Raw genomic sequence first — 57,671 nt, forward strand, 5'->3', positions numbered from 1 at the left:
CGGAGACCAAAGTCTCTCCTTTGTTGGGATCTTTGGGCGGAGACCAAAGTCTCTCCTTTGTTGAGATCTTTGGCCTAGACCAAAGCTCTCCACTGGTTTTCCATCTATTCTCATTCATTATGCCCTAATTATTACTCTGTCACAACCGAGGTAAGCTTTCGTTTTGCGACAAAAGTATGACAAAAGAACCATCCGCGTCTAGAAAAAGCAGGCTGGTACGTTTCCTCGGGAAACTGTCGCCAATGCATTCTAGGATGAATGGTTCTTCTATGGAGATTAGCTGTTTTTTAAATAACGGGCAATATCTTTGGCAAAATAAGTTAGGATAATATCCGCACCTGCACGTTTGAAGCTCATCATGGTTTCCATTACGATGGCCTCTTCGTTAATCCAGCCCTGCTTAGCAGCAGCCTTAATCATGGAATATTCTGCACTTACGTTATAGGCCACAACAGGCAGGTCGAAGTTGTCCTTCAGCATTCGAATAATGTCCATATAAGCAAGAGCCGGTTTCACCATGAGGAAGTCGGCACCTTCGATAACGTCACTTTCGGCTTCACGCAAAGCTTCACGCCCGTTGGCAGGATCCATTTGATACGTTTTGCGATCACCGAATTGCGGCGTAGAATGAGCAGCATCTCGGAATGGACCATAAAAGGCCGATGCATATTTAACAGAATAAGCCATAATCGGTGTATTCTCGTAACCAGCTTCATCTAATCCTGAACGAATCGCATGCACATAGCCGTCCATCATATTAGATGGAGCGATAATGTCTGCACCCGCTTTGGCTTGCGATACAGCTGTACGAACCAGCAGCTCCAAGGATGGATCATTCGCCACATCGGCAGCTCCTGTTACCGGATGATGATGAATAACACCACAGTGACCTGTATCCGTGAACTGACATAGACAAGTATCCGCGATAATGAGCAGATTCGGATTCAACTCTTTAATAAAACGAGCAGCCTGCTGCACAATGCCATCATCCATATAGGCTGATGTTCCTGTCGCATCTTTATGATCAGGTACCCCAAATAAAAGGATAGCTTGAATGCCAAGCTTTGTAATCTCTTCAATCTCTTCTTGAACTCTGTCTAACGAAAAATGATACACGCCCGGCATTGAGGCAATCTCTGCCTTGATGTTTGAACCGTGTGTGACAAAAATCGGCTGTACAACATCATTAACCGACACTTGATTTTCACGAACAAGATTACGGATAGCTGCATTGCCGCGTAAACGGCGATTACGAACGATAGGGAAACTCATAAGGGAATTCCGCCTCCTTTATTTTTGACGAGAAATACTTTGTACTAATGAAGCAACTGTAGCCTCTTCGGCCATATACGTAATCGGCAGTCCGCATTGACGTACCGTTTCTGCGGTTTGGGGACCGATACAGGCAATTTCAACACCATGAAGCAAAGATAAAGGATCTTTCACACCCAATTTGCGCAAAGCCTCAAGTAAATTTGTAACCGTAGATGAGCTTGTAAAAGTTATAATATGAATGCTTTGATTTTGTAGAAGGTGAATGATTTCTTCCCCATCTTCTGTTGTAAGCACATTCTCATATACGTCGACCTGGGTTACCTGAAGACCAAGTTCTCTGAGCTTTGCAGGTAAATAATCACGTGCCAGATCAGCAGTTGGTAAAAGTACCTTTTGACCCGCTTTCAAATCGGATTGAATAGCTTGTAGGATGCCTTCACCCTGATACTTGGCTGGGAGAATATCCGCAATGATTCCTCGCTCAGCAAGCGCCTCAGCGGTCTTCGGACCTACGGCAGCGATGCGAGCATTCCCCATTCTGCGAACATCAATACCTTTCTCACGCAGCTTGTTGAAGAAATAGTCAACTCCGTTGACACTAGTGAGTAAAATCCAGTCAAATTCATGCAGCTCATCTAGCGCCTGGTCCAGCGCCTGTACCGCCTCAGGACGACTAGGCGGTTGTATTCGAATTACAGGGAATTCGACAGCTTCTCCCCCCATATCATCGATTAAATCAACAAGCTCACTCGCTTGATTTCTAGCTCTCGTGACAAGCACTCGCCGTCCAAAAAGCGGCTTCTTCTCGACCCAAGCCAGCTTCTCACGCAGCTTAACAACCTCACCAACAATGATAACAGCCGGCGATTTGAAATCAGCTTGTCTCACCTTTTCTGTGATATCGGCGAGAGTTCCAGTAATCGTAGCCTGATCCGCCCAGGTTCCCCACCTTACGAGCGCAACAGGCATCTCTGACGGTTTGCCGCAGCGTATCAATTCGCGGCAAATTTGTTCGAGATTCGCTACACCCATCAAGAAAACCATGGTGCCAATCGCTTTTGCTAAATGCTCCCAGTCTAAACTGGAGTAAGTCTTATTCGGATATTCATGACCGGTTATTATCGCAACAGACGAAGTAAAGTCACGATGAGTGACAGGAATACCTGCATAAGTCGGAACCGCAATCGAAGATGTGATACCTGGGATGATATCGAATGTCACTCCGTTATCTGCCAGCAGCTCCGCTTCCTCACCTACTCGGCCGAAAACGCTGGGATCGCCGCCTTTGAGACGAGTCACGACTTTTCCTTGCAGGGCCAAATCAACGAGTAATTGATTGATTTCTTCTTGCTTGAGTATATGCTTATCCGGCAGCTTACCAACAAAGATCAGCTCGGCTTCCGGTTTACGATGCTTGAGTAGACGAGGGTTTGCCAGCCGGTCGTAGACAACGACATCGGCTTTCTGAATGGCTTCCATACCGCGAACTGAGATGAGTTTTGGATCTCCGGGACCGGCACCAACGAGATAGACTCTTCCTTTGTTCACGCAACTCACTTCCTTACCTCAGCCAGGATATGTTCTGCACCTTGTGCGATTAGCTTATCGGCTACAAGCAAACCTAACGCTTCCGGATCGCTCCCGGAAGCGGATTCCTTAAGCATGGTGACGCCATCCGGCGTACCCACCATGCCCGTTAGCGTAAGCAGCGGCTCTCCGCCACTGCTGTCCTCGCTTACGCTCGCGTAAGCGCCGAGCGGCACCTGGCAGCCTCCATTGAGTCTGCCAAGGAAAGCCCGCTCCGCTCGCACCGCGATCGCAGTAGGTTCATGCTGGAACCTGCTCAGCAGGTCCAGAATGAAGGCGTCGCCGCCCCGGCACTCGATGCACAGCGCTCCCTGCCCTACCGCAGGGAGGCAGACCTCGGGCGGCAGGTACGCACTGATACGATCCTGCCAGCCGATCCGGTGTAAACCGGCCGCGGCAAGCAGAATCGCATCGAAGTTCTCTTCATCGAGCTTGCGCAGCCTCGAATCAATGTTCCCGCGGACCGACTCGATGCGGAGGTCCGGGCGGTGGTGCTGCAGCTGGCTTGCGCGACGCAGCGAGCTGGTGCCGACGAGCGCGCCCTGCGGCAGCTCGTCCAGGGAGCGGTGCCCGCGTGTGATGAGCGCATCGCGCGCGTCCTCACGCATCGGCACCGCTCCTACCACTAGCCCTTCGGGTAACTCGAAGGGCATATCTTTCATGCTGTGGACGGCCATGTCAATGTCGCCGTCCACGAGTGCCTGTTCGATTTCTTTGACGAACAGCCCCTTGCCGCCTACCTTGGACAAGGTCACATCCAAGATACGGTCGCCCTTGGTGACAATTTTCTTTATTTCAAATTGACAATCAATCCCATGTTCAGCTGCAAGCTGCTTTAAAAGTTCCACGACTTGCCCTGTCTGAGTTAGTGCCAATGCGCTCTGCCTAGTACCTACAATAATGGTTCTCATCTCTACCCGCCTCCCTATACTCGCTGCCCGAAATCTTTGATCACCGGCCAAGCAATCTGGTCAGTAACTTCTTCACCTGCTTGTTCATGCATCCAAGGTTCTTTCTCTAAAGCTATGTATAGCATCTCTTTCCAACTCTCGAACGTGCCTTCTCGTATTTTGGCAAGTACATCCCATTCAAGTATCTCTTTAAACATCTTTTGTCTAGCTGGTTTATCAGCCACTTTACTCTGAACCAACAAACGTATGTCACTAAGAAATTCAAGATAACAGGCATATTCTTCACCATACACGTTGTCTAATTCTTGGGCGATGTTGCGAGCTGCAGAAGGACTTGCTCCCCCCGTTGAAACGGCAATAACCAACTTCCCTCTGCGAACAACTGAAGGCAGAATGAATGAGCTCAACTGAGGTTGATCAACAACGTTGACAAGCCGTCCTTGCCGCGAAGCCAGCTCATACACTTGAACGTTAATATCGGCATCATTCGTTGCGGCTACAATCAAAGTATAAGGACCCTCTTTCGGACATTCATCCGTAATAATCGCTGGCTGAAACGGCTGCCTATTCAGAACCACTTCTGACCGATTCTCCATCTCTGCAAGCTCAGCAGTGAATTCTGTGCTTACCACTGTCACATGTGCCCCTGCTTGCAGTAGTGATAGCACTTTACGTTCTGCTACTTGCCCACCGCCGACAACCAGACATTTGCGTCCTGACAGATTCACCATAATGGGGTATGGATGATTCATCATCGTTAGCTCCATATCCAGTCATGAAAACCTGAAAACAGATTGGAAACAACGAAATTAAGAACAACAATTAAGAAAGCCGCAAGGTTCCATGCTGCTAGTTTATAGCCAGATATACGCATAGATTTCTGTTGAAATAAATAAAAAGCGTAAGCGGCTAATACAAAAAAGGAGTTAATAACCTTGGGATCATAAAGCAAGTTATGATTCCCCTCCAGTACGACCCACACCACACCAAGACTTAAAGCCAGAAGAAGTAACGGTGCACCGATAATGACGGAGAAGTAGGTGTAATGTTCAATTTTCTCAAGCGATGGTAACCTCATAACCGTTTGTGAAAACTTCTTCGCTTTCAGCATTTTGTGTAAGAATACATACATGCCTGAGAAAATTGCTGCAATCGAAAACGCCGCGTAGCTGCCTATAGCTAGGGTAATATGAATAAATAATAGCTCGTCGTTGATGTCCCAACCGGCCTTAATCGGCGTTACATGCGGATTTCCGAATACATTCAATGCCAAAATCGCAAACCCAAGAACATTTACAAAAAACACAAACAATTCAATGCGAAAAAATCGGTTTATTAATAATGATATCGTCACAATCAACCAAGATAACATAAAAAGTACGTCCAATCGAGCAAAAGCCCACTCCGTCAAATGACCGTACAAACTAATACACAGATAAGCGGTCTGCAGAACCCATACAAACAAAAGCAGCCCCGTCCCCATCCGTTTCGCACTCCGGTTCGCATTAGCGAAGTCCGAAAAGTAAAACAATAGGCTCAGGGCATACAAATAAATCATCGCATCAAACAACCAGCTACGTGTTACCATGGCACCTCTCCTTGGCGATTAGCGCCTTTATTTTAAGATTGTGCTAGAACATCAGCGGTTTGTAAACCGAGCACGGATAACTTGTCTTCCATTTTGTGCTTAGCTTCCACTGCTTTTTGCCCGGCTTCTAGTTTTTCTGCTAACTGATTGGCTTTCTCTTGTTGTTCAAGGGTCTCTTCTAGGGCAAACAATTTCGTGAATAGTTCAAGCGCTTCATCCCCGTGACGTTCTCCCGCCATTTCCTTAACACGCAAGATCGGGTCTCGCAGCACTTGATTCACAATGCTTTTTGTTAATTTACGAATGACTTTAATTTCACGTTCATCGAGGTCAGGCAGTTTCTTTAACATACTATCCATCGTCTCTTCGTGAATCTGACTCGCTTTGGCTTGCAGAGCATTAATCACTGGACTCACACCTAAAGTCTTCGTCCATTGTTCGAAAACGCCCATTTCATTTTCAATCATCGTTTCAATCTTGGCTGCTTCTTTCTTTCTCTCTTGCAAATGCTTGTCTACGATATGCTCCAGATCATCGATATCATAGAGAAACACATTCGGTAAGCCGCTAATCTGTGGATCTAGATCACGAGGAACAGCAATGTCCATCATAAAGAGCGGACGAGATTTCCTTTTTTGCACATAGGACTGGATATCATTCTTCGTAAGAACATACCCCGGAGCGCCTGTCGAGCTAATGATAATATCCACCTCTGGCAATAGCTCCAACATATTATCGATGGTACATGGAACGCCGTTGAATTTCTCCGCCAACTCCACTGCACGTTCAAACGTGCGATTCACCACGATAACTTTGTTAGCGCCGTTCGCGTATAAATGCTTAACGGTTAATTCACTCATCTTACCGGCGCCAATAATCATAACCGTCTTATTCATGTAAGAACCGAATATTCGCTTACCGAGTTCCACCGCGGCGTAGCTGACGGAAACCGGATTGTTGCTTATGCCAGTTTCGGAGTGCGCTTTTTTGGCAAGTGTCACGGATTGCTTAAACAATGTATTGAAATAAGCTCCGGTTGCTTTCATATTTTGAGATGATAAAAAAGCATCCCGCACTTGTCCAAGAATCTGGGTTTCCCCGATAACCATAGAATCTAAACCGCTTGTTACGCGGAATAAATGCTCAATCGCTTTCTCATTTTCATACATATATAAATGTTTTTGGAACTCATCCTTGGTAACTTGGAACCAACGTTCAATGAAGTTTGTCAAATAATGACTGCATGTGTTTGGTCGATCCACAACGGCATAGATTTCCGTGCGATTGCAGGTGGCGACAATTACACACTCCATTATGCTTTTGGTTTCTTTCAATTCTGCCAATGCCTTAGGTAAATCGTGTTCAGAGAAAGCGAACTTCTCCCGAATTTCCACCGGGGCCGTACGATAATTCAAGCCAAGTGCGATAATATGCAAAGGTACCACCTGCCTTTCCGTCTATTTCTATGTACCATTATAGCACAGCAAAACATGCAATCCGACAAATTTTTTGTATAATTTATGAATGCTTCGTCTGCTCGTTAGTTTTAACAGCATTGGGCTCCTATATACCTTTATAGGCACAAAGTCCATTTATTGAAGCAGCTTTTTCCGTATAAAAGCGGTCAAATTACGATCTAACTCAGCCAGCTTCGTATTTTGAGAAGAAACAATATCACCATTCGAGGCCATGATTTTCTCATAAATATCATATATACTCTTGTACTGCAGCCCAGCTTCCTTCAATGTCTGCAGCTCATCGGGCTTTAATGCTCGCACTCCGCCCACCTGTAGACGCTGTAAATACTGTGTGAGCTGAGTCATACTGTCTAAAGGCGTTAGATATTCACTTCCTCCCGCGGCTAGCACGAGACGTTCATGTGTATATCCTGCCGAGTAAAGAGCTTGTTTACTCGCATCCAGTGCATCTGTATTTTTACTTTGAGCCGATTCTTCTAAATAGCTTTTCAGAAGCTCCATCTGAAACAGAGACACTTGATACAACAAATGAGTAGCGTCGTGCTCTTCTTTATGATGACCTAGCATTTGAGTGAGTTGATAGACAGGCCAGATGATGAGAAAGAGAACAATACTATAGATCACTGTTTTTCTTACCATTTTTTGTTTCAAATCTTCGCACCCCCACTTCATGTTTGGACATGTGTCGCAATAACATTGTATGGGCATAAGGGCAAACAAATAACCACGGATTTCTCCGTGGTTATTGTTATTGTTATGTGCAGACTCTTATTTAACAAGCTCTGCTTGCTTAATTTCAGGAGTTTCTACTTTCAATTCACCCATTCCGCGAACTAGCTTCTTCGCATAGAATGTTTCTGGTTTCAATACGGATACCATGAAATCGATCGCTAATTGAGGGTCCACTGTCTCACCGCATGTATAACAATCAAGCGCGGCAAAACCTCTCTCAGGATAAGTATGAATGGAGAGATGACTCTCAGACAACATAACAAGTACAGTTGCTCCTTGTGGTTCAAATTGCTTGGATTGTACAGATAGTACGGTTGCTCCGCATACCTCGGCAGCTTCTACCATCTGAGCCTGCAGCCAATCTGCATTGTTCAGAAGTTCGAAATCTACCCCCCAAGTATCTACAGCAACGTGTCTTCCGAAAGTTGAGTATTCTGTTTCCATCTTTCGGTTCCCCCTTCCTAGGAATAAAATGTTTGAAAAAAATTTCATCCGCTAGGACCTACGTCATTCACTTCCCGAGGGTATTATCTCTCGCAACATTCAATGTCCTGAGTGAATCCTGGTTCCTATATTGTTTCAACGAGAATAAAAATAACATCTATCGACGAGAAATGCAATAGTTTTTTTTACCAAACAAAAAAGACCCTAAAAGCCGGGTCTTTATGAATGTTAGTATATGTGTTGTTAAGCCTCTAGAATAAACAAACGGTGAGTTAACTCATTGAGGCGAGTATCAATCTGCTGATGTTCTTCCAATTTCTGCAGTATATTACGCAAATCAAGAAGATGGTTAATTTGATCGTAAATCATTTCGATCTCCTGTTCGACTTCTCTTTTTTGGAACATTTGCTGCATGAGACCAATGCTGTCTCGGTACTCATAAATAACCGTTAACAATTGCCCTTTGACTTCCTCGATTTTAACAACGGTTCCGTGTTCATAATAGTAAACCATTGTATAACTAGGGTATATACGGTTTACTGTTGCACTTCCTTTAAACTCTGATACCGCTTTACGCATTAAATTAGCCAATAAGGTATTACTTAATCTGCAGGATCCTGTACATTCATATAGGCCCGATTTCTTTTCAAATGAGAGGACGATTTCCTGACCTGCTCCATCTTGAAAAACAACCTCTTGGTTGCCATTTTCCAAAACTTTCACTTGTAAGGTCACTTGATGATCCACGAACATCTGAAAAAACCTGAACATCTCGGCTTCTGTTAACTGGAGGCAGGTTTTGACATATTCAGTCGCTAACCTTTGTGCCATAAAAATCCCTCGATTCTTTGTTTTCAAGCCATTAACTATTACCTTGTTTATTATTATACTACATGCGTGCTTAATATTCCTGCGAGTATTTCATGATAATCAGCCAAATATTCTGAAAAAACCAAGAAAATACGGAATGCCAGCAAATTTTCCCCAGAAAACCTCACTTTCCCGTGTGCTTCTTCTTGATTTTCTCTCTCTTATGACGAGCTGCTCATTATTACACAAAAAACCGCCCTCTGTATCAGGACGGTTCTTGTTCACTCTCTACATCGCTTGCTTTTACTTCTGGCGTTGGCTCTCCGTAAGCAATTGCTTGCTCCAAGATGCTCCAAAGCTCGTCTTTGCCTAGGCCAAGCTCAGAGGAAAACATCAATGGCTGAACACCTTTATCCATCCCCAGTGTTTCTCGCACAATTTTGATGTGCTTGGGCCATCTGCTTTTCGGGATCTTGTCGGCTTTGGTAGCAATAACGATGACTGGAACATCATTGTGTCTTAGCCACTCGTACATAGCCTGATCATCTTTGGAAGGAGGATGCCGTAAATCAACTAATTGCATAACAAGGCGCAATGTTTCACGATTCATCAAATAGCTTTCAATGAACTTTCCCCATTGCTCCCGTTTCGTTTTAGATACTTTCGCATAACCATAACCGGGAAGATCTACAAAATATAAGTCCTGATTGATTTTATAATAGTTAAGGGTTTGTGTTTTTCCGGGTTGTGAGCTGGTTCTGGCCAAATTCTTGCGGGAGATCAAACAGTTAATCAATGAGGATTTCCCGACATTAGAACGCCCTGCCAGAGCAATCTCTGGCAAGGCATCCTCTGGATATTGACTAGGACCAACCGCACTGATAATAAACTCAGCTTGATTGACTTTCATGGATGTTCAACTACTTTCTATCGTTATCCGACATGAGCGGGAGGCTTATTTTTGACAAGCGCATGTTCCAGTACTTGATCCATATGGCTAACTGGAATAAAGGTCATCTCAGCGCGGACACTTTCTGGAATTTCTATAATGTCTTTCTCATTATCCTGAGGCAGCAGGATGATACGGATACCGGCTCGATGAGCAGCGAGCGCTTTTTCTTTCAATCCTCCGATTGGAAGCACTCGGCCGCGCAGCGTAATCTCTCCAGTCATGGCAACGACGCGAGAGACAGGAATATTCGTCAATGCCGAAATCAATGCTGTCGCCATCGTGATACCAGCGGATGGACCATCCTTTGGAATGGCACCTTCAGGAATGTGGATGTGGATGTCATTTTTCTCGTGGAAATCAGGTGAAATACCGAACGCCTCAGCTTTCGTGCGTGTATAACTGAAAGCAGCTTGTGCAGATTCCTTCATCACATCACCGAGTTTACCCGTCAAGGTCAATTTGCCTGTTCCCGGCATAACAGTAACTTCAATGACTAATGTATCTCCGCCGACTTCTGTCCAAGCAAGGCCTGTCACAGCACCTATCTGATCCTCCTCTTCCGCGACACTATAACGGAACTTGATCGGCCCTAAAAAGTCCTTTAGATTTTCTTCCGTTACATGTACGGGCGCAGATGGGTTTGACACAATCTTTTTGGCTGCTTTACGGTTCATGCCAGCGACTTGCTGTTCCAAGTTACGAACGCCTGCTTCTCGTGTATATTCTCGTACGATCTTCATTAAGGCAGCTTCATCCACAACAAGCTGATCTTCCTCTAAACCATGTTCACGCTTCTGCTTAGGCAGCAAATATTTCTTTGCAATTTGCAGCTTCTCAATTTCCGTGTAGCCAGGTATATAGAGAACCTCCATCCGATCTAACAGAGGGCGCGGAATGTTGTGAACAGCATTCGCCGTTGTCACGAACATGACATTGGACAAGTCAAACGGAACTTCAATGAAATGATCACTAAAAGTGCTATTCTGCTCGGGATCAAGGACTTCAAGCAATGCCGATGCCGGATCACCACGGAAGTCCATCGCCATTTTGTCGATTTCGTCTAGCAAGAAAACAGGGTTTTTGGCTCCAGCATTCTTCATCCCTTGGATGATCCGTCCAGGCATCGCTCCTACATACGTACGGCGATGTCCGCGAATCTCAGCTTCATCTCTGACGCCGCCGAGCGAGATGCGTATGAACTGTCTTCCCATCGATCTTGCGATGGAACGAGCAATAGATGTTTTACCAACACCCGGAGGGCCAACTAAACAAAGGATTGGGCCTTTCAGCTTCTTAACGAGCTTCTGTACCGCTAAGTACTCCAGCACGCGCTCCTTAGGTTTCTCAAGTCCGAAATGATCCTCATTCAGGATTTCTTCGGCTTTATCCAGATCCAAGTCATCATCTGTTTGTTTGGACCAAGGCAGTCCCAGCAACCAATCAATATAGTTGCGAATGACGCCTCCCTCCGCAGAAGTCGATGGCATCTTCTCTAGACGGTCAATTTCCTTCTCGACCTTTTCACGGACTTTGTCAGGCAATTCAGCTTCAGCCAGCTGGGTACGCAGGTCATCCACTTCGCCAGCACGGCCTTCCTTATCCCCTAGCTCCTTCTGGATCGCTTTCATCTGTTCGCGAAGATAGTATTCCTTCTGCGTTTTTTCCATTTGTTTCTTAACGCGTTGGCTAATTTTGCGTTCTAGTTCAAGCACTTCTCGCTCATTGTTCAGGATATTAAGCATTTTCTCGAGACGCTCACGTACATCTACTGTCTCCAGAATCTCTTGTTTATCCTTAATTTTGAGTGATAAATGGCTGCATATGACATCAGCTAAGCGGCCCGGTTCATCGATATCCGAAACTGCAGCTAGCGTTTCCGGTGTAACCTTTTTCGATAAATTAATGTAATGCTCGAATTGGTTTAGTACCGTTCGCATTAACGCATCGATTTCAGGATCGGTAATTTCTTGTTCCGGTAATTCTTTTGCGGAGACTTCATAATATTCATCATTCACGAGGTACTCAACAATCTCAGCACGCAACACGCCTTCTACTAAAACACGGATTGTTCCGTTCGGTAGTTTCAGCATCTGCCGCACCTTTGCAATTGTCCCGATGCGATAAATATCCTCTTTGGAAGGTTCTTCTATGTTGATCTCTGATTGAGAGCAGAGGAGAATCATGCTGTCATCCACCATTGCCCGCTCGAGTGCTTTAACCGACTTTTCCCGCCCTACATCCAGATGTAGAACCATGCTCGGATAAACAAGCAGTCCCCTTAGAGGCAATAACGGCATTCTGCGCATCTTGATTTTTCCGGGTCCCATCCTCTGCACCTCCATATATAGGGATCTTTGAGCTGTGCTCAAAGTCTCTCATTTTTATATCCTTACTTGCCTTTTACATTTTATCAAAACTGCCAACAAAACACCAATTGGTATCTATCGCATTGTGTAAGGTTTTTTGCAATTTGAAATTATGAATCAATCGTATGCTGTGAATTGGCATGCAGAATTGGCAAAGATGTTGCAGGAATCGTCCTTTCCGCAGCAAAAGGCAAGGGAATAACATTGTCATGAAGTTCGATTCCTAACGCAACTCCCAGCACTTCCTCGATGGAATCAGCAGCAATGACCTCTACACCCGGCAAATTAGCGAACAAGACCTGCCAATTTTCTTTGGGGATAATGACCTTGGTAGCCCCTGCTTGGAATGCTGCTTCAACCTTCGCCACAACTCCACCTACGGGTTTAACCTTACCATGGATACTCATTTCCCCAGTCATGGCGAGTTTGTTATCGACAGGTATTTTATGCAGCGCAGATGCAATCGCTGTTGCCATCGAAATGCCCGCAGAAGGCCCGTCGATAGGCACCCCGCCAGGGAAATTAATATGCAGATCATAATCTGACGTATTAAATCCAAGCTTGCGAAGGACCGTCAGCACATTCTCTACCGATCCTCGTGCCATGCTCTTTCTGCGTATGGTTCGAGAACCTCCTCCCATTTCCTCTTCATCTACTACACCCGTAATATTGAATTTCCCAGTGCCCGGAACTGCAACTGGAATTGCCGTCACTTCGATCTCAAGTAGTGTACCTAAATTAGGACCATACACAGCTAATCCATTAACAAACCCAATTTGCGGCTGTGCAGGCACTTTACGTTCTGGTCTAGGTGGAATTTGCGATGAATTTACAACCCACTCAATGTCAGCTGCGGTAATTTCATCACGCTTATCCGTTAAGGCAATGCCCGCGGCAAGCTGAATCACATTCACAGCCTCTCTCCCGTTGGTTGCATACTTCATCACAACTTCAACAGCAGCTTCACATTTCTTGAAGCCAATCTTATCGAGCGCTTTCCGAGCAATTTCTCCTACCTCATTTGGTAAAAGAGGACGGAAATAAATTTCCAAACAGCGCGAACGGATAGCAGGAGGAATCTCGCTAGGTGTGCGTGTTGTAGCCCCTACTAAACGGAAATCAGCGGGCAGACCATTTTGAAATATATCATGAATGTAGCCTGGAATATTCGTATCTTCGGAGCTGTAATAAGCACTTTCCAGAAATACTTTACGATCCTCCAGCACCTTTAATAATTTGTTCAATTGCGTCGGGTGTAATTCACCAATTTCATCGATAAATAAAATGCCGCCATGCGCCTTCGTAACAGCACCCGGTTTGGGCTGCGGAATCCCTGCGACACCCATTGCACCTGCACCTTGATAAATAGGGTCATGAACGGAACCGATCAGCGGATCGGCAATCCCTCTTTCGTCAAAGCGCGCTGTCGTGGCATCAATCTCTGTAAACTTCGAATCAGGACGGAATGGAGATTCCTGGTTCTTCTTCGCTTCTTCTAGTACGACACGGGCAGCAGCCGTCTTACCCACACCCGGCGGGCCATAAATAATGACATGCTGCGGATTGGGACCACACAGTGCAGCTTTCAAAGCTTTCAATCCTTCAATCTGTCCTACAATATCCTGCATGGAAGATGGTCTCGTTTTCTCCGAAAGCGGCTTGGTTAGAGAGATGGATCTCAGCTTTCTCAGCTTCTCCAATTCTTTTCTGGACTCTCTATCGACAGCAGAACGGTTCGTCTGTTGATTACGCAGTAAATTCCAGAAATATAGCCCGATTACAACGGCAAAGAAAACTTGAATTACCATAAGAATAATACTTAAACTCATTTGTCATACCTCCTAAGAGTTTGCTTTTGGGAAACTTGCGACGAATACCATAGCGATAACATCCATTATTCCCGTGTAAAAGAAGGTTAATCCAATCCAAGCAAACTTTTGCAGGATGTATGATAGCTCCCTTGTGGAAGAAGGATAAGGGTAGATATTCATGCAAAAGGATGTGGCCGGTTTGAAGCGTCTCTTGACTATACTACTGCTTTCCCTTTGCCTTTGTACGGCAAGTTCAGGTGCACACGCTTTTGCGAGTAACCCCCTGCTGCCATATGCCGATGTCATCATTGACGTAGGGCATGGCGGCATAGATAGCGGTGCCCTATATGGTAAACATCAAGAAAAAGATATGAATTTAGCCATTTCCAAAAAAACGTACAAGCTCCTTAAGAAAAGGGGCTATCGCGTCATTATCAATAGAACCGAGGATTATGCATTAAGTGAGGATAACAAATGGTCTTCAGGAGGAAGACACCGCAAAGATCTAGCGCAGCGCTCCGGGATAGCCAATACGATTAATCCCAAAATGATGCTAAGCATGCATATTAATTGGTCCGGCAAATCCAATCGAAGAGGCCCTCTTGTTATTTACCAGAATCAATCGGAAAGCATTTTACTTGCACATATTTTGCAAGGATCACTGAATCGTGTTTATGGTACGGATGAATTGCCCGTTCTCGGCAAAAAGTATTATGTGCTCAGGCATACAAAATGTCCTTCCGTTATCGTCGAATTAGGATTCATATCCAATAAAGCGGACCGCAAGCTGCTTAACAGTTCACATCACCAAGCCAAGCTTGCAGAAGCTATTACTCATGCCGTGGAACAATATTTTGCGATGATTCATCCCAGTTAACATTGAACTTCATCGTTTGTGAAATGGGTACAAAGCTTGCTTCTTTTTGAATGGTCGGAATAGCTTCTTTAATCACTTGGGCTGTTTTTTTCCCAGGTGGTCCTACATGTCCGATAGCGATAACGGTGTCTCTCTCATGGATTAATTTTTTAAACTTCACCATTTGTTTACTGATGTGGCTGTAGGTGTAAAGATCATCGAAGAAAAGCTGGTTCTCCGAAAACGGAACTCCCTTTTGACCCGCCAGCTTGCCAATCAGACTTTTAGGAGTCGTACGGCTATCTAATAAAATCAGATTCTTCTCTTTGCAAATATCGACGAGGATTTTCATCACTCTTTCATCCGCTGTAGCTTTGGATCCCATATGATTATTGATTCCTATCGCATAAGGAACATCCTCAATAGCGGCCACAATCCGCTTGTGAATCTCATCGTTCGATAAGTCAGTTGTAATGGCTCCTGGACCTAGCCAGCTCTTCTTGCCCCGCACAGGCTCCATAGGTAGGTGTAAAATGACTTCACGCCCTTTATCGTGGGCTAGCTGTGCATCTTGTTTAGTAGAGGGCAGGAACGGCATGACAGCGACGGTAAAAGGGATGGGCAGATTCAGCATCTCTGTTGTACCGTCCATATTGTTGCCAAAGTCATCAATGACAATGGCCACCTTCTTCGTCTTTAACTCGGTGGCAGGCTGTGACGGCCTTACAACAACCGAAGCACCCGAATGCAAAGGTAACAAAAGCAGTATCATCCCTACTGTTACCGTAAGGGTAACTTGACGCATTGCCGCATTCTTGCTTAGCAAATTCATGATCATTCTCCTTGTTTACTTTTCAGCATTAGAAAAACTTACGTCTGTTGAGCAAGCTTTCCAGTTTCCTCATTATGCTTCTCTTGCGTTCCAAATATGCGTACCACGGTTAACCGTCTTATGCCGGCCTACTTACACATACTTATCAATACAAAAAAGCCGTTAAGCGCCCCTCGCCGAGGCATCTTTAACGGCTTTCTTTATAATAATGCTATTAGTGCTTACGTCCAGGAATGACACCTGTCTTCTCAAATGATTCTACGATAATATCAATTTCTTTCTTCAACTCATTGAGCAATTCAGCCTCAGGCACTTTGCGGATCATTTCTCCATAACGGAACAACATTCCTTCGCCACGAGCGCCCGCAATTCCGATATCGGCTTCACGCGCTTCACCTGGTCCGTTTACTGCGCAGCCCAAGACAGACACCTTGATAGGCACCTTGATCTTCGCAATGTATTCTTCGACCTCGTTAGCAATCGAGAACAAATCAATATCCAAGCGGCCACAAGTAGGACAGGATACGAGAGTTGCAGCGTTCGTGATCAAACCGAAGGTTTTCAGCAACTCGCGCGCTACCTTAATTTCTTCAACAGGGTCCGCGCTAAGCGAGATACGAAGCGTATTACCGATTCCCATGTTGAGCAGCGTTCCAATCCCCGCAGCACTCTTCACAGCCCCTGTAAAAAGGGTTCCAGCCTCTGTGATACCGAGGTGCAGAGGATAGTTAAATGCTTTCGCCGCTTGTGAATAAGCTGCAATCGCCATAGGTACATCGGAGGCTTTAAGTGATACGATAATATCATGGAAATCAAGCTCTTCCAGAATATTGATGTGGAACAAAGCGCTTTCTACCATAGCTTCAGGCGTTGGGTATCCATATTTCTCGAGAAGATGGTTCTCCAGCGAGCCGGCGTTGACGCCAATCCGAATCGGAATGCCGCGTTCCTTACAAGCTTTAACGACCGCTTCCACTTTCTCTCGGCGACCGATATTACCTGGGTTGATACGCACTTTATCGATGCCATTTTCAATTGCAGCAAGGGCTAGACGATGGTCAAAATGAATATCTGCAACTAGCGGGATATGAATTTGTTTCTTGATCTCTTTGATTGCCTCAGCAGCTTCTTTGTTGTTCACAGTAACACGGACGATTTGGCAGCCTGCTTCTTCTAAACGAAGAATCTCTGCCACCGTCGCTTTCACATCCGCTGTCTTCGTTGTACACATGCTTTGCATGATGACTTCATTGCTGCCACCGATCGTCAAATCGCCTACACGAACGGCCCGCGTATCTTTTCTATGGAACATTATGGTTTCTCTCCCCATGACACCAAACATCCTCCGCTCCAATTCCCTTTGCAGGAAATCGGATTGGAGGCTGTGTGTTAGTTTATGAAATTATGGGTTACGCACTTTCTTCTTTCTTCTTACCAGTCGCCTGTGCGCCATCTTTAGTAGTCAAAACAGGAGTGATCTTGTTTTGAACTGTTTCCTTAGATACTACACATGTGGTAACGTCTGTTCTCGAAGGGACCTCGAACATCACATCAAGCATAATGCTTTCGATGATAGCTCTGAGACCGCGCGCGCCAGTATTACGTTTAATCGCTTCTTTGGCAATGGCATCAAGCGCCTCTGCGTCGAATTCGAGTGTAACGTTATCCATCTCGAGCATCTTCTGGTACTGTTTCACGAGCGCATTTTTAGGCTCGGAGAGAATCCGAACAAGGGCTGCTTCATCCAACGGCTCTAGCGTAGAGATGACCGGTAAACGACCAACGAATTCCGGAATTAGCCCGAATCTCAATAGATCTTCTGGAAGCACCATGGATAAGTACTCGCCTGGTTTCAAATCAACTTTTGCACCATCTGTGCTAAAGCCAATTACTTTTTTACCGATTCTGCGCTTGATAATTTGCTCAAGACCATCAAAAGCTCCACCGCAAATAAACAGAATGTTGGTTGTATCAATTTGAATGAATTCTTGGTGCGGATGCTTACGTCCACCTTGCGGAGGAACAGATGCAACCGTGCCTTCTAGAATTTTCAACAAAGCCTGTTGAACACCTTCACCGGAAACGTCTCTTGTAATAGATGGGTTCTCCGATTTACGTGCTACTTTATCGATCTCATCAATATAGATAATACCGCGTTCGGCTTTTTCTACATCGTAATCAGCGGCTTGAATCAATTTGAGCAAAATATTCTCAACGTCTTCACCCACATAACCAGCTTCTGTCAACGAAGTTGCATCAGCTATCGCGAAAGGAACATTCAGAATTTTGGCAAGCGTTTGCGCAAGCAACGTTTTACCGCTTCCTGTTGGTCCTAGAAGCACGATATTACTTTTTTGAAGTTCAACATCTTCCAGCTTGTTTTGCGAATTGATTCGCTTGTAGTGATTATACACCGCTACAGCTAGCGATTTTTTCGCTTGTTCCTGCCCGATCACGTACTGATCCAAAATATTGCGAATTTCCTTTGGTTTCGGAACGTCTTTTAGATCCAGTTCTTCTTCATGACCTAATTCTTCTTCCACAATCTCCGTGCAAAGCTCTATACATTCATCACAAATGTAAACTCCCGGACCTGCAACAAGTTTGCGAACTTGATCCTGGGATTTTCCACAAAAGGAACATTTGAGTTGGCCTTTTTCATCGTTAAATTTAAACATGGGATCACTCCTTTATTTCAAGTCGTTTCGAGTGATAACCTCGTCGATTAACCCATATGTCTTCGCTTCTTCAGCGCTCATAAAGTTATCCCGGTCGGTGTCTCTTTCGATCTTTTCAAGCGGCTGTCCCGTACGCTCCACATAGATCTGGTTGAGTTTTTGTTTCGTTTTGATGATCCAATCCGCGTGAATTTTGATATCGGTCGCTTGACCTCTAACACCGCCGAGCGGCTGGTGAATCATGACTTCTGCATTCGGCAGCGCGTATCGCTTGCCTTTGGCGCCTGCCGTTAAAAGCAAAGAGCCCATACTTGCAGCCATACCTACGCAAATGGTAGATACATCCGGCTTAATAAATTGCATGGTATCGAAGATACCCATTCCAGCTGTTACAGATCCACCTGGTGAGTTGATATATAAGTGGATATCCTTATCGGGATCCTGAGCGGATAAAAAGAGCAGCTGGGCAATGACCAAATTAGCCACATCGTCATCAATAGCGCTCCCGATGAATATAATGCGGTCCTTAAGCAGACGCGAGTAGATATCGTAAGAACGTTCCCCACGAGCCTCTTGTTCAACAACCATAGGAATAAGACTCATTGTACCAACTCCTTTTGCGGCCATAGCCATGTTCTCCAAATTGGGATTTCAGTAACAGTTTATCACGTTTGAGCAGCAAAGTCATTTTTTCAGAGAACTGCTATGTATTAGGGTATTTCCTTATGTTCCCCAGCAATTTGGGGCTAAAATAGGGTAAAAGAAAGGCACGTTGCTTACGTACGTGCCTTTACTTACCTTATTTATACAGCTGCGGAAACATGCTTGCTATTTTCAAGCAAGAAGTCAACCGTTTTTCTAATGACTAGGTCGTTGCTCAGACCTTCTAGGCTGCCGTTGGAAGCAAACAGTTCACGAAGCTCTGCCGTTGTTTTTTGGTAGGATTGTGCATATTTCTCAAGTTCCGCGTCAACTTCTTCATCGGATACTGTGATTTTTTCTGCAGCTGCGACGGCCTCAAGAACAAGATTGTTACGAACACGCTTTTCAGCATCTTCTCTCATTTGTTCTTTCAGAACGCCCTCGTTTTGACCGGAGAACTGGAAGTAAATCTCAAGCGTCATGCCTTGGGAGCGAAGACGTCTTTCGAATTCTTTCACCATTACATCAAGCTCTGCCTCTACCATGGAAGCTGGAATTTCAACTTCTGCATTCGCAGCAGCTTTTTCAACAACAGCTGTTTCCAGAGCAGCCTCTGAATCTTTTTCTTTGCGCTCTTGAAGGCGTTTTTTCAGTTCTTCTTTGTACTCTACAAGTGTATCGTACTCGCTCACATCTTTTGCAAATTCATCATCAAGCTCTGGCAAGTTTTTGCGTTTAATGTCGTGAATTTTCACTTTAAACACAGCCGCTTTGCCTTTCAAATCTTCGGATTGGTAGTTTTCTGGGAAACTAACGTTAACATCCTTTTCTTCACCTTTACCAAGTCCTACGAGTTGCTCTTCGAAACCTGGAATGAAGGAGTTGGATCCAAGCTCAAGGGAGTATTTCTCCGCTTTACCGCCTTCGAATGCTTCTCCATCAACGAATCCTTCAAAATCCAGAACAACAACATCACCGTTTGCTGCCTGTCCTTCTTCAAGAACAACCAATTCAGCATGACGCTGTTGCAAACGTCCAAGCTCTTCATTCAATTCTTCGTCAGTAACAGTTGTGCTTACCGCTTCAACTTCGATACCTTTGTAATCGCCAAGCGTTACTTCAGGTTTAACAGTTACTTTCGCTTTGAACTTCAAGACTTGGCCTTTGCCGAATTGCTCAACATCTACTTCAGGACGATCAACAGGCTCAATCTTAACCTCTTCAATCGCTTCTACGTAAACCTCTGGCAAAATGATATCCAATGCATCTTGATAAAGGCTTTCTACGCCAAATTTAGCTTCAAAGATTGAACGCGGCACTTTCCCTTTACGGAATCCTGGAACGTTTACTTTCGCGGAAACTTTTTTGAATGCTTTATCCAATGCATCTGCGACGCGCTCTGCGCCAACTTCCACTTCAAGAACGCCTACGTTCTTCTCTATTTTTTCCCAACTTGCTTTCATTTTATGCCTTCCCCTCCAAAAATGTACCATGACATATTTTTCACGTTACGCTCATTACAACCATTCTATTATACCATATAACATTTTCATTTCAAGGCAGCTTTCTTACCTTATGATGGATCTGGATTAAACTGCTTCACGAACGTATGCAGCACATGGTTAGCCCGCTTCCATTGAAGCTTCATGGAATCAACAATCCCGTAATTGTCTAGTAATTCTTCACGGTTCACCGTGCCAAACAATTTCTCCTGAAGAATAGCATGCAGTGCAGACGCCCACACATCAACTGCACCTTCCTCCGCTTTTTGTAAATCTGTATAGATCGCTGTCCCATAGGCATAGGCCAGGAATTCCTGCCAAGTCTGTTTTGCAAAATAAACAAAATCTGGCTGGCTTATCTCACTAATGTCCCCTACTCTGCGAATCATATCACGAATACGTAATGGAAACTCTTCGGGGCCCATCGGTGTCTCTTCGATCTCTACCAAGATCTTCTCCCCATTCTTTGGAAACTCAATAAATCCATGCTCCCCCATCTGTTTGAGTGCTTGCAGCGCTTTGAACTGAATGTGAGGGTGCCGCGGCTTCTCGCAAAGCCAATCCTTTACACCTTGACTAACTTCAGGTTGATCAATAAAAGCCAGCTGGTCTAAAGCATTAACTTGCTGCTCCAAAGTACCTTCTTTTAGCATATTCTGCAGCTTAAGCGCATAGGCTCCGTCATCTGCCGTCTTTTCTTGTATGTATTGGCGTAATAAATCCTCTTCCTCTACTTGGTCCTCTTCGGTTTGAGGCGTCATGGGAAATAGGGTTTCCGGAAACATGGTATGCAGCCAAATCCGCAGCGCTTCCCATTGTTCGGTTTTGTGAGGGTCAACTGCCGGAAATTGCAGTAAAAATGTTAGCAGCTGGAGCGCATCACTATACTGCTCTGTTCGTAGAAAACGAGTCAGCTCCTCTTCGTAATATTGTTCTGTTTTCGGAAAAAGAATTAAATTATTAATGGATGGGTCTGTTATGGTGATCACCTCAGAAATCTTGGTCTCGCTGGTGACAGTTTACTTGATTGTCCAGATGATTGCAAAATAAACATTCAACATAGGGTTGACTTCACTTTAATCTATGTGATAATATAACTCTTGCTTCGCTAAACGGATCGCATCCGCAAGGTAAGAAGAGGTCTATGTCTCAGTAGCTCAGCTGGATAGAGCACACGCCTTCTAAGCGTGCGGTCGGGGGTTCGAATCCCTCCTGGGACGTCTTATATTCACTACTAAAGAGATCACAACACATCGTGGTCTCTTTTTTATTTCTTTGAAAAAGTTATCTTCGATGATGCTGCGAATCTCTCATATTGTGTTATAATCTTTTCAATTACATATTTTTCGAATAATTGAGGTGCCCTTGCATGCAGCAAGGGGTAACAGGGAATCAGGTGCAAATCCTGAGCGGTCCCGCCACTGTATTCGGGGAGCTTCTTTCTATCAATGTCACTTGATGAACAATCAGGGAAGGCTGAAAGAATACGACGATCCGAAAGCCAGGAGACCTACCTTCATTTATGCACCCAGAAACCTTCGCGGAAAGGAGCGGTGTACGTTAAGTCTTTCGACATTTAGCTTTTGTTTGTCGTTTATTCGAACGTACCCACGACCAATCCATAAGGATTGGTCTTTTTTTGTATTCAGATTACTATGTATGAAGAAGGGAAATCTTTGTTCATTAATCAACATCATCATAAAATCGGGCTGCCCAAAACGTTATCACAAAAAAACTTTGCATAATTATAATATATCATGTATATTTATTCAAATTAAAGAATTGCATATTGTGGGAATAGGTTCTCTGGTCCGTCAAGTAATAACCAGAGCTTAAAAGGGAAGTTCGGTGCAATACCGACGCGGTCCCGCCACTGTAACAGAGGAATCTACGCTATTACTGCCACTGATCGGAAGATTGGGAAGGCCAGCGTTTGATGATGATTCTGGAGCCAGGAAACCTGCCTATTCTGACAGCACTGCTTTACCTACGGGAGATAGGGAGGTGTTAAAGATAGCAACCACTGTATATACGTACACGGGGTATCTTTAACCTTTATTAAACAGGTTAAAGATACCCCTTTTTATTCCGACCAAACCAAAATTAATTAGGAGGCATCAAACAAAATGAATACAATCTTAAGCAGTAACTTAGGGTTCCCAAGAATTGGAGAAAACAGAGAATGGAAAAAAGCTTTAGAGGCTTTCTGGGCAGGTAAACTCGAAGAAAGTGATTTCATTAAGCAAATCGAAGAGATTCGCCTCAATAATCTTAGATTGCAGCAGCAAAAGGGAATTGATCTCATTCCAGTCGGCGACTTTAGCCTTTATGATCATGTGTTGGACACATCGACGATGTTTGGTATTGTACCTAAACGCTTCTCTTATGAAGGCGGTGTGGTCCCCCTCTCCACCTACTATGCGATGGCTCGAGGAACTCAGGGTGCTGCAGCATGCGAAATGACAAAATGGTTCAATACGAACTACCACTACATTGTGCCAGAATTGAAAGAAGTCAAACCCGTGTTGACGGTAAATAAACCATTAGAGGCTTATCGAGAGGCTAAACAAAAGCTTGGCATTGAAGGAAAACCAGTAATAATTGGACTATATACGTTTCTCAAGCTATCTAAGGGCTATAAATCGGAGCAAATCGATGATCTTATTCATGTATTTCTTCCTCTTTATTCGCGTATATTGGCAGAGCTTTCGCAAGAAGGTGTCCAATGGGTACAAATGGATGAGCCAATCTTAGTTCAGTCCTTATCGAAATCGGATATTAGCCGTATTCAGCATATCTATACAACACTTGCTGCAGCGGCTCCTAATCTCAAATTAATTGTTCAGACTTATTTTGATTCCGTCGAGCACTATCAAGATGTTGTTGCGCTTCCCGTTCACGCCATAGGTCTGGATTTCATCCACGGCTTGGAACAAAACTTGAGCAATATCCAGACCCATGGATTCCCGGCGAATAAGGTTCTTGGCGTCGGTCTCATTGATGGACGCAACATTTGGCAAGCTGATTTGGAACAAAAGCTAGAATTCCTTCAGGGTCTAGCGGAGACCGTGCCTTATGATCGCCTCCTTATTCAACCTTCATCCAGCTTGCTGCATGTTCCTGTCTCTACCCATAAAGAGAACAAGTTAGACCCCATATTGCGCGATGCGTTGGCTTTTGCTGAGCAAAAGCTAACTGAACTATCCATTTTGACCAAGGCACTAATCGAAGGCCAAGAATTCATAGCTTTGGAGCTCGCTAATAATCAGAAATCCCTCTCTGCATTGAATACTTCATCTTATAGAAACAAAGAAGTCGTTCAACAAGAAATAGCCCAATTAAACAGTCTACCATCTGCTAGAACTAGTAACTTTGCAAAACGTAGAGTTATTCAAGAGGAGAAATGGCAGCTTCCTTTCTTGCCAACTACCACCATTGGTTCCTTCCCTCAAACCATTGAAGTGCGCAATGCGCGGAAAAACTGGAGAAACGGTAAATGGAGCCCAGAACAGTATGAGCAGTTCATACAAGAGCAGATCGCAGAATGGATTAAGCTACAAGAAGATCTTGGACTGGATGTGCTCGTTCATGGCGAGTTTGAGCGTACCGATATGGTCGAATTTTTCGGAGAGAAGCTAGATGGCTTCGCCTTCACCTCGAATGGTTGGGTGCAATCCTATGGATCTCGTTGTGTGAAGCCGCCAGTCATTTTTGGCGATGTCGAATTCATTCAAGCGATGACCGTTAAAGAAACCGAATATGCCCAGACACTTACGGATAAGCCTGTTAAAGGGATGCTTACTGGTCCTATCACGATCTTGAACTGGTCGTTTGTCCGTAGTGATATAACTCGTGAACAAGTTGCCTATCAAATTGCACTAGCGCTTCGCCATGAAGTTGAAGCACTAGAACAAGCAGGTATCGAGATGATTCAGGTGGATGAACCCGCGCTTCGTGAAGGCTTACCTTTGAAGAAAAAAGACTGGCAGGCTTATTTGGATTGGTCCGTGCGCGCATTCCGCTTATCAACAGCTACCGTTCGAGATTCAACGCAAATTCACACGCACATGTGTTACTGCGAATTCCACGATATTATCGATTCGATTCGCGCACTAGACGCCGATGTGATCTCCATCGAAACTTCGCGGAGCCATGGCGAGCTCATTCATAGCTTTGAAGAACATACTTATGACCAAGGTATAGGCCTAGGTGTGTATGATATCCATAGTCCTCGGGTTCCTTCCGTTAACGAAATGGTAGAAATGATTGAACGCGCGCTTAAAGTGTTAGAGCCGGAGCTGTTCTGGATTAATCCCGATTGTGGTCTGAAAACAAGAGGGAAAGACGAAACAATTGCTTCGTTGCAGGTCATGGTAGAAGCTGCGAAGTTGTTCAGAGAAAAAAGAGCCAAACCTGCTTCCTAATTTAATTTGAAAATGCCCCATCCAGTTAGTTTTGGATGGGGCTTTTGGGTGCACTATTCACGGAATTCAAATTCACTATCTTAAACTGACGGACGATTAGGCTGGTGATGACCAGGCTCTGTTGAATCCAAATTGGACTGAATGCGAGAAGATTGCTTCGAGTGATCGATCGTGCTCTGTGTTTTTTGTTTCATACTTTTGTTTTTGCTCATAATGGGTTTACTCCTCCTGAAAATGAAATGATCACTCGATTAGTATGTAGAGATGCTGACTCAATTATGCTGTATAAAGTATCCATGTAGGACGAAGGACAAAGCAGAGCCTGTAAGGAAAACTCCCTACAGGCTCTTGTTTGGTGCCATTAGACTTAGTGCTTGTTGTTCGGCAGATTGCTGCCTGGCTGCTTATCACCTTGTGTCCTGAAATTCTTCTGGGCTTTCCTCTGCTTGTCATGCAGCTTGCTAATGAAGTGACTATCCATGAGCATTCGCCTCCTGAAGAAAGAATGGCACTACGTCTTTAGAATGTCACACAAGCTCTAAATTTAAACGCATGGCTAAATTTAGAATTGCGCCTCTTGCTTCTGCATCGGTTTTGACTTTTTCGTACAATTCCTCAAAGTTGCTGCGGTTTTGAATAAATTCGGGCTCCGTTTTGATCGCGGTTTGCGTCCAATTGATCAGAACATTTTCCGCTTGTGTAAGTTCATTGTAAGCACGATGCAAGCCAATTCGTTCAATAATTTCTTCCATTTCAGCCTGCCCAACTTCTTTTCCTGCCTCTTTTAATTCGGCAATTCGTTTGTCAGCTTGATTACTAATTTGCAAAAAATGCTCTCTGGAGGCCAAATAATCGATTTGTGCTTTGGAGTGCTTCTTTTTCATTGTCATCACCTTCGTCATTTAGTAAGTCAGAATTGGGTTTATTGTAACAGCCCTGTCCACAAAACACAAAAACTGTCTGAAAGACTAAGCCCATCCCTTTGGACAGACATTATATACCCCTATTTTGCATAACCTTTATCATCATGCTCTCTTCATAAAGAAAGGAAGGAACGTCTATGTGCGGAATAACGGGTTGGATAGATTGGCGGAAAGACTTGACCGGGTACCCGTCCATTCTAGAAAATATGACGGAAACGCTCCATTTGCGTGGACCAGATGCTTCAGGCACTTGGATTTCACAGCATTGTGCCCTCGGCCATCGGCGCCTTAGTGTAATGGATCCGGAGAACGGCGCTCAGCCCATGGTTCGGAAACAAGGAGACTACACGTACACGATTGTATATAATGGCGAACTCTATAACGCCCCTGAACTGAAAAAGGAGCTCGAACTTCGTGGACATCATTTCCGCACTACCTGTGATACCGAGGTGCTGCTTGTTGCCTTTATGGAATGGGGAAGGGCTTGTGTAGACCGTCTTAATGGTATTTTCGCTTTCGCAGCGTGGAATGATCAGGAGCAATCTCTCTATTTGGTCAGAGATCGGCTCGGCGTAAAGCCGCTTTTTTATTCTCATCAGAATGGCGTCCTTCTATTCGGTTCAGAACCTAAAGCCATACTCGCACATCCCGACTTCAAAGCTGAGGTTGGCGCTGAAGGATTGGCCGAAATCTTCGCAGTAGGCCCAGCTCGCACACCTGGACATGGAATTTATCGCAACATGTCTGAGCTAAAGCCAGGGCAATGCGCTGTATTTGACCGCAATGGCTTATCTATCCGAACGTACTGGAAGCTAGAAAGTCATCCTCACCCAGACGACATTACCGCTACGGCATTGCAAGTTCAACAACTGCTTAGGGACACATCTGAGCGCCAACTAGTCTCTGATGTGCCAATCTGCACCCTTCTTTCGGGAGGTCTTGACTCTAGCGCGCTCACGTCACTTGCCTCCGTTCATTACAAGGAAAGCGGTCATGGTGCTCTGCATACCTTTTCTGTCGATTACAAAGATAACGACAAGCATTTTAAAGCAAACATATTCCAACCGAATTCCGATGCTCCTTGGATTAAACGAATGACAGAGCACCTGGGAACAGAACATCATTATATTGAGTTCGATACACCAGAACTTGTGGAATCACTGAAAACAGCCGTTTTTGCCCGTGATACACCAGGGATGGCTGATGTCGATGGGTCCCTTTATTTGTTTTGCCGTGAAATCAAAAAGGAAGCCACGGTTGCAATCTCAGGTGAAGCGGCCGATGAAATTTTTGGAGGATACCCTTGGTTTCACAACGAAGAAGCCTTGGCAGCCAATACGTTTCCTTGGTCTCTTAAATTGAATAATCGGGTCGATCTGTTAGCGCCCGATCTCGTTGATTGGATCAAGCCTGTTGAGTATGTCAGCAATCGATATCAGCAAGCTTTGAGTGAAGTGCCGCGGTTAGCTGGAGAAACTCAGCAGCAAAATCGAATGAGGGAAATGTCTTACTTAAACATTACCCGGTTCATGCCAACACTCCTCGATCGCAAGGATCGCATGAGTATGGCCGTCGGCCTTGAAGTTCGCGTCCCCTTCTGCGATCACCGCCTTGTCGAATATGTATGGAATATTCCCTGGGAAATCAAAACGTCAGGTGATCGGGAGAAAGGGATTCTGCGCAAAGCGCTCAAAGGCGTTCTTCCTGAGGATGTGCTAACTCGCAAGAAAAGTCCGTATCCTAAGACACATAATCCCAACTATTTAGCAGCTGTGCGAAAATGGGTTCTAGAAATTCTCGATGACCCTAGTTCACCCTTACTACCCTTCATCGATGTGAAAAAAATTCGTGCACTCGCCAGCTCGGAGACGAATGACTTTGATCTTCCATGGTTCGGTCAATTGATGACAGGACCTCAATTATTCGCCTATTTGGCACAAGTTGATACTTGGTTACGAACCTACCAAATATCCATTCGCTAAAATAAAAAAAGGCCTGTTATCCACAGATGAAGTGGAAGCAGGTCTCTTTACTTTATTAGTCGCTTTGATCAGGAAGCCTGTCCAAAAACAAGCGTAAAGCTTTGGCTCGATGACTCATCTCATTCTTTTCTTCCATTGTAAGTTCCCCCATCGTTCTTTCTAGAGCAGGAATATAAAACAATGGATCATAACCAAAGCCGCTCTCGCCACGTTCTTCACCGATAATGTAACCACGGCAAGAATCCTCCGCTTCAATCATTTCATTCGCTACAGGGTCGATGAGTGTGAGAGCACAAACGTAGGAAGCTTCACTAAGAAGCTTCGGGTGCCCATCATCAGTAGGCATTCCTCCCACAGGTGCTGCGTTGCTCAAAGCTTGCAGCAGCTTAGCATTATTGTCCGCATCCGTTGCATTCTCTCCGGCATATCTAGCCGAGTAAACACCTGGTTCACCACCCAAAGCTTTTACACACAAGCCGGAGTCATCGGCAAGAACGGGCACATGGAGATGTGCCGAAATGATCTGCGCTTTAATCCGTGCATTTTCAGCAAACGTCGTTCCGCTCTCAATAATTTCAGGAAGATCTGTATAGTCCGCCAAGCTGCGAACTTTGTAGCCTTTTGCTCCAAAAAGTTTCGCAAACTCTTTTACTTTGCCTTCGTTACGTGTTGCAATGACGACGATATTACTTTGTAGCCGCATGTTGTACACCCCGAATACGATCAGCGATCGGCCCTAGCACTTTACATTGCTCTTCAATCATCGTATGGATGCCTGTTTCAGCAAGAGCTAGCAACTCATCCAGTTCCGTACGGGAAAACGGTGCATCCTCACCTGTACCTTGAATTTCTACAAATTGACCTTGCCCTGTCATCACGACATTCATATCCACCTTAGCTTGTGAATCCTCTTCATAGTTAAGATCCAGCCGCGGAGTTTGACCGATAACACCAACACTAACTGAAGCCAGAAAGTCATTAATCGGGAATTTAGACAGATTTTTGTCTGTAGCCAGCTTATTCATAGCAAATGCCATCGCAACGAAAGCACCGGTAATCGAAGTCGTACGGGTACCGCCATCTGCTTGAATTACATCGCAATCAAGTGTGATGGATCTCTCGCCTAATGCTTCCAAATTAACAACGGAACGAAGCGCTCGTCCGATTAAACGCTGAATCTCCATCGTACGTCCGCCAAGCTTACCTTTGGCAGCTTCACGCTGATTTCTCACCTGTGTAGCACGCGGCAGCATGGAATACTCGGCTGTTACCCACCCTTTTCCTTGGCCTTTCATGAAAGGAGGGACGCGCTCTTCAATCGTTGCAGTACAAATCACCTTGGTATCCCCGACCTCAATAAGCACCGAGCCTTCTGCGTGTTTTATATAATGAGGGGTAATTTTCATAGGACGCAGTTCTTGATTCGTTCTTCCGCCAATTCTCATAATGTTGTTCTCCTCCTGTTGCTTCCATCAGATGCTTTGAGTACCTTACGCCCCATTGTAACAAAGTAGCCAGGGAAAAGCATCCTAGTCAAGAACAATGTAATGGGAACAAGGTGATTATGCTGAGAAAACCCCTAAGCAAACGCCTTGTCAATGACAATGCTTTTGCATAGAGGTCTTTAGAACGGAGCAAGCTTCTTACAGCTTCGCCGGATTAATATGAGCAGGTCTAGTCACAGGCTTGCTATAGTTTTGACTATCAGTCGAAGTGATTTTCACAGCGCCGTCCACTTTAATTTGCACTTGTTTATACCCTGTGTTCTCTGTTAATGAAAGAATAACGGATTGCAAGGCATCAGCGGATGCTTTCTGATCTGCACCAAGAATTTTACTGGAGAAATCAACCGTAATTAATCCCTCGGACGGCTTAATGCTCTTCACTTCGGTGGTTGCGTTCAGAACAGCAGCCAGCCCTTTTTTCTGATCAGGCCCTTTGATCAACTGATCGACAACCGCTTTGGCAACATCATCCGTTCGTTTGACGAGCCTTGTAACAGGTACATAATATTTGTAATTTTGATCATTTTGATTCAAGAAATACAGTGTAACCGGCGTAGATTGCCCAAACTCGGCATCTTCTGCCTTCTCAAGATTAATACCCATTGAACGCGCAAGAGGCGTGTCCAGCGGCGTCTTCCCTTTCGGCATCTCTTTCAGATCTTTACCATCCACACGCAGCTGTACTTTCTCTACAGATGGGAAGTTCGTCAGATTCCAAGTGATAGCCTCTAGAATTTTTCTCTCATTCTGTTGATCATACGTTAGAAACTCCTTTGAAAAATCAACGATGGCACGCTTATCTGGTGTGACATTCAAACTAATCACTTTCGTACCTTTCGGTAACAGTGCCCCAAAGCCTGATGGAAGCAGGCTTGTAACCGGACCTCCATCCACCATGTATTCGAGTGTTGTTTTTGCAACAGACACTGTTTTCGGTAATCCTAAACTGAGTGGCGCAACGAAGCCTTTGGCATCTTTCACATAAACCGTCATCTGTGATGAATTGTCTTCGATCATATCGATCGTAACTGCAGCTGATGTCGTCTTCATGTCTGCTTCCGCACCCGTTTTCGGAGGTGCATCGATGTCACTTTTCTTCCCAGTGCCCAGAACCGAACATCCCGTGGTCAGCAAGGCAATCACCCCCGCGATAGCGGCTGAACGAATCCAATGTTGATGTTTCATTTGCTTATTTCCTCCTTCGAGTTTTCGCAGAAGCTTACGTCAGAAGCATCTGCCCTGTATTTTCTTTGCATGGCCTGTACATTGCTTTTTCGTATTATTATGTATACTAGGCTTTGTCCGATTTATAACTACTTTTTGTCCACATTTTTAAAAAACTGCTTTCAGCGAAATACCAGCCTTTTTCCCTGTATATACTTGCTTTTTTTGGCATCTAATACGGATATGCTATACTTGTAAATATACAGATTCAACCTAACTGGAGGCACTGTGATGAGAACATTCCTCAAAGACAAAACACTCATTTTCAACGAATTCCGTGATGAAGTTTTCAGTCACTATTCCCAGGCTGTCATTGAAGAAGCCGTTGCTCGCTTGCTCGTCGAAATCAAAGGAATCAAGAAAATTCCGTATGATTTGATCACATCAACCCTGCTAGGTGTATTAAGCAAAACAGAAACCTATAACGTCATGTCCACGCTCTTGGAGCTGCAAAAGAAAATCAAACATGACTCCGAGCTGCTCGCTAGTATGAAGGATCCTGCGTATAATGTTCATCGCACCATTGCCATGTCTATCTGTGGTCTATATGGCAGCGGAGCCATCTCTCTTTTTGGATTCATGGATTGTAAATTCCGCTTCTTCTTTCCGACCAAACGTCCTAAATCTTTTATTTCCAAAGGGATTTGCGCCATTGTCGCGTCAACGGCAAGTGTGATCATTTCGGAGAATGTAAAAGAGGATTATACCGAACGTAACCTGGCTATGTTGGCGTCAAGAGGCGTGGCACTAGAGGATATGGTTGATATTCTCGATACACTTCAACGGCCTTACAATCCAGATATGGAGCGTAGTCTTTGCGAAGAACATGTCCTTGCCGTGTTACGTAAACAGCAAACGTTCCACGCACTTCAACTGGCGATCAAAATTGATACAGCCGTCGAAAAAGGAGAATTTAATCCACAATACAATCATATTGTCGGACAAGACGAGGGGCTTTTCGGGGTTGATGAAAGCATAGCAACTGCTGTTCCACTTATGTATGGGACGATCGCTCTCACGAATTTCGGTTACCTGGATAAAGAGAAAATCGGAATTATCAAAGACCTTGATAGTGATCATTCCGAAGGAAAATGCAATACGTTTATTGATGATATGGTATGTGGGATTGTAGCCGCAGCTTGCGGTCGATTAGCGCATAATGATATTCCTACTTATAGTAAGCCTTTGAAGTGATGTCGTTCCAGAAGGCACATATAAGTTGGAGCTACGCCCGCACAAAAAGTTTAGATCTCTTAATTAAATAGCCTCCAACCACTAACTTACGGTTGGAGGCTATTTGTTAATTACTTCGATATCACTATATATTGAATGAGCTCGGCGGCAGGGTCTACTTGCCGGATGCGCCCTTCCGTTTCCAGCAGGATGAGGTGAGCAATCGTCTCCGACAGCGCGAACCTCATCTGATGAATGCTGAGCCGTTCGCCAAACGTCGCCCGACATACATCATAAGCGTTAAGCGGCGCGCTTAGCTGCCCTTCCATGAGCGCAAGCCGCTCATGATGATGGCGCACCAGCTCCTCTGCGCGTGCGCCAAAGCCTGACCATGGCTCCCGATGACCCGGGTAAGCCATCTTAACCGGCAGCCTGCCGATCTCCTGCAGGCTGCTGAGGTACGCGCCGAGCGGGTTCTCTTCCACCTGCGGGAGGAAGGAAACGTTCGGCGATATTTGCGGCAGGACGTGGTCGCCGCAAAAGATCACCTCAGCATCGGTGTCGTAGAAGCAGAGATGACCCGCGGCGTGGCCGGGGGTCTCGATGGTTTCGTACACGCGGTCCCCGAGGCGAACGGGCCCTTCTCGCAGCAGCGTCACCTCCGGCTGCGGCGAAACCATCTCGACGAAGCTATCCATATGCTTCGTCATCTCAATCAGCCCGGCCTCCGGGAAGCCGTTCCGGGCGAAGAGCGTCAAGAGCAGCGCCGACATCGGCTGCTCTGGGCCCCACAGGAGCTGCACCTGGGCTAGGCCGGTCTCCGATAGGAGAACCGGCGCGCCCGTGCGCTCCTGGAACCAACCCGCCATCCCGTAGTGATCGGGATGGTGGTGGGTGAGCACGATCTGCTCAACGTGCTCAAAGGCGATCCCGCATTCCTGCAGCACCTGCAGCCAGAGCGCCTCCGCGTCAGGGGTGTGAAGCCCCGGATCGATCACGGTATACCCGTTGCTGCCGCGAACGAGGTATGCATTCACCCAACGCAGCGGAAAAGGCAGCGGGACTTTCACTTGCGTAATTTCGTCTGTATGTGCAGTCACAAAGTTCATTTCCGAGTATTCATCCTTCCTTATGCCCTACAAAAATCAACCGACTCGATGTTTCAGCCTCATAAGCCTGCCCATCATAGCCGCCATAAACGTTATCAATATGTAAGCCGGCTTTATCCAGCATCATCTCAAACGCAGCCCGATCATATAGCTTAACCTGTTCTAGATAATGTCGGTCAGGCGCACCTTTTTGCGAAATCACAATCCGTTTACGCACACAGCCATCTTCAATGACTCTTGTTTCACGAATCAGCATATCTTCTTCTGTCCGATCCGATTGAGGAACGAGATGCTCCTGCACATAACCCGGATTCAGAAAATCAATGATGAAACGGCCGTTTTCTTTTAGAAGCCGATACATTTCATGGAGCACCTTCTCATTTTGTTCATCATTATCAAAATAGCCAAATGAAGTAAACAAATTCACAACAGCATCGAATTGCCGCTCGAGCGGAACTTTGCGCATATCTCCATGCAGCCACTTTACCTGCTTGCTATTGTCTAGATTTACCGCCTCATTCAAAAGTACCTCGGATAGATCGACACCTGTTACCTCGTAACCAAACTCTGCCAGCGCCATCGAATGTCGGCCCATGCCGCAGCACAAATCCAGTACTTCTGCCCCTTGCTTCAGCCCTAACCAATCAATCATTTTTTTCACTTCATGGTAAGCGCCTTGTAAATCACGGTGTTTATAAACTTTTAAATAATCATCCCCAAAGCTCTCTTGGTACCAAGCCATTACTTCACACCTTCAATTTCTATTATTCTAATTAAGAGTTAGGAATTTTCAAAAGAGTGCAGTTTTTGCTTTACAATACGCAACCCATCAAGCGCTTCTTCTTTGCTAAAATTACCTGCTTGTAGTAATTCTTCTTCCATTTCCAGCAGTTTTTTATAAAATATAACACCTTGTTCGAGTACAAGCGATTGGTCGGGATGGTCTTCTATATAATGAAACAGCACGTCCTCTACCTTGGCGTAATTACCCTGTTTCTCATAATGCGCGAAGAGCAGCGTCTTGATATCTTCTGGGATGATCCATCCTTGAAGACGTTCCAGGCTATGGATCATACGTGTTGCGATTTCCTCGTTCACTTCATCCTTTGGTTCAACCTCTGATGAAAGCGATAGGTGAAGAAGCAAATCAACGGATTTGAGATGAGCACGGTACGCCTCCTCGGTCTGCCCATGCTGCTGAAGCATATCCCCCTGGACTACGAACATATCGCTGAGCACCATCGCTTTAGCTGTATCCAAATTGCCATGATAGGACAATAATTCTAGAATATCCTTACTCGACAACGCCTGAAGAGAGCGAATGTTTAGCCCCAAAAGATGGCGGCTCGCCTCATCTAACAGCTGCTGGGCATCTTCCAGCGGGATATGTTCCTTATTAAAAAGAATCCGATGCAGTATCACGGTCATTTGCTCGATCTGCCGCATAAAATAATCACGCTTGAACATAAGAAGAGCCTCCTTTGCTCAAAAAAATACCTTATTTTAGCTTACCATGCCTCGGGAGGAAACTCAAAAACGGATATCGCCTATTTTTAAGCTTATACCGCACCATTGGCAACAGCCCTTCATAAACTAATTTTGACTGTATCCCTTAACCTTGTATTTCCCAATACCCGAGCAAGGAGGGGTGACACACATCCATGGGCAGCGACCACAAAAACAAATTTCTACTTACGAACCGCGAACGCGAAGTATTCGAACTTTTAGTGCAGGACAAAACGACAAAAGATATCGCACAGCAGCTTTTTATAAGTGAAAAGACTGTGAGAAATCATATATCTAATGTCATGCAAAAGCTGAACGTAAAGGGTCGTTCACAAGCGGTTGTAGAACTGATCAAGCTTGGGGAATTAAAGATCTGATTCCGTCAGCAAAAGGGATCCATGTAAGCCTTCGAGCCTCCTGTTGGAGGGATTCGGGGGCTTTAATGTTTATTGCTTATCTAATCTGAAATTAGCAAATCAGTATCGGGCAAAATATTGAAAGTTTTGTTAACCCAACATTTCGACAACAAGTGACCTCAAGCATAGACTATGATACATTTACAAATCTTCCTTAGGAGGCTATTATGCTAAATGGTTGAAGTAATGACTGATCAAAAAAATATTTTTTCACTTTCAACGCTTCTGAATATAGAACCAAATATTCTGCTTAGACTCTGCAGTTATATTGAGTCCAGAGGTCATCTCTTTACTAAATCAGAAGAGGGTACCCTTCAATTTAATGATAGAGATATTGCTGTTATCTTAGCCCTTTATTAAAGGGCTTATTTTTTTGTTAGAACCTCGGGTATGAGTGCGAATGTTAACTTCATTTAAACTGTCATATTTTGATGGAGGATTCAGAGGCTCTTTAGGTTATTTGTTTGGTGATGGCCCCACAATATGCTATGTTGGAAGAAATTGTGAGCAAGGGAGCGAACGTAATGACCGAAAGTGCACTGGATTTATCTCATTTTCATCCCATTCTGAAGGAATGGTTTTCTTCCCGTTTCGGTGAACCCACCGATGTGCAGAAGCAAGCTTGGAAAGAAATATGATCTGGTACACATACCCTCATCTCTTCCCCTACGGGCTCAGGTAAAACACTGGCAGCATTATTGCCTTGTTTGGACGGACGGCGAGGGTATCTCCTCGTTCACCTATTTGGCGCATATGCCGCTTAGGCGTAAACCCACTGACAGAGCTGATGTTCCCGGTATGGATCTGCTTCGTGAAATTATTGAAGATTTGCAAGGCTTCTTCCTACCTGTTTCACACTGGGAGTCCATCTTATTTCCGACTCGTCAGCTATCGTACCGCAAACAGGACCTGGACACTCTGTGCTCTTCAGGTGAAATTGTTTGGATAGGCCGCAAAGAACCCAAGGAGAAAGAAGGCCGCATTGCCTTCTTTCTGGCGGAAAGCAGCACTCTTTTCGAGCCCTGCCTCGCCATCGTTAACCATAGACCTGCCTCACACCCTGAGCTTCTTCGTCTATTACAGGAAAAAGGAGCCATCTTTCTTAGCAAACTAGGTATTGAAACCGGGCGGCCTCCTTCCTCATTATTAGAGGAATTGTTCCAATTAGTATGGGATGGGCAAGCTGCCAATGATCAATTCGCTCCTCTTCGACTTCATGCCGCTGGAATTTCTAAGAAACAGGATAAATTCAAGTCAGGTCTTGGTCGTTGGTATTCTCTTGACACGCTGCTTAGCCCCGCCTTTGATAAGCAATCGTCCGCCATGCAGTGGACACATCATCTGTTAGCGCGTTTTGGCATCATCACCAAAGATCTTGTCTCTGGCCTGTGTCCATTTCCATGGGAAGCCATTCAGACAGCACTTCGTCAGTTGGAAGAGTGGGGACTTGTTGTTCGCGGTTTTTTTATTACCGATTTACATGCTCTGCAATTCGCAACCAGAGAATTCATTGCTCTCCTGCACCAACATGCAGCTAACACGCCCGAGAGTCAGCAAAAATTCAACCTATTAAGCGCTGCTGATCCGGCTAATCCCTTTGGATTACTACTCCCATGGCCTGAAGTTACAGGCATTTCGTTCTCTCGGAAAAGCGGTAATTACTTAGCCCTCAAGGGCAACCAATAGTTGTATTGGATCGAAAATAATGGCAAGCGGATTTATCAACTTGAATCAATAAAAAACCCGAACGGCGATCAAACGACCATCGTAAACGAGTTGAAAAGTATGTTCCGTCAATTCCTTAAACAACATCAGCTGCGTAAAATCGTCATTGACACTTGGAACGGTGTACGTATCTCCGAAGCGCCCGAACAGGAATATTTTAAGCTTCTAGGCGCAGAAAAAGACCGCACCAGCTTAGTTCTTTGGCCAAGCCAACTAAGCTGAGTGCGGTCTACACACGTTCCACTTTAACTGCACAAATTTTAAACTCGGGCATCCGACTCGTTGGATCCAGCGCATCATTCGTTAATAAATTGATCGAATGCTCATCGCCCCAATGAAAGGGTACAAATACAGTACGAGGCTGAATGCCTTCCGTCACTTTGACTGCGAAGATTAAGGATCCACGACGGCTTGTAATACGGATCTTGTTATCCAGACCCAGACCGATTCGCTTAGCGAGCCAAGGATGAATCTCGGCTACGGGAACGGGAGCCTTCTTATTCAATGCTTTCGTTCGACGTGTTTGTACGCCGCTTAAATAATGATTCGCAAGTCGCCCTGTTGTTAGCACAAAAGGATAATCCGAATCGATTGGTTCTGCCGGCATTTTCGGCTTAATACCAAACAATCTAGCTTTGCCATCTGGGTGATGAAACCGATCCCCGAATAACTGCGGCGTTCCTGGGTGATCAGGAGCTGGACAAGGCCAGAATATGCCTTTCTCCTCTTGAAGTCTTTGGTATGTAATGCCGCTGTAGTCGGCTTTCCCTCCGGCCGTAGCAGCCGCTAGTTCGCGAAACACTCCTTCAATACCTGCATATTGAAAATAGGCGCCACGCCCCAACGCTTCCGCTAGCTGACATATAATTTGGTAGTCAAGTTTACTGTTCCCCGGCAGCTCCATCGCTTTCTGCCGGTGGAACACACGACCTTCCAGATTGGTCATCGTGCCTTCCGCTTCAGCAAAAGAAGACCCTGGTAACAAATAGTGGGCATAACGTGCCGTTTCAGTTTCGAACATGTCAACGACAACAAGCAATTCCAGCTTTTGCAGCGCCCGCTCTACCATTCGGTTATTCGGGCTGGATACAAGTGGATTCGATCCAAGGACGATTAGAGCCTTGATTTCGCCTTGATCTACCTTTTGCAGCAGCTCATAGGCGGAAACTCCTTTGCCGGGCAGGTCACTCGGATCGATTCCCCATACCTTGGCAACATGCTCACGAGCAGCCGGATCTTCAATTAAACGGTAGCCTGGAAGTTGGTCCGCCTTTTGTCCATGCTCGCGTCCGCCTTGACCGTTGGCTTGGCCGGTTACTGCACCGTAGCCGCAGCCTTTGCGCCCTATTTTACCGGTGACCAATGCCAAATTAATATAATTCAGTGTGTTCTCTACACCGTTCACTTGCTGTTCCAAGCCGCGTGCTGTAAGCACAATCCCTGTCTCCGCCTTAGCGAATCCACGAGCAATGGTACGAATAACAGCTTCCAGAACACCGGTTAGCTCCTCCACTCTGGCTGGCGTGAAAGGCTGAACCGTTTCCTTCAACTGCTCGAAACCAACCGTACGTTCTCGAATGAAACGATCATTGAAGAGCTTCTCCTCCACCATGACATGCAGGAGTCCGTTTATAAACACGGAGTCGAATCCCGGTTGTATACGCACATGGATATCGGCTGCCTTCGAGGTCATCGTATTCCGCGGATCGATCGTAATGATCACAGCGCCTTTTTTCTTCGCTTCGAGTAAATAAGGCATCATTGTCGGCTGGCATTCAGCAATATTCGTACCTGCGAGAATAATATATTTAGCATTCGGTATTTCCGTTAAAGGCATCGTCATCCCGCGATCGATTCCGAATGCTTGATTACTGGCTGCCGCCGCTGAAGACATACAGTATCGGCCATTGTAATCAATAAATTTAGACCTCAGCGCTACACGAGTGAACTTTCCAAGCAAGTAACAAACTTCATTAGTTAATGATCCGCCACCGTACACACCAATTGTATCAGGACCATACTCAGCTTGCAGGCCTTGGATACGCTGAGCAATGTCATCAAACGCGTGATTCCATGTTACGGATTGCCACCGACTCGGTTCACCCTCTGCCCTGGCCAAGGGCTCGAGAATCCGATCAGAATGAAGCACATGATCCAGTGCGTTCAATCCTTTCTGACAGAGACGGCTAGTCGCTACAGGAAAATTCGGACTTGGTTTAATCGTGAGACCTGACGTCTTCTCACCCGGAATAATCTCCAGTCCGCACTGCATGCTGCAGAAGCAACAATGGGAGGAGGGTTGTTCTGTAGGCAATGTTAGTATTGGTGATTTCAATGCGTCCCACCCCCGATGATAAAGCTCTCTTTAGAGTTTTAATTATACTTTGTGGTCAAAATAGCGTTAGCAGGCCATTTCTTTTTTTATCGGAAATCCAATAAACACCGTTCCTTCATGAATTTTCGTCGAATACGTTTGTACGCAGCCTGTATCCGGAGCCTGAACAAGACCGGAAGGAAGGTGAATCTTGCGATCATGCATCGGACAGAAGATATGATCATCACATACAATTCCTTCAGCAAGGACGCCCTCTTTATGGGGACAACGGTTCTGAATCGCTTGAAGCTTGCCGCTTTTCAACTTGAAAAGTGCAACCTCTTCCCCTTGATATCGAATTGTTTTCCCTGTGTTTACGGCTAAATCCTCATAAGAAACGGCCTGCACCCAAATCATATGCTCCTCTTGTGTTTTCATAGTCTGCTCCTCCTGGGCGATTTAATTAATTAAGCTCTACGACTTCATAAAGGTCACGCTGAATTTTTTTGCTATCAATCGCTTGTTTCCAAGGGTCCTTCGTCACAGAAAGCGCAAGATCCATCCGAGCGCACAATTGTTTGCGTTCTTCTTCATTTTCTACCACTTCACGAATATGCCCGATACCAAGTCGGTACACCCACTCACTTGTGCGCTCACCATATTTACCTGTTTCGCGGTAGTACTGCAAGTAAGCTTCTGTATATTCGATAATTTCTTGCTCTGTTTTGACGGTAGTCAAGAGGTCGCCAACGCGTACCTTCACACCGCCATTTCCTCCGGCATACAGCTCCCAACCGCCATCTACCGATACAACCCCTAAGTCTTTAATGCCTGATTCCGCACAATTTCGAGGACATCCCGATACAGCTAGCTTTACTTTGGCAGGTGTGTTCAAGCGTTCAAAACGTTTCTCCAGCTCGATCCCTACGCCCATCGCATCACCTGTACCAAATCGGCAGAAGGTTTCACCCACGCACGTTTTTACAGTACGCAAGGCTTTACCGTAAGCATAACCAGAAGGCATATCCAGGGCTTCCCACATCGCTGTAAGATCTTCTTTCTTCACACCTAGCAAGTCGAGACGCTGTCCACCAGTAAACTTCACTGTGGGGACATTGAACTGTTCAGCTACTTCTGCAATCCTCTTCAACTCAGCAGGATTCGTTACACCGCCATAAATCCGTGGAACAACCGAATACGTACCGTCCTTCTGGATATTGGCATGCATACGTTCATTTACAAAACGTGAGGTACTATCGTCTTTATAAGTTTCAGGGCTAACCATACCCAAATAATAGTTGAGGGCAGGACGGCATTTCGAGCATCCTTCTTCATTTTTCCAACCAAGCACGTTCATCACTTCACGAACATGAGATAAACCTTTTTCACGAATCGCTGTAACAACCTCATCCCGTGTATGGTCTGTACAAGCGCAAATCGACTCTTTAGCTGCGTTCTTATCATAGGAAGAACCTAATGTAAAAGCCAACAAATCACTTACCAGTGGCTTACAACCACCGCAAGAGCGGGAAGCCGTCGTACAATTTTTGACTTCGTCGACTGTGGTTAATCCTTGATCCTTAATTGCTGAACAGATGGTTCCTTTGGTGACGCCGTTACAACCGCAAATAATCGCATCGTTTTTCATTTCAGCAACACCCGATGCCGCTCCACTGCCACCCGAGGCATCCGTCAATATCGCCGTTTTCCCCATGCCGCTAATATCGGTTTCTTCCCGAATCATTTGCATTAGCCTCGTACCATCCGACGTATCTCCGAAGAGAACCGCACCGATGATCTTATTGTCTTTAATCACTACTTTCTTATAGACGCCGGTGAATTCATCATGAATGCGAATGGCTTTCGTTCCTTCCGCATCGCCGAACTGTCCACCTGAGAATACATCTACACCGGATACTTTAAGCTTCGTATAAAGGATGGATCCTTCATAGGGTCCCGTCTCCAAGCCCGCCAAATGTTTAGCAAGTACAGCACCTTGCTCGTAAAGAGGCGCTACCAGTCCGTATGCGATACCTCGATGCATGGCGCATTCTCCAACCGCATAGACATTCGCAATACTCGTTTGCAAATAATCATTCACGATGATGCCCGGATTGCACTCAACGCCAGCCTTCTTCGCGAGCTCTACATTTGGACGAATACCTACGGCCATCACGATCAGATCTGCCTCAGCAACGGTACCATCTTTGAATTTCAAGCCAGTCACCCGCTTGTCACCTATGATTTCTGCTGATTGCTTCTCGAGCAAGAAGTTGATACCTTGCTCTTCAAGCGCTGCTTGCAACATTTTGGAAGCCGTTCGATCAAGCTGACGCTCCATAATGGTATCCACGATATGAACAACATCCACTTTCATACCTAAGTTAAGGAAGCCCCTTGCTGCTTCTAATCCAAGCAAGCCCCCACCAATAACGATCGCTTTTTTATACTTTTTAGCGGACTCGATCATGATCTCGCAATCACGAATGGTCCGGTAAGCCATAACCCCTTCTTTATCAGCTCCAGGCATTGGAATCATAAAGGGGTTAGACCCTGTGGCCAAAATTAATTTATCATAGGAAACCGTTAGCCCTTTATCGCTCGTTACCGTTTGCGCGGTCGTATCAATGTCAGTGACCGTCTGGTTTATATGAAGGGTGATGTGGTTGTTCGCATACCACTCATAGGGATGAATGACGATATCCTCTACTTTGGAATCTCCGGCAAGTACGTAGGACAATAAGATTCTGTTGTAGTTCGGATGCGGTTCACTGCCAAAAATCGTAACCTCATATTTATCAGGTGTAAGTTTAAGTAAATGTTCAACTGCGTTAACGCCCGCCATTCCGTTTCCGACCAGGACCAACTTCTCTTTTTTGTATGTCATTGTGATCATCCTTTCCATCCGTTTCCTATCAAGAAGTATTGATTTTGGTAAAAGTGGGCCATTCGGGAACTGACGTCCCCAAATGACAAAATTGGGATATGGAGCTTGAGTAGTTCCAATTGAACTACCAAAGACGGTTAGTCGTAAACGTCTTTGCCCATGCAGCCTGAACACGCAAGCTGCATGAGCAAAAGCTTTTACGCTTATGCAACTGACCATTCACGATCAGCCGCCCCAGCCTATTACTTAGGCATGCACACTATCCAAAGATGCCGGTGTTGCCTTCACTTTACCGCCTTCGCCAATCCAACTGCGCTTCCATTGTCCTTGTACAACGGCAATCAACAAGAGACATATAATCGCAATACCACTCAAGATTAGAAAGCCTGGTGTGAAAGAACCTGTCGCTAGTTTCAAATTGCCGAGAATTTTGGGCAAGAAATAACCGCCCAAACCGCCTGCTGCTCCAACAATTCCCGTTATAACACCAATTTCCGTCTTGAAACGCTGCGGAACGAGTTGGAAAACCGATCCATTCCCCATACCGAAAGCCATCATGGCGATGAAGAGCATGACTGTTGTCATGGTAAGAGAAGGAAGTGTAGAGATTCCAGCCATCATCAAACCGACAACGCCATAAAGTACCATCAGCATCCGAATACCGCCTATTTTATCAGCAAGCCAGCCGCCTACCGGGCGGAAGAAGCTTCCACCGATTACGCATAAGGTAGTAAAATCAGCGGCACGAACCGGTGATAAACCGTATTGGGTATTGAAGAAAATGGTTAAATAAGATGCCATACCAACGAAACCGCCGAACGTCACACTATATAAAATGCAGAACAACCAGGAATCCTTCTGTTTCAATACTTTGCCATATTCAGCAATTGTTTTCGGTGCCGGTTTATTGGGACTATCCTTCGCCAACACGCTAAAGATGATAAGCGTTAGCGCAATTGGAATCATCGCGATCCCAAAAACAACATGCCAATCACCATAATGTTGAGCAATTCTGTTTGCAAACAAAGTAGCGAAGATCGTACCGCTATTCCCCGCTCCTGCAATCCCCATCGCTAATCCTTGATACTGCGGCGGGTACCAGCTGCTGGCGAGTGGCAGTGCTGCTGCAAAACTTGCTCCCGCAATACCGAGCATCAATGCCACGAAGTACATATCACCCATCGTGTTAGCGAACTGCCAGCCCCAGAATAAAGGGATTAAGGTTAACGTCAGTCCGATTTGTCCAGTAAGCTTAGGACCTATCTTATCTGTCAAAACACCTAGTACCAGTCTTAGCACCGCTCCCCCCAAGGTAGGTAAAGCAACGAGATTCGCCTTTTCTGCAGCGTTCAAATGAAAATCATTAGCCAGAATAACCGCTAATGGTCCAAGAAGAACCCAAACCATGAAGCTCATGTCAAAATACAAGAATGAACTGAACAATGACCCTTTGTGTCCTACTTGCATAAAGCTTTTCCGATCAACCATGCTTTCCCTCTCCTTTTATGAGGCTTTCCGCCTTCTTTTTTTCCTACCCAAACGTGATTCTTTGACAGAAAAGGCCGACAAACATACCCTTACACGCGCGGGATGTTTATCGGCCTCTTTGCCACCGCTGCCACATCATCGTGAACAGCATGTTAGATGATATTCGGTAAATAGAACATAAATAGCCCATCCGGTTACGTATTTGTAAGGGGATAGGCGCCATTGCCTTCGTCAGAGGCACATCATTGTGCCGATTTCTAATTTGATTATAGTATGACATTTCGTGCATGTCAATAAACATAACACAAAAAAATCGCATATGAGATTCCCTATAACATATCGACAAAATTTAAATTCATATGCTATAGTAATGCCGTATAATAAATCATTTCACCAAATAAACCTTACATAAAGTTCCCATTAGGTGAGAAGTATCCACGATGGAGGTATTCAAATGTTGCAATCATTTATACTGATCGACGAGTTTAAACAAACTCGCTCAGCTACCTCCACCTCGTCATCGACTACCGAGCTGAATTTTTCTGATAATAGAAAGGAATCCTTACCTGAAAAGATGCTGAAGGATTTGGGATTTCGTATATATGCAGCGTCTAGTGTAAAAGAAATTTCATTTATGATCCCCAAGGTCGATGCTGTATTATTATCAGTAGGCCCTGATCAAGTGGAGACATGGCGTTCGCGTGTGCTTACTCATCGAAGCCTTCCTCTCTTCTGGTGGTGTGACGCTCACACTTTTCCTTCAAATGAATGTAGAATAGATGCAGGTATTGATGGTTTAATTGGATCAATGATGAGTCCTCTTGAAATTCACTGTGCTCTGCTCCTTGGCATGAATCATTATTTCCAACGAACCGAGTGGCAGCAAGAGCGCGAACAACTTCTCTCCAAACTTGAGGAGCGCAAATGGGTCGATCAGGCAAAGCGAATCTTATGTGAAATTAAAGGTATCTCCGAAGCGGAGGCTTACGATTTTTTGCGTAAACAAGCCATGAATGAACGTAAACGTATGGTAGACGTCGCTACCTCCATCGTCAAGGTGTATCAAATACTACAGGATCAGAACCAAGGAGGGCGCAAACGATGATATCTTTATTAAAAGAAGTAGGCCGCGGAAAACGCGGAGCAAGAGACCTTTCATATGAAGAAGCTTCCCAAGCAGCGGAACTCATCCTCACAGGAGGCGCTACACAAGCACAAATGGGTGCTTTTCTCGTTGCGGAACGAATCAAAATGGAATCCCCCGATGAGATTAAGGCCTTCATCCATGCCTTGCGTCAGCGGATCACTTCCTATCCAATCCCCGGCAGCCTGGATTGCGCAGGACCATATGACGGACGCTCCCGTACGTTCATCGCGACCTTGCCGACCGCGTTCGTTCTCGCGGCCTGCGGACTTCCCACCACGCTGCATGGCAGCCCCAGCATGCCGCCCAAATGGGGGATCACGCTGACAGATGTGCTGGCCGCGCTCGGTGTGCCCGCACTATCCGCGTCGCGCGAAGCCCTTGTTTCCGCTGCGGCGCGAACAGGCTTCCTGTTCACGCCTACGGAAAGCTGGTGCGCACCGCTCGGCGAGCTGCGCGAGCTGCGCATGGAACTCGGCCTGCGGACCGTGTTCAACACAGCAGAGAAGCTGCTTCGTTTCACGGAAGCGCCATTCATGGCTGTCGGTGTGTTTCACGGCACTGTGTTCGAGAAAATTACCAATTTATTAATCGAATTGGGGGTGTCTCGCGGCATCGTTGTGCAGGGCATGGAAGGCTCTGAAGATCTTTCCGTGGACAAGCGCACACGAACACACCTCATTCAAGAGGGCACCAGCGAATTATTCATAGTTGATCCTGAGATTTACGAATTAATGGTAGAAGTGCCGGAAGTCGAATGGACTGCTCAACTGCAGGCAGAAACTGCTCTGTCCGTACTGCGTGGAGAAGCCGAACTCCCCTACTTGAATATGGTATTACTCAACAGCGCAGTGCGTTTGTGGGTTTCCCAGAAAGCCGGATCCATTGAGGAAGGTATTTATTTGGCTCGACATGCGATTGAACAAGGGGCAGCCTTACAGAAATATACCGAATGGACAGAAGCAATTAAACCAGTATCGGCTACTTAATGGCAACAGTAAAGTTAATGTACTTATAAAAAAAAGCCCCTAGGGGCTTTTTTCTCATTTCAATTCCTATTCAATTCATTTCCCAATAAACTGCTGTGTAAACATTTTACCGCACGGACCACCGTCCACGATGCCAATCCCAATATGATTGTAATCTTTGCTTAATATATTAGCTTTGTGACCCGGAGAATTCATCAGCGCCTCATGGGCTGCTTGCACAGTTTGATTACAAGCAATATTCTCTCCTGCCGCATTATACGTAATACCGAATTTTTCCATCATATCAAAAGGCGAGCCATATGTCGGTGAATCATGGGAGAAGTATTTGTTATCGTCCATATCTTGGCTTTTTAGTCTTGCCGTTTTGGTAAGCGCAGCGTCGACAACTAGCGGGGAAAGTCCCACGGCAGCCCGCTCCTTATTAACCTGATCAAGCATCTGCTGCTCCTCAACCGTTAAATCTGTTGATGGTGGAGGTTGCGGTACAGGCGTTGACTTCGGTGCAGGTGGTGGCGGTGGTGGCGTCGGCTTTTTGGCAATTTTCATATTCCCATATGCCCATAGGATGGACTGCAGCGTTTGGTCATCCACATTTCCGGTAACAGGAAGACCATATTTGCTTTGAAAAGCTTTAACACCAGCTTGTGTTTGGTTACCATAGTAGCCAGTAATAGGTCCGCCATAGTAGCCAAGAGATTTCAACATCCCTTGCACCGCGTAGACATCAGGTCCCTTAGCCCCTTTCCCATAGGCAAACACGGTGGTTGTGGATGAGCAGTACAATGCTATACAAATTAGTATTATCCAGACATGCTTTTTTTTGCCCTGTAACATGAGTTTACGTTCACTCCCCGTCATCAGCATCATTCGTCGCACAGTGGACGATAGCCATTAGAGTGACCTATTTCTCGAATATTATCCATAATAATGAAATAATGCTAAAACGTACGTTCCTACATTTCTGGTTGATGTTACAACACCCATTGACTTTAATCCCCGTATCCGATACAGTAAAAATATAAATTAGTACCTAGTCCTAATAACAGATACTAAAAGGAGCGAATCAATAATGTCTATCTCTACTCCCTTACAGGCTCGAATCACAGCCATTGGCAGCTATGTGCCCGCGCATATCCTAAGCAATGCGGATCTCCAGGGAATGGTTGATACTAACGATGAATGGATTGTTCAACGCACAGGGATCAAGGAACGCAGAATTGCTGCAGCCAATGAATTTACAAGCCATTTATGTATAGCTGCCGTACAGAATATGCTCACTAGATACCCATCTTCACTTGACGATGTTGAGTTAATCATTGTCGCTACTCATACGCCAGATCTTCCCTCCACGCCAGTCGCTTGCCAAATTCAAGCTCATTTCTGTATTCCCGAAACAGGCGCCTATGACCTGAACGCTACCTGCGCTGGGTTCACCTATGCCTTGCATACCGCAAGTGGACTTGTTGCTGCTGGGGTACACAGCAAAGTTCTTGTCGTCGGCGGGGACTCCATGTCCAAAATCACAGACTATACAGACCGTTCCACTTGCATTCTTTTTGGAGATGGCGCTGGAGCCGTGTTGGTTGAAAGGGAAGAAGAGCGCCCTGCTTTCCTTGCTCACCATCTGGGATCTGATGGTTCAGGGGGTAAGCATGTATACCGAACCGGCCTTTCCTCGAACTTAAACGGAATTCCGTTAGCCGGTGAAGGCAAGCTTGTCCAAAATGGCCGCGAGGTTTATAAATTCGCTGTAACGACGGTCCCACAAGGGATTGAGAAGCTGTTAATGAAAAGCGGTTTACCGCATACGACCATTGATTGGTTCATTCCTCATAGCGCTAACCTTCGAATTATTGAATCCATCAGTGAAAAGTGCGGCATTGCATTTGAAAAAGCTTTGTACAGCCTTGAATACTATGGGAATACATCTGCGGCGTCCATACCCCTTTCTCTGGATTTGGGCATCAAGGAAGGAAAGGTGCGATCAGGAGATACGCTGCTGCTTTATGGCTTCGGGGGCGGCTTGACACACTCAGGATTAATCGTTCGTTGGGGGTAATAGAAAGACGGCAGAGCTTTTACAAGCTGTGTCAGCAGCTCGTAAAAGCTCGCTTTGCCTTAAGCCGAGCCCGCTCATTTAGTCAGTGTTGTTTTTTCCTTCTTAAAAGCAGCGTTAGCTTATGATTAATTACATCTAATTTGGTGTCTATTTGTCTTAGGCCCCTAATTAATCTGACTAAGCCTAATCCTAAACTTTTGTCCTTTACTTCCTTGAAATTTTTCCGAGCTTCTCTCGTCCGTTTATTAAACTTATGCCGAGCTCTTCCAAATGCATCAGCCATATTCACAATCTCCCTTCAAATATATAATCGGTACATTGTAATAAATGCGCGGATGCGTTATATGGCATGGGCGAATACACTGTAGGTACAAAAATTCTTTTTTGAGCTTGTACGGTCCCTTTCATAACAAAAGCTTTAACTCATTCGTATAATTCTTGATCTGTATGGTTGTCGGAAGAGCGACTTTGGCGTGGTGTGACTTCTTTTTGTACTGCAGCGCCCTTATGACGGGATATGGGACCAGCAGCAAAGCGTATAGTAAGCGCAGATCTTCCTCACTCAACGGGCGTTTACGGTTATAATAGTCAATCCAGTGCAGGGTTTCTTTCCCCTGCCAGGGGAAATTACGATGCAATATATGCGAAAAATCCTGCATCCGCACATGCAATGACGTGTTTTCGAAATCAATCATATGCATAGAACTCGCCCCGTTCAGGACGAGATTCGGATAATTAAAATCTCCATGCACAAAAGATCGTGCAGTTTGTTCTTGTTCAATAGCTTTTACGACTTTGGGATGGCTCAAATGTTCCTTAGCCTTATTACAAATTGAAATAAGACGTCCCATCTTTGAATGCTCACCCAAGATATTTTGATAAGATGTGAATCGCTCATGTAACCAGTGGTATCTTAATCTTGCTTCTGGAACATCTTTGGCAGGCAACCCCTGCGCGACGGAATGAAACTTTGCAAGAAGACGAAGCGCTTTTTTGAAAAGAGCACTATTTTCGAAATCTGGACTATGACCTTCTGTCCAGTTAATGAGCATGTAATGAACTTCATTTCTTGTGATCCAAGGACGTTGGCTAGTTGTTAAGAGCATCTTCGGGCCATACATAAAGCCGCTTTCAGCTAAATGTGTTATCACTTGTGCAATAAATCGGATTTCCGATTCGGGGACACGGTACCTTTTCAGACATAAGATTCCGTGATTTTGAGTGAATAACTGGTATACGCCGTCGCGAACCGTTACCTGATTCAGGATATGGATCCCATACTCTTGTTCAACATCAGACTCTACTAACATTCATCTCACCTGGCCCACCCTATATTTTGCTACTTACGAGCCCACTCATCCAAAATTTGAATAGCGTTCAAACGTTCATCCCATGTTTGTTCCAGCACATGAAAACCACGTTGACTTCTACCCAGTATAATGTTCCGGACTTCACACCATGCTTCACGCGGCAGACGGAATAAAGCGCTTATCAAAAGGCGTTCGGCTGATTTTAGCGGGTTTATTTCTTCATAGCCGCGCAGCAGTGCAGATATTTGAACCGGCTTATAAAACGTTGTGTTTGAAAGAGTTTTAGCAATTTCGTAATAGGTTGAACCCATCCTTAAAGAATCCCAGTCAATCAGGAATAATCCATTCGGATTAACAACGATATTAGGGATCGTGACATCACCATGAATTAATGCAGGATGATTCTTTTCTTTAGAAAGTATTTTTTTCACTTCTGAGGTGCCAAGCATATCCCACGCTTCATCAGCCAACGCTCTGCATCGCTCACCATGTTTCTCGAACCATCTTTTGGCGATCGTTTTTTTCTTCTGAATGTTCGGCAGCCGGAGCCGATAGAGGCGATCTTCAAGTTTAAAAAGGTTAATTTGCCTTTTCGTAAAATAAGACATGGACCTTGACGAAAGGTGGTCCTTACAAATGGTGTGAAGGTTGGCCAGCGCTCTGCCGAGGGCCTCGTAGTCTTGAACATCGTCTTGCATTCCACGTCCCCTAATCCATTCCGCCATATAGTAATGCCTGCCATATTTGTTCACGTAATACGTACCAGAGCTTGTAGTAAGCCAATTCGGGAAATTGGGATACTTGCAATCCTTTAATTTTTTGATATAAAAGAAAACCCTGTTTACATGTTGTTCTCTGGTTAAGTTTTTTTCAAGCGTTCTAAAATTCATTGCTTTAATCAGGAATTTGCCCTTGTCTGTTGACGCGCGATAAACCGCGTTTTTTCTGTACAGGGAGTCATATGTTTTTATACGGCGAAGGCGTAACCCGTAACGGTTCGCGATATCTTTAAACCATACTTTATGGTACAGATGTGCCACTCAGCGCTCCTCCATTCATTTCAAGGATAAAGCTTATTGACAGTCTATTCGGCAGATGTTGCGGGGTGTCTGTTTTTCAACGTACAAAAATAACACAAAGAAAAAAGCCGGTCATCATCTTACGATGAGAGAGGGCTCCTCATTCAACTTTATATTTCAAGGATAAATCAGGGGAAGGCGAACTTTTAAGTTCGACCTTCCCCTTGTTAATTAGCTAACATTTCGTCGCGGAGTTTTCGAAAATAAGGCGAACCAATCAGAGCAATAAAATGACTGATACATATACATGTAGGAACAATTTCTATTCATCAGGAACGGCTGATAACTATGTAGGAAGGGTCAATAACTCACATTATCAGGGAGGGATTATTGTGGTTGTTTTATTTATCATTCTTTTATCCGGCTTTGGATTATATGCTTTGTTGGCACCTTCTAGAAATATTAATGAAGAATCCGCCTTAGAGGAACTTTTTACAGAGGTGAAATTAAGCAGTATCCCTTTACCCGAGTATTCGAATGCAGGGCAGACACATGCAACGATTTCGGCTAAAAAGGAGTGAGCCTATCCATGCTAAGTTCACCTACGGTAACTCTTACGATCATAGCATTTTTCCTTACCATGATACTGATTCTTTGGCGCCCGAATGGTTTAAATGAAGCCATACCATCCTCCGCCGGTGCTATTTTGGTACTTTTAAGCGGAAGTGTTACGTTGCATGATTTGGGGACGATTGGGTCAACCATAAGTAGCGCTGCGATAACAATCATAGCAACGATCGTGATGGCGATTATCTTGGAAAGCTTTGGCTTCTTTTATTGGGCTGCTGAAGGACTAGCTGCTAGGGTAAGAGGTTCCGGAATACGCCTTTTCTGGTACACCAATTTACTCTGTTTTCTCATGACGCTATTCTTTAACAATGACGGCAGCATTTTAATTACAACGCCCATTCTGCTCATCGTACTCGATCGTCTTGGTCTAAAAAATCATGAGAAGATTCCCTATCTGCTTTCAGGTGCTTTAATAGCAACTGCCTCAAGTGCTCCTATTGGCGTCAGCAATATTGTGAATCTCATTGCGCTTAAAATTATCGGAATCGATCTTTACACGAATACACTCATGATGTTCGTTCCGGCAACACTTGGATTGTTACTTCTCTTGTTCTTGTTATATTTGTGTTTCTATCGAAAGTTACCGCGTAAACTTCCAACAAAAATACGATCCCCTATAGGTCCTGGCAAACATCCTCTAGTTACAAAAACCATTTCACCTCTTTCCATCAAAAATCGAAGCCGATTTATGCGGAATGTTCTTCTTTTTGTATTTTCCATTCGTATTAGTCTTTTTATCGCCTCCTATTTTGGAATCCCCATCGAGATCGTAGCTGTTTTAGGCTCATCTATTTTGATGGGGTGGAGGTGGATAGCTTTGAAAATTCCTCCATCAGATATGTTGAAGAAAACGCCTTGGCACATTCTTGTATTTGCCTTCGGCATGTATGTGATCATTTACGGTTTAAAAAACATTGGATTAACAGATTGGTTGACCACAGTCTTTCGACCTGTCGTTTCAGGAGATTTGGTCAATGCCAGCATATGGATGGGCTCGCTTCAATCCCTTATGTCTATTTTTTTCAATAACCATCCTGCTTTAATGATTGGAACACTAACCTTAACGAATATGGGGCTGGACCCTCTGACCTTAAAAATTGCTTATTTGGCAAGCGTTATCGGAAGTGATATGGGCTCATTGTTATTACCGACGGGAACACTGGCTTCGTTGATTTGGATGCATATCCTTAAACAAAATAAAGTAAAAATAAAGTGGAGTGATTACGTCAGAATCACATTAATCGTCATACCGCCGGCTGTCTTATTCACATTAATTTTCTTGGCTTATTGGGTGAGATGGATTTTCTAAATATATAACATGCATATGAAGGAGAGGTGGATCATAGAGATGGATTTATTCTACCCCTATCTAGGTAAGCAGATCGACTTTGAAATACTGGGAGATAGAAGGCATATTGGATACCTAATCGACATGGGTCCTGATATTATTGTGGTATTTAAAGAATCGAAATTTCTATACATTCCCCTTTCCCATGTTCGCCATCTAATGATTCCTCCCATAATCGTACCGAATATAGCAGCTCCTGATTTACCTACAAGCAGTCAGCATGAAGTGATTTCTTACTGTTCAATTTTAAGAAATGCTAAGGGAGTATTATGCGAAATTTATTTGGCTGATCATCAATCAATGTATGGCACTATTTCAGACATCCTCACGGACTACTTTATTTTCACAACTCCGCTGAACAAAATTATGATCATCCCGCTGATTCATTTGAAATGGATCAGTCCGAATCCAAGCAGCGCAACCTCTGCTTCTTTGAAGTTTGAGCAAATCGATCTCCAGCAACAGCCTGCTTTTACATTTGCCGAAACATTTGAAGAGCAGCTAAAACTTCATGAAGGCAGTATCATTTCTATAGATGAAGGATTAAAAACAAACAAACTAGGGCTGTTGCAAAAACAAAAAGACCGTATTCTCGAGTTAGTTACGTTGGATGAAAAGAAGCATTACTATCACCTGCAGCATATAAAAAATGTTTGCATAGGTTAATAATCAGCAGGAGACGGAAAGCTCGTCCATAACTGCGCAGTAAAAGAAGAATTTGGACGATCCCCGGAGAAGTAGGGACGGAGCGCAGCGGTTTGCTACGTGAGTGCCGGACTTCCCGGGTTCGTTCAAGATTCGATGTTGATATTTAGCCGCTCAGCAAAGCTCGACTTGCCCTAGGATGCCGAGTAAAGGTGTTCAAACCCTTCCTCGAATCCTTTGTTAAACCCTTCGTTATACCCTTGATTATATCCCTGGTTGAAGCCTTTATTATAACTCCCGCGATAGACAGTAGACCGGGTGAACCGGGTTTTCTTTTTGGCAGTTGACTTCGTGAATCGCTTCTTGGTTTGGGTCAGCCGCATCTTCTTAGGAGATGCGTTTTTGCGTTTTCTGCGAACAGTCGATTTTGTACTCATGGATTCCTAGCTCCTTTATACGTTATTCGCCACAATCACAGCGGGTGCCAGAATCGGCAGTCCCTGCGTATAGCGCTGAAGTGTTTCTTGGCTGATCGGCTTTGGTTGACGCTGCGTCAAATTCCAATACGATAACGCCCACTCATTGATGATCCGATGTATCTTATTCCCTCTTACTTGAAAGACATAATCGCCATTCTTCACCAGCATACCATCCTTAAGCTGCACCGCATTCCAACTTTCGCTGGCGAGTTCGGTCAGCTTGTTAAGCACCTCTTGGCCGTTGACCGGCATCCCCATACGCCAATTGCGCAAGTCCAACTGCGAGATGCGGCTGGAAGACAGCTCTACAGAGTCCATAATGGGATGACGGAACTCATTTTCAATCCAGTAGAGCTGTGAAGTGACACCACGAACCACCATATGCGTCGGGTAGAAATGGTTCATGGCTGCTGTTGTCCCTTCCAGCTTCTGCTGCACTTCCTGCAGCAGGCTGTGCGAGTCGCTCCATTTACGCGAATAAAAGTTTAGGTTCTTGCCATACACCTCTTCTAATCGTTCCCCCAGCGCCTTGATGCTGACACTGCCCACATGATGAATGAAGGTGTCCTTGACAATGATGAGGTCAAGCCCCATTAGACGCGTCCGTAATCCGTAATCGTCATCTTCGCAATTGCCAATTTCGAATCCTTCATCCAAATAACCAAGACGATCAAATACGTCACGGCGCATGAGAACGCAGAAACCCGTTAGTCGTCCTGTCCGATACCACTTGCTTGAATCCGATTGGTTATACACTGCAGCAAAGCGGTGCATCTCTTCCGTCGATGAGTAATTCGTCTCGATGAGCTGCTCGCCGCTAATGTAGTTCGTTACAGGGCCTACGAGACCGTATTTCTCATTGCTATACAGGCAAGTAAGCATATTCTTCAACCAGTTTTTTGTGACGATCGTATCATTGTTTAGAAATAACAGCGTTGTGCCGCGTGCCAGCCTGAGCCCCTGATTCGTCCCCCCGGCAAAACCAAGGTTAGATTTATATACTCTATAACGGACTTTACCTGTAAGCGTCTTGAGATAAGCTTCTGTGTCATCCGTCGAGGCATTATCAATAATAATAATTTCAAAAGGCTCCGGTGTATGCTCGTAAATACTTTCGATACAATTCTGAAGATGTGCCCGCTGGTCGTTCGTCGTCACGATAATGATGCTCGTTCCATGAAAAGGCTGAAGGAAGCTGGAAATTCCCGCCTCCCAGCCGCTCTGATAAGCTTGATCATGCCCCCTATCATAACCGCAATTATAGCCTCGGTTAAAAGAATGATTATATTTAACTCTGGCTGCTCTGGCTTTTACCACAGATTTCCTCGCAGCAAGAACTCGCTTGCTTCCCTTTTTCATCGGTACGGTGCCTCCCCTACAACAATGGCATCAGCAAGATGACCGAAATCGATCGCTACCTTCCCCATCTCGGAGGCAATCCACTCAGACAGAATAACCGCTGAGACGCCTGCAGAAACAAGTGCAAGATCGAAGTCATGCTGAGCAATGACAGATTTGATACGGGGTATATCCGTCACACCATGAACTGGGGTTACTTCTCCCGCTATCGTTACGTTATGATTGCGAAGCACTTCCGCCAGCTGTGAAGCCTGGTTACCAACGACCAAAACCCGACGTCCTTGCGTGATTCGTGACAAATAACCCGTTTGGTATAAATAATAATTGACGAGTGAATCCGTCAAAGTAAGCTGATGATAATCAATGTTCTCTGTCCGGAACACGGAAAACGCAAGCGGCTGAAAGTTACGTACACGCAGCTTCGGAATACCGACCACGCTCGCTCCCCGAATTGCTTTCACCAGCTCACCTTTCACTTCCAAATTAGGAACGTTTACGCCCGCATAAGGAAGAAAAGGCCCTTCTTCTAAGATTTGTTCGATAGGCATAATCGTTTCTTGCGCCATGGTCAGCAGCTCCCCATCCCCTAATCGGACCAACGAAAAAGGAGCTCGGCTATTCAATGCTGCGACGATTCTGTCTCCAAGCTGCTCTGCGGTAAGCAAATGGAGGATTTGTGAACGTAGACGCTCGACGCCGGCTGCAATGAGTTGTTCAACAGATACTTCGGGCAAAATCTGATATTTAGGCAAGCATTTATCGACAATGGCATCTCCGCCAGTGTGTTTCCCGTCTCGAAACCCTTTGCTGAAGCCTTTATCATAACCTTGATCATAGCCTTGGTCATAAGTCGGGAGCGCTTCAGAAGCCGACGTTGCTGCTGGCTGAACATATACGATTTTCACTTTTTTTCGGGCTGTAATTATACGTTTCCGGTATTTCCTCGCCACAGCCAGACGGGAATTCCCTTTACGGTTGCCTCTTGATTTTTTCCGTCTCACGTCACGTTTCTTTTGAACGGGTAACATAGTTCACCTGCCTTAACTTATTTCCATGTGTGACTACTGCTTTCAGCCAAAAATAAGCTCAAACATCTGCAAAATCCGGTTGCGGTACGTATGCTCCCGCATGGTTCGTATCAGTCCTCTCAAAGCGATTTGCTGCCGTTCTGCCTCATGTTCAAGATAGTAGTCGATCTTCGCGAGAAGATTCTGCGGCGAATCGTAGGTGACAACCTCTTCTTGAGGCACGTACATGCTGCTCAAATTAGCACGACTATCCGTCAGCTGCAGCTGACCGCAGGCACTAATTTCAAATGAGCGCGGGTTGATCGAATTCGCTGGTATACACTTGCTGTTTTGATTGGACGCATCGTCGATGGCACGATGCATATTAATGACGATTTTGGCACCATTGTAGTAACTTGCACTTTCCTCCGGGGAGACCCAGTAGCCTGATTTGATTTTACTTTCCAGCACAGTATAGCCTTTCAGTCGATCCCACCAGTAACCTGCAATAAGTAATTTTTTAGAAGAAAGCTCATGAGCAATTTGGTCAAAGAAGGCGACTCGGTTCCAAAAGGCAACGCCGATAAAACAGATATCGACGCGATAATTGCTGCTTACCGCTTTGGGATGGAAGATCGAGCGATTTACACCAAACGGCAAATGGTGCACTTGTTCGCAGCCTGCTTTCCGGTACAAGGGCACACAGCTTTGCTCTAGTGTAAACACAACATCGTAATGAGTGGCGATATCGATCGTGACATCGGTATAGTAAGGATCGTCTGTGAACCATACGGCCGTCTTGATGCCCAATGCCCGCACAGCATCGACCACTTGAACCTTCAGCAGCTCTGCTGAGTTGAGTGAAAGCAGCAGATCGGGCCGAAAGGCATTGGCCGCGTCCAGAACGCCACCCTCCGGAGTCACGATTAGTACCTCCGCACACAGTGCTTTCAGCTCAGCGATAATACCTTGATCCATAGGACGGTAAGACCAGAGTCCTGACTCTACATACATCACTTTGATATCTCGACGGGAGCCAATCTCCGGAATTCGCTTCACGATCGCTTCACAACGACCCAAATGATACCCGTGCCTCCAACCGCTGTCGTACCCTTCCCTAAGTCCCCGATTCCAACCGTTTCGGCTTCCTAACATGATCGTCACCTCTTCGAAATGGCAGCTACATGCCATTCGTAATACTTAACAATGTTTGCAAACGGCTCCGGTATGTGTGCTCCCGCAGCGTACGGGATAAGCCTTTTATGGCGATTCGCTGTCGCTCTTCTTCATGGCTCAGGTAATACTCGATCTTTTCTATCAACTCTTGCGGAGATCTGAATGTATCCAACTCTTGCCCCGGTGAATACATATTCGTCAATTCTTGGCGTATGTCTGTCAACTGAAGAGTCCCACAAGCTGAAATATCAAACACTCTGGGATTGGGTGAATAAGCGGGAATGCGTCTGCTGTTGCTGTTATGAGATTCATCATCAATGGAACGGTGCAGGTTAATGACAATTTTGGATCCTTGATAATACTTCGCGGTTTCTTCCGGGCTCAGCCAATAACCTTGAATTTTGGAAGCAAGTTTATTATAGGATTGAAGCCGATCCCACCAATAGCCATTGATCATGACGTTTTTGTCTTTTAAGTAATCCGCGATTTGATCAATAAAAGCAACACGATTCCAGAACGCGGAGCCAATGAAGCAAATATCTTTGCGATACGACGCGGGTAAGTAATCCAGCTTGATGCTGTCCGGATTGATGCCGAAAGGAAGATGATGTACTTGAGGGCAGCCCTGCTCTTTATAGGTATCCACACAGCTAATTTCTAATGTAAATACAAAATCATAGTGGGGTACAATTTGTATCGTTTGATCGGAATGATAGGGATCATCAGGAAGCCATACTGCTGTCCGAATGCCCGACGTTCGAATGTCTTTCACTTTGGCGACAGGGAATGATTGACCAATGGCGTCCAGCACGAGGACGAGATCAGGGCGGGACTCCTGCGCAATGGCGACAACGTTATCGTTCGGGTTAACGACAATAACCTCACGCACCAGCTTACGTAGTCCATCCGCAATGCCATCGTCCATAGCGACGTACGGAGCGCCATCGGCCCGTACATACAGTACCTTAAGTTCCCAGAGAATCCCGCGCTCTTGCGGCGTATCTCGCAGTATCCTTTGGCTTCGTCCCAAATGGTAGCCGTGCGACCAGCCCTGCTTGTAGCCTGCCTGCTTACCGCGAACCTCTGTCGAAACGGTTTGCGATATCGGCTTGGCAGTCCTAGACTGTTTGTTCATCCGTGCACTCGTGGCCTTCATGGCGATTCACCCCCGTTTCCAACATATCCTTTTTCCTGTAAGTAAGCTTTTAACGAGCTTTTCCAGCAAGGCATTGGATAAATGCTGTTGATTTTACTGTTATCCAGAACGCTGTAGGAAGGTCTTTGACATTTGGCCTCATACGCGCTGGAGAGGATCGGCGATGCATCATAAGGAAGACCGCAAAGGGTAAATGCTTCAATCGCTAGC

The 57,671-nt window shown here is 45.3% G+C and carries 55 protein-coding genes, 1 tRNA gene and 2 riboswitches (1 of these 58 cut by a window edge); of the genes, 16 read left to right on the plus strand and 40 right to left on the minus strand.

Annotated elements, in window-relative coordinates; all coding sequences use genetic code 11:
• Positions 1-276: 276 nt before the first annotated feature.
• From hemB to lonB, 12 genes are all read right to left on the minus strand, one after another.
• Positions 277-1,272 (minus strand): porphobilinogen synthase, encoded by a 996-nt coding sequence (gene hemB / locus BLT91_RS10005; RefSeq protein WP_090820294.1) that lies wholly within the window; start codon positions 1,270-1,272, stop codon positions 277-279.
• 18 nt (positions 1,273-1,290) lie between these two features.
• Positions 1,291-2,823: a uroporphyrinogen-III C-methyltransferase gene (cobA, locus tag BLT91_RS10010; protein ID WP_090820296.1), complete on the minus strand. Its 1,533-nt coding sequence runs from the start codon at positions 2,821-2,823 to the stop codon at positions 1,291-1,293.
• 5 nt (positions 2,824-2,828) lie between these two features.
• The gene (gene hemC / locus BLT91_RS10015) at positions 2,829-3,773 is read right to left on the minus strand and encodes a hydroxymethylbilane synthase (protein WP_090820298.1); all 945 of its coding nucleotides are present in this window, start codon (positions 3,771-3,773) and stop codon (positions 2,829-2,831) included.
• Between the two features lie 14 nt (positions 3,774-3,787).
• Positions 3,788-4,528 carry a precorrin-2 dehydrogenase/sirohydrochlorin ferrochelatase family protein gene (locus tag BLT91_RS10020; protein ID WP_175532210.1) on the minus strand — a complete coding sequence of 247 codons (741 nt, stop codon included), beginning with the start codon at positions 4,526-4,528 and terminating at the stop codon, positions 3,788-3,790.
• 2 nt (positions 4,529-4,530) lie between these two features.
• Positions 4,531-5,361, minus strand: coding sequence for a cytochrome C assembly family protein (gene ccsA, locus BLT91_RS10025; protein ID WP_090820302.1), 831 nt, complete (start codon positions 5,359-5,361; stop codon positions 4,531-4,533).
• Positions 5,362-5,393: 32 nt separating this feature from the next.
• Positions 5,394-6,797, minus strand: coding sequence for a glutamyl-tRNA reductase (hemA, locus tag BLT91_RS10030; RefSeq protein WP_090820304.1), 1,404 nt, complete (start codon positions 6,795-6,797; stop codon positions 5,394-5,396).
• A 156-nt stretch (positions 6,798-6,953) separates the two neighbouring features.
• The gene (locus BLT91_RS10035; RefSeq protein WP_254776867.1) at positions 6,954-7,490 is read right to left on the minus strand and encodes an S-adenosylmethionine decarboxylase; all 537 of its coding nucleotides are present in this window, start codon (positions 7,488-7,490) and stop codon (positions 6,954-6,956) included.
• Positions 7,491-7,607: 117 nt separating this feature from the next.
• Positions 7,608-8,015 (minus strand): adenosylmethionine decarboxylase, encoded by a 408-nt coding sequence (gene speD, locus BLT91_RS10040; RefSeq protein ID WP_079419122.1) that lies wholly within the window; start codon positions 8,013-8,015, stop codon positions 7,608-7,610.
• A gap of 243 nt (positions 8,016-8,258) precedes the next feature.
• Positions 8,259-8,846, minus strand: coding sequence for a non-ribosomal peptide synthetase module (locus tag BLT91_RS10045; protein ID WP_090820306.1), 588 nt, complete (start codon positions 8,844-8,846; stop codon positions 8,259-8,261).
• 244 nt (positions 8,847-9,090) lie between these two features.
• Positions 9,091-9,735: a ribosome biogenesis GTP-binding protein YihA/YsxC gene (gene yihA, locus BLT91_RS10050; RefSeq protein ID WP_090820308.1), complete on the minus strand. Its 645-nt coding sequence runs from the start codon at positions 9,733-9,735 to the stop codon at positions 9,091-9,093.
• Positions 9,736-9,758: 23 nt separating this feature from the next.
• A complete protein-coding gene (gene lon, locus BLT91_RS10055) occupies positions 9,759-12,104 on the minus strand; it encodes an endopeptidase La (protein ID WP_090820310.1) in 2,346 nt (781 codons plus the stop codon).
• A 149-nt stretch (positions 12,105-12,253) separates the two neighbouring features.
• On the minus strand, positions 12,254-13,972 hold the full coding sequence (gene lonB / locus BLT91_RS10060; protein WP_090820312.1) for an ATP-dependent protease LonB: 1,719 nt from the start codon (positions 13,970-13,972) through the stop codon (positions 12,254-12,256).
• 160 nt (positions 13,973-14,132) lie between these two features.
• Between lonB and BLT91_RS10065 the strand changes: the two genes are divergently transcribed.
• Complete coding sequence (locus tag BLT91_RS10065; protein ID WP_090820314.1) at positions 14,133-14,831, plus strand: N-acetylmuramoyl-L-alanine amidase family protein; 699 nt, start codon at positions 14,133-14,135, stop codon at positions 14,829-14,831.
• Here the strand turns inward: BLT91_RS10065 and BLT91_RS10070 are convergent.
• The 6 genes from BLT91_RS10070 to BLT91_RS10095 form a co-directional block, all read right to left on the minus strand.
• The gene (locus BLT91_RS10070; protein ID WP_254776868.1) at positions 14,785-15,642 is read right to left on the minus strand and encodes a divergent polysaccharide deacetylase family protein; all 858 of its coding nucleotides are present in this window, start codon (positions 15,640-15,642) and stop codon (positions 14,785-14,787) included. The two genes, BLT91_RS10065 and BLT91_RS10070, sit on opposite strands and share 47 nt — an antisense overlap.
• Positions 15,643-15,856: 214 nt before the next feature.
• Positions 15,857-16,954 carry a flavodoxin-dependent (E)-4-hydroxy-3-methylbut-2-enyl-diphosphate synthase gene (ispG, locus tag BLT91_RS10075; RefSeq protein WP_090820316.1) on the minus strand — a complete coding sequence of 366 codons (1,098 nt, stop codon included), beginning with the start codon at positions 16,952-16,954 and terminating at the stop codon, positions 15,857-15,859.
• Positions 16,955-17,051: 97 nt separating this feature from the next.
• Positions 17,052-18,320, minus strand: coding sequence for an ATP-dependent protease ATP-binding subunit ClpX (clpX, locus tag BLT91_RS10080; RefSeq protein WP_090820318.1), 1,269 nt, complete (start codon positions 18,318-18,320; stop codon positions 17,052-17,054).
• A 12-nt stretch (positions 18,321-18,332) separates the two neighbouring features.
• Positions 18,333-18,923 (minus strand): ATP-dependent Clp endopeptidase proteolytic subunit ClpP, encoded by a 591-nt coding sequence (gene clpP, locus BLT91_RS10085; RefSeq protein ID WP_090820579.1) that lies wholly within the window; start codon positions 18,921-18,923, stop codon positions 18,333-18,335.
• A 200-nt stretch (positions 18,924-19,123) separates the two neighbouring features.
• Entirely contained in the window at positions 19,124-20,425 is a 1,302-nt protein-coding gene (gene tig / locus BLT91_RS10090; RefSeq protein ID WP_090820320.1) for a trigger factor, read from the minus strand.
• A 110-nt stretch (positions 20,426-20,535) separates the two neighbouring features.
• Entirely contained in the window at positions 20,536-21,453 is a 918-nt protein-coding gene (locus BLT91_RS10095; RefSeq protein WP_090820322.1) for a hypothetical protein, read from the minus strand.
• A 157-nt stretch (positions 21,454-21,610) separates the two neighbouring features.
• Between BLT91_RS10095 and BLT91_RS10100 the strand changes: the two genes are divergently transcribed.
• A tRNA-Arg gene (locus BLT91_RS10100) sits at positions 21,611-21,684 on the plus strand.
• A gap of 120 nt (positions 21,685-21,804) precedes the next feature.
• Positions 21,805-21,997: riboswitch (cobalamin riboswitch) on the plus strand.
• Positions 21,998-22,246: 249 nt separating this feature from the next.
• Positions 22,247-22,447: riboswitch (cobalamin riboswitch) on the plus strand.
• Positions 22,448-22,590: 143 nt separating this feature from the next.
• The gene (gene metE, locus BLT91_RS10105) at positions 22,591-24,888 is read left to right on the plus strand and encodes a 5-methyltetrahydropteroyltriglutamate--homocysteine S-methyltransferase (protein ID WP_090820324.1); all 2,298 of its coding nucleotides are present in this window, start codon (positions 22,591-22,593) and stop codon (positions 24,886-24,888) included.
• Between the two features lie 80 nt (positions 24,889-24,968).
• Here the strand turns inward: metE and BLT91_RS33500 are convergent, their stop codons facing one another.
• The 3 genes from BLT91_RS33500 to BLT91_RS10115 form a co-directional block, all read right to left on the minus strand.
• A complete protein-coding gene (locus tag BLT91_RS33500; RefSeq protein WP_302847484.1) occupies positions 24,969-25,100 on the minus strand; it encodes a hypothetical protein in 132 nt (43 codons plus the stop codon).
• 155 nt (positions 25,101-25,255) lie between these two features.
• Positions 25,256-25,369, minus strand: coding sequence for a DUF4023 family protein (locus BLT91_RS10110; RefSeq protein ID WP_090820326.1), 114 nt, complete (start codon positions 25,367-25,369; stop codon positions 25,256-25,258).
• A gap of 46 nt (positions 25,370-25,415) precedes the next feature.
• Positions 25,416-25,772 carry a hypothetical protein gene (locus BLT91_RS10115; RefSeq protein WP_090820328.1) on the minus strand — a complete coding sequence of 119 codons (357 nt, stop codon included), beginning with the start codon at positions 25,770-25,772 and terminating at the stop codon, positions 25,416-25,418.
• A gap of 176 nt (positions 25,773-25,948) precedes the next feature.
• On the opposite strand from BLT91_RS10115, the gene asnB reads away from it, so the two are divergent.
• On the plus strand, positions 25,949-27,793 hold the full coding sequence (gene asnB / locus BLT91_RS10120) for an asparagine synthase (glutamine-hydrolyzing) (protein WP_090820330.1): 1,845 nt from the start codon (positions 25,949-25,951) through the stop codon (positions 27,791-27,793).
• 55 nt (positions 27,794-27,848) lie between these two features.
• Here the strand turns inward: asnB and rdgB are convergent, their stop codons facing one another.
• From rdgB to BLT91_RS10135, 3 genes are all read right to left on the minus strand, one after another.
• Positions 27,849-28,496, minus strand: a complete 648-nt coding sequence (gene rdgB / locus BLT91_RS10125; protein ID WP_090820332.1) for an RdgB/HAM1 family non-canonical purine NTP pyrophosphatase — start codon at positions 28,494-28,496, stop codon at positions 27,849-27,851.
• Entirely contained in the window at positions 28,480-29,238 is a 759-nt protein-coding gene (gene rph / locus BLT91_RS10130; protein WP_090820334.1) for a ribonuclease PH, read from the minus strand. Before rph ends, rdgB begins: the two co-directional genes overlap by 17 nt.
• Before the next feature lie 198 nt (positions 29,239-29,436).
• A complete protein-coding gene (locus BLT91_RS10135) occupies positions 29,437-30,483 on the minus strand; it encodes a GerMN domain-containing protein (protein ID WP_090820336.1) in 1,047 nt (348 codons plus the stop codon).
• Positions 30,484-30,753: 270 nt separating this feature from the next.
• On the opposite strand from BLT91_RS10135, the gene BLT91_RS10140 reads away from it, so the two are divergent.
• Complete coding sequence (locus BLT91_RS10140; protein WP_090820338.1) at positions 30,754-31,716, plus strand: phosphatidylglycerophosphatase A family protein; 963 nt, start codon at positions 30,754-30,756, stop codon at positions 31,714-31,716.
• Between the two features lie 110 nt (positions 31,717-31,826).
• Here the strand turns inward: BLT91_RS10140 and BLT91_RS10145 are convergent, their stop codons facing one another.
• From BLT91_RS10145 to BLT91_RS10155, 3 genes are read right to left on the minus strand one after another with little or no spacing between them, the layout of a single operon-like run.
• Entirely contained in the window at positions 31,827-32,804 is a 978-nt protein-coding gene (locus tag BLT91_RS10145) for an MBL fold metallo-hydrolase (RefSeq protein ID WP_090820340.1), read from the minus strand.
• Between the two features lie 10 nt (positions 32,805-32,814).
• The gene (locus BLT91_RS10150) at positions 32,815-33,546 is read right to left on the minus strand and encodes a class I SAM-dependent methyltransferase (protein WP_090820342.1); all 732 of its coding nucleotides are present in this window, start codon (positions 33,544-33,546) and stop codon (positions 32,815-32,817) included.
• A 38-nt stretch (positions 33,547-33,584) separates the two neighbouring features.
• Complete coding sequence (locus BLT91_RS10155) at positions 33,585-34,271, minus strand: DUF6483 family protein (protein WP_090820344.1); 687 nt, start codon at positions 34,269-34,271, stop codon at positions 33,585-33,587.
• 194 nt (positions 34,272-34,465) lie between these two features.
• Between BLT91_RS10155 and BLT91_RS10160 the strand changes: the two genes are divergently transcribed.
• The 5 genes from BLT91_RS10160 (at position 34,466) to BLT91_RS10175 (ending at position 36,673) form a co-directional block, all read left to right on the plus strand.
• Positions 34,466-34,687: a helix-turn-helix domain-containing protein gene (locus tag BLT91_RS10160; protein ID WP_028556998.1), complete on the plus strand. Its 222-nt coding sequence runs from the start codon at positions 34,466-34,468 to the stop codon at positions 34,685-34,687.
• A 213-nt stretch (positions 34,688-34,900) separates the two neighbouring features.
• Positions 34,901-35,086, plus strand: a complete 186-nt coding sequence (locus tag BLT91_RS10165) for a hypothetical protein (RefSeq protein ID WP_090820346.1) — start codon at positions 34,901-34,903, stop codon at positions 35,084-35,086.
• A gap of 110 nt (positions 35,087-35,196) precedes the next feature.
• A complete protein-coding gene (locus tag BLT91_RS32290) occupies positions 35,197-35,364 on the plus strand; it encodes a hypothetical protein (protein WP_217635201.1) in 168 nt (55 codons plus the stop codon).
• Positions 35,333-36,412: an Lhr family ATP-dependent helicase gene (locus BLT91_RS10170; protein WP_141224968.1), complete on the plus strand. Its 1,080-nt coding sequence runs from the start codon at positions 35,333-35,335 to the stop codon at positions 36,410-36,412. The genes BLT91_RS32290 and BLT91_RS10170 overlap by 32 nt, the downstream gene beginning before the upstream one ends.
• A complete protein-coding gene (locus BLT91_RS10175; protein WP_090820349.1) occupies positions 36,413-36,673 on the plus strand; it encodes a hypothetical protein in 261 nt (86 codons plus the stop codon).
• A gap of 7 nt (positions 36,674-36,680) precedes the next feature.
• Here the strand turns inward: BLT91_RS10175 and BLT91_RS10180 are convergent, their stop codons facing one another.
• The 4 genes from BLT91_RS10180 to BLT91_RS10195 all read right to left on the minus strand — a co-directional run bounded on the left by BLT91_RS10180 (position 36,681) and on the right by BLT91_RS10195 (position 43,140).
• Entirely contained in the window at positions 36,681-38,786 is a 2,106-nt protein-coding gene (locus tag BLT91_RS10180; protein ID WP_368086788.1) for a molybdopterin oxidoreductase family protein, read from the minus strand.
• A 66-nt stretch (positions 38,787-38,852) separates the two neighbouring features.
• Positions 38,853-39,203 (minus strand): nitrite reductase small subunit NirD, encoded by a 351-nt coding sequence (gene nirD, locus BLT91_RS10185; protein WP_254776869.1) that lies wholly within the window; start codon positions 39,201-39,203, stop codon positions 38,853-38,855.
• 25 nt (positions 39,204-39,228) lie between these two features.
• The gene (gene nirB, locus BLT91_RS10190; RefSeq protein WP_090820354.1) at positions 39,229-41,652 is read right to left on the minus strand and encodes a nitrite reductase large subunit NirB; all 2,424 of its coding nucleotides are present in this window, start codon (positions 41,650-41,652) and stop codon (positions 39,229-39,231) included.
• Between the two features lie 246 nt (positions 41,653-41,898).
• Positions 41,899-43,140, minus strand: a complete 1,242-nt coding sequence (locus BLT91_RS10195) for a nitrate/nitrite transporter (protein ID WP_090820356.1) — start codon at positions 43,138-43,140, stop codon at positions 41,899-41,901.
• 454 nt (positions 43,141-43,594) lie between these two features.
• Between BLT91_RS10195 and BLT91_RS10200 the strand changes: the two genes are divergently transcribed.
• The gene (locus BLT91_RS10200) at positions 43,595-44,245 is read left to right on the plus strand and encodes an ANTAR domain-containing response regulator (RefSeq protein ID WP_254776870.1); all 651 of its coding nucleotides are present in this window, start codon (positions 43,595-43,597) and stop codon (positions 44,243-44,245) included.
• A complete protein-coding gene (locus BLT91_RS10205) occupies positions 44,242-45,273 on the plus strand; it encodes an anthranilate phosphoribosyltransferase (RefSeq protein WP_090820358.1) in 1,032 nt (343 codons plus the stop codon). Before BLT91_RS10200 ends, BLT91_RS10205 begins: the two co-directional genes overlap by 4 nt.
• A gap of 75 nt (positions 45,274-45,348) precedes the next feature.
• Here BLT91_RS10205 and BLT91_RS10210 read toward each other — a convergent pair whose 3' ends face one another.
• Positions 45,349-46,107: a peptidoglycan-binding protein gene (locus BLT91_RS10210; RefSeq protein ID WP_090820360.1), complete on the minus strand. Its 759-nt coding sequence runs from the start codon at positions 46,105-46,107 to the stop codon at positions 45,349-45,351.
• 235 nt (positions 46,108-46,342) lie between these two features.
• Here BLT91_RS10210 and BLT91_RS10215 point away from each other — a divergent pair, with 235 nt between their 5' ends.
• Positions 46,343-47,332 carry a ketoacyl-ACP synthase III gene (locus tag BLT91_RS10215; protein WP_090820362.1) on the plus strand — a complete coding sequence of 330 codons (990 nt, stop codon included), beginning with the start codon at positions 46,343-46,345 and terminating at the stop codon, positions 47,330-47,332.
• Between the two features lie 404 nt (positions 47,333-47,736).
• Here the strand turns inward: BLT91_RS10215 and BLT91_RS10225 are convergent, their stop codons facing one another.
• A complete protein-coding gene (locus tag BLT91_RS10225; protein ID WP_090820366.1) occupies positions 47,737-48,642 on the minus strand; it encodes a phosphotransferase in 906 nt (301 codons plus the stop codon).
• A 29-nt stretch (positions 48,643-48,671) separates the two neighbouring features.
• Positions 48,672-49,682: an aminoglycoside phosphotransferase family protein gene (locus tag BLT91_RS10230; protein ID WP_090820368.1), complete on the minus strand. Its 1,011-nt coding sequence runs from the start codon at positions 49,680-49,682 to the stop codon at positions 48,672-48,674.
• A 371-nt stretch (positions 49,683-50,053) separates the two neighbouring features.
• Here BLT91_RS10230 and BLT91_RS10235 point away from each other — a divergent pair, with 371 nt between their 5' ends.
• The 3 genes from BLT91_RS10235 to BLT91_RS10245 are packed head-to-tail and all read left to right on the plus strand — an operon-like array spanning position 50,054 to position 52,305.
• Positions 50,054-50,242 carry a hypothetical protein gene (locus BLT91_RS10235; RefSeq protein WP_090820370.1) on the plus strand — a complete coding sequence of 63 codons (189 nt, stop codon included), beginning with the start codon at positions 50,054-50,056 and terminating at the stop codon, positions 50,240-50,242.
• Positions 50,243-50,250: 8 nt separating this feature from the next.
• Positions 50,251-51,600, plus strand: coding sequence for an arsenic transporter (locus tag BLT91_RS10240; RefSeq protein WP_090820372.1), 1,350 nt, complete (start codon positions 50,251-50,253; stop codon positions 51,598-51,600).
• A 39-nt stretch (positions 51,601-51,639) separates the two neighbouring features.
• Positions 51,640-52,305, plus strand: a complete 666-nt coding sequence (locus BLT91_RS10245; RefSeq protein ID WP_090820375.1) for a hypothetical protein — start codon at positions 51,640-51,642, stop codon at positions 52,303-52,305.
• A gap of 173 nt (positions 52,306-52,478) precedes the next feature.
• On the opposite strand, the gene BLT91_RS10250 is transcribed toward BLT91_RS10245, so the two are convergent.
• The 6 genes from BLT91_RS10250 to rfbD form a co-directional block, all read right to left on the minus strand.
• Entirely contained in the window at positions 52,479-52,721 is a 243-nt protein-coding gene (locus BLT91_RS10250) for a hypothetical protein (protein ID WP_090820377.1), read from the minus strand.
• 15 nt (positions 52,722-52,736) lie between these two features.
• Positions 52,737-54,122 (minus strand): glycosyltransferase family 2 protein, encoded by a 1,386-nt coding sequence (locus tag BLT91_RS10255; RefSeq protein WP_090820379.1) that lies wholly within the window; start codon positions 54,120-54,122, stop codon positions 52,737-52,739.
• Positions 54,119-55,123: a GT-D fold domain-containing protein gene (locus BLT91_RS10260; RefSeq protein ID WP_254776871.1), complete on the minus strand. Its 1,005-nt coding sequence runs from the start codon at positions 55,121-55,123 to the stop codon at positions 54,119-54,121. The genes BLT91_RS10255 and BLT91_RS10260 overlap by 4 nt, the downstream gene beginning before the upstream one ends.
• A gap of 69 nt (positions 55,124-55,192) precedes the next feature.
• Entirely contained in the window at positions 55,193-56,284 is a 1,092-nt protein-coding gene (locus tag BLT91_RS10265; RefSeq protein ID WP_090820381.1) for a CgeB family protein, read from the minus strand.
• 25 nt (positions 56,285-56,309) lie between these two features.
• Complete coding sequence (locus BLT91_RS10270; RefSeq protein WP_254776872.1) at positions 56,310-57,461, minus strand: CgeB family protein; 1,152 nt, start codon at positions 57,459-57,461, stop codon at positions 56,310-56,312.
• Positions 57,458-57,671: the end of a dTDP-4-dehydrorhamnose reductase gene (gene rfbD, locus BLT91_RS10275; protein WP_090820383.1), read on the minus strand. It continues 683 nt past the right edge of the window; the window shows 214 of its 897 coding nt (coding positions 684-897); its start codon lies beyond the right edge, outside the window; its stop codon occupies positions 57,458-57,460. The genes BLT91_RS10270 and rfbD overlap by 4 nt, the downstream gene beginning before the upstream one ends.

The sequence above is a fragment of the Paenibacillus sp. yr247 genome (assembly GCF_900103825.1).
Classification (GTDB): domain Bacteria; phylum Bacillota; class Bacilli; order Paenibacillales; family NBRC-103111; genus Paenibacillus_E.

Coding starts and splice junctions, on each gene's coding strand:
- hemB (WP_090820294.1), bottom strand. CDS start 1,272: ATGAGTTTCCCTATCGTTCGTAATCGCCGTTTACGCGGCAATGCAGCT.
- hemC (WP_090820298.1), bottom strand. CDS start 3,773: ATGAGAACCATTATTGTAGGTACTAGGCAGAGCGCATTGGCACTAACT.
- BLT91_RS10020 (WP_175532210.1), bottom strand. CDS start 4,528: ATGATGAATCATCCATACCCCATTATGGTGAATCTGTCAGGACGCAAA.
- ccsA (WP_090820302.1), bottom strand. CDS start 5,361: ATGGTAACACGTAGCTGGTTGTTTGATGCGATGATTTATTTGTATGCC.
- speD (WP_079419122.1), bottom strand. CDS start 8,015: ATGGAAACAGAATACTCAACTTTCGGAAGACACGTTGCTGTAGATACT.
- BLT91_RS10045 (WP_090820306.1), bottom strand. CDS start 8,846: ATGGCACAAAGGTTAGCGACTGAATATGTCAAAACCTGCCTCCAGTTA.
- yihA (WP_090820308.1), bottom strand. CDS start 9,735: ATGAAAGTCAATCAAGCTGAGTTTATTATCAGTGCGGTTGGTCCTAGT.
- lon (WP_090820310.1), bottom strand. CDS start 12,104: ATGGGACCCGGAAAAATCAAGATGCGCAGAATGCCGTTATTGCCTCTA.
- lonB (WP_090820312.1), bottom strand. CDS start 13,972: ATGAGTTTAAGTATTATTCTTATGGTAATTCAAGTTTTCTTTGCCGTT.
- BLT91_RS10065 (WP_090820314.1), top strand. CDS start 14,133: ATGCAAAAGGATGTGGCCGGTTTGAAGCGTCTCTTGACTATACTACTG.
- BLT91_RS10070 (WP_254776868.1), bottom strand. CDS start 15,642: ATGAATTTGCTAAGCAAGAATGCGGCAATGCGTCAAGTTACCCTTACG.
- ispG (WP_090820316.1), bottom strand. CDS start 16,954: ATGTTCCATAGAAAAGATACGCGGGCCGTTCGTGTAGGCGATTTGACG.
- clpX (WP_090820318.1), bottom strand. CDS start 18,320: ATGTTTAAATTTAACGATGAAAAAGGCCAACTCAAATGTTCCTTTTGT.
- clpP (WP_090820579.1), bottom strand. CDS start 18,923: ATGAGTCTTATTCCTATGGTTGTTGAACAAGAGGCTCGTGGGGAACGT.
- tig (WP_090820320.1), bottom strand. CDS start 20,425: ATGAAAGCAAGTTGGGAAAAAATAGAGAAGAACGTAGGCGTTCTTGAA.
- metE (WP_090820324.1), top strand. CDS start 22,591: ATGAATACAATCTTAAGCAGTAACTTAGGGTTCCCAAGAATTGGAGAA.
- BLT91_RS33500 (WP_302847484.1), bottom strand. CDS start 25,100: ATGAGCAAAAACAAAAGTATGAAACAAAAAACACAGAGCACGATCGAT.
- BLT91_RS10110 (WP_090820326.1), bottom strand. CDS start 25,369: ATGGATAGTCACTTCATTAGCAAGCTGCATGACAAGCAGAGGAAAGCC.
- BLT91_RS10115 (WP_090820328.1), bottom strand. CDS start 25,772: ATGAAAAAGAAGCACTCCAAAGCACAAATCGATTATTTGGCCTCCAGA.
- asnB (WP_090820330.1), top strand. CDS start 25,949: ATGTGCGGAATAACGGGTTGGATAGATTGGCGGAAAGACTTGACCGGG.
- rdgB (WP_090820332.1), bottom strand. CDS start 28,496: ATGCGGCTACAAAGTAATATCGTCGTCATTGCAACACGTAACGAAGGC.
- rph (WP_090820334.1), bottom strand. CDS start 29,238: ATGAGAATTGGCGGAAGAACGAATCAAGAACTGCGTCCTATGAAAATT.
- BLT91_RS10135 (WP_090820336.1), bottom strand. CDS start 30,483: ATGAAACATCAACATTGGATTCGTTCAGCCGCTATCGCGGGGGTGATT.
- BLT91_RS10140 (WP_090820338.1), top strand. CDS start 30,754: ATGAGAACATTCCTCAAAGACAAAACACTCATTTTCAACGAATTCCGT.
- BLT91_RS10145 (WP_090820340.1), bottom strand. CDS start 32,804: ATGAACTTTGTGACTGCACATACAGACGAAATTACGCAAGTGAAAGTC.
- BLT91_RS10150 (WP_090820342.1), bottom strand. CDS start 33,546: ATGGCTTGGTACCAAGAGAGCTTTGGGGATGATTATTTAAAAGTTTAT.
- BLT91_RS10155 (WP_090820344.1), bottom strand. CDS start 34,271: ATGTTCAAGCGTGATTATTTTATGCGGCAGATCGAGCAAATGACCGTG.
- BLT91_RS10160 (WP_028556998.1), top strand. CDS start 34,466: ATGGGCAGCGACCACAAAAACAAATTTCTACTTACGAACCGCGAACGC.
- BLT91_RS10165 (WP_090820346.1), top strand. CDS start 34,901: ATGGTTGAAGTAATGACTGATCAAAAAAATATTTTTTCACTTTCAACG.
- BLT91_RS32290 (WP_217635201.1), top strand. CDS start 35,197: ATGGCCCCACAATATGCTATGTTGGAAGAAATTGTGAGCAAGGGAGCG.
- BLT91_RS10170 (WP_141224968.1), top strand. CDS start 35,333: ATGTGCAGAAGCAAGCTTGGAAAGAAATATGATCTGGTACACATACCC.
- nirD (WP_254776869.1), bottom strand. CDS start 39,203: ATGAAAACACAAGAGGAGCATATGATTTGGGTGCAGGCCGTTTCTTAT.
- nirB (WP_090820354.1), bottom strand. CDS start 41,652: ATGACATACAAAAAAGAGAAGTTGGTCCTGGTCGGAAACGGAATGGCG.
- BLT91_RS10195 (WP_090820356.1), bottom strand. CDS start 43,140: ATGGTTGATCGGAAAAGCTTTATGCAAGTAGGACACAAAGGGTCATTG.
- BLT91_RS10200 (WP_254776870.1), top strand. CDS start 43,595: ATGTTGCAATCATTTATACTGATCGACGAGTTTAAACAAACTCGCTCA.
- BLT91_RS10205 (WP_090820358.1), top strand. CDS start 44,242: ATGATATCTTTATTAAAAGAAGTAGGCCGCGGAAAACGCGGAGCAAGA.
- BLT91_RS10210 (WP_090820360.1), bottom strand. CDS start 46,107: ATGTTACAGGGCAAAAAAAAGCATGTCTGGATAATACTAATTTGTATA.
- BLT91_RS10215 (WP_090820362.1), top strand. CDS start 46,343: ATGTCTATCTCTACTCCCTTACAGGCTCGAATCACAGCCATTGGCAGC.
- BLT91_RS10225 (WP_090820366.1), bottom strand. CDS start 48,642: ATGTTAGTAGAGTCTGATGTTGAACAAGAGTATGGGATCCATATCCTG.
- BLT91_RS10240 (WP_090820372.1), top strand. CDS start 50,251: ATGCTAAGTTCACCTACGGTAACTCTTACGATCATAGCATTTTTCCTT.
- BLT91_RS10245 (WP_090820375.1), top strand. CDS start 51,640: ATGGATTTATTCTACCCCTATCTAGGTAAGCAGATCGACTTTGAAATA.
- BLT91_RS10250 (WP_090820377.1), bottom strand. CDS start 52,721: ATGAGTACAAAATCGACTGTTCGCAGAAAACGCAAAAACGCATCTCCT.
- BLT91_RS10255 (WP_090820379.1), bottom strand. CDS start 54,122: ATGAAAAAGGGAAGCAAGCGAGTTCTTGCTGCGAGGAAATCTGTGGTA.
- BLT91_RS10265 (WP_090820381.1), bottom strand. CDS start 56,284: ATGTTAGGAAGCCGAAACGGTTGGAATCGGGGACTTAGGGAAGGGTAC.
- BLT91_RS10270 (WP_254776872.1), bottom strand. CDS start 57,461: ATGAAGGCCACGAGTGCACGGATGAACAAACAGTCTAGGACTGCCAAG.